46 protein-coding genes are annotated in these 57,671 nt (G+C 60.7%); 33 read left to right on the forward strand and 13 right to left on the reverse strand.

What is annotated here, in order from left to right; all coding sequences use genetic code 11:
• Positions 1–232: 232 nt before the first annotated feature.
• Positions 233–2,125: a penicillin-binding protein 2 gene (gene mrdA, locus AC07N4_RS26975; protein WP_096822118.1), complete on the forward strand. Its 1,893-nt coding sequence runs from the start codon at positions 233–235 to the stop codon at positions 2,123–2,125.
• A 12-nt stretch (positions 2,126–2,137) separates the two neighbouring features.
• Here mrdA and AC07N4_RS26980 read toward each other — a convergent pair whose 3' ends face one another.
• A complete protein-coding gene (locus AC07N4_RS26980) occupies positions 2,138–3,097 on the reverse strand; it encodes a LysR family transcriptional regulator (RefSeq protein WP_493066486.1) in 960 nt (319 codons plus the stop codon).
• A 144-nt stretch (positions 3,098–3,241) separates the two neighbouring features.
• On the opposite strand from AC07N4_RS26980, the gene AC07N4_RS26985 reads away from it, so the two are divergent.
• From AC07N4_RS26985 to AC07N4_RS26995, 3 genes are read left to right on the forward strand one after another with little or no spacing between them, the layout of a single operon-like run.
• Positions 3,242–4,543, forward strand: coding sequence for an MFS transporter (locus AC07N4_RS26985; RefSeq protein ID WP_493066487.1), 1,302 nt, complete (start codon positions 3,242–3,244; stop codon positions 4,541–4,543).
• A complete protein-coding gene (locus AC07N4_RS26990) occupies positions 4,540–5,295 on the forward strand; it encodes a class II aldolase/adducin family protein (protein ID WP_096822115.1) in 756 nt (251 codons plus the stop codon). Before AC07N4_RS26985 ends, AC07N4_RS26990 begins: the two co-directional genes overlap by 4 nt.
• Positions 5,292–6,221, forward strand: coding sequence for a 2-hydroxyacid dehydrogenase (locus AC07N4_RS26995; RefSeq protein WP_493066488.1), 930 nt, complete (start codon positions 5,292–5,294; stop codon positions 6,219–6,221). Before AC07N4_RS26990 ends, AC07N4_RS26995 begins: the two co-directional genes overlap by 4 nt.
• On the opposite strand, the gene AC07N4_RS27000 is transcribed toward AC07N4_RS26995, so the two are convergent.
• Positions 6,215–7,150 carry a LysR family transcriptional regulator gene (locus AC07N4_RS27000; protein ID WP_064381135.1) on the reverse strand — a complete coding sequence of 312 codons (936 nt, stop codon included), beginning with the start codon at positions 7,148–7,150 and terminating at the stop codon, positions 6,215–6,217. The two genes, AC07N4_RS26995 and AC07N4_RS27000, sit on opposite strands and share 7 nt — an antisense overlap.
• A gap of 162 nt (positions 7,151–7,312) precedes the next feature.
• On the opposite strand from AC07N4_RS27000, the gene AC07N4_RS27005 reads away from it, so the two are divergent.
• The 7 genes from AC07N4_RS27005 to qhpG all read left to right on the forward strand — a co-directional run bounded on the left by AC07N4_RS27005 (position 7,313) and on the right by qhpG (position 16,618).
• Entirely contained in the window at positions 7,313–8,623 is a 1,311-nt protein-coding gene (locus AC07N4_RS27005; RefSeq protein ID WP_493066489.1) for an MFS transporter, read from the forward strand.
• 22 nt (positions 8,624–8,645) lie between these two features.
• Complete coding sequence (locus AC07N4_RS27010; RefSeq protein ID WP_493066490.1) at positions 8,646–9,884, forward strand: Zn-dependent hydrolase; 1,239 nt, start codon at positions 8,646–8,648, stop codon at positions 9,882–9,884.
• Between the two features lie 3 nt (positions 9,885–9,887).
• The gene (locus AC07N4_RS27015; RefSeq protein WP_493066491.1) at positions 9,888–10,913 is read left to right on the forward strand and encodes a histone deacetylase family protein; all 1,026 of its coding nucleotides are present in this window, start codon (positions 9,888–9,890) and stop codon (positions 10,911–10,913) included.
• Between the two features lie 117 nt (positions 10,914–11,030).
• Complete coding sequence (locus AC07N4_RS27020) at positions 11,031–12,935, forward strand: sigma-54-dependent Fis family transcriptional regulator (protein WP_493066492.1); 1,905 nt, start codon at positions 11,031–11,033, stop codon at positions 12,933–12,935.
• Positions 12,935–14,653, forward strand: coding sequence for an ABC transporter ATP-binding protein (locus tag AC07N4_RS27025; RefSeq protein ID WP_493066493.1), 1,719 nt, complete (start codon positions 12,935–12,937; stop codon positions 14,651–14,653). The genes AC07N4_RS27020 and AC07N4_RS27025 overlap by 1 nt, the downstream gene beginning before the upstream one ends.
• On the forward strand, positions 14,643–15,320 hold the full coding sequence (gene qhpE / locus AC07N4_RS27030; RefSeq protein WP_096822108.1) for a subtilisin-like serine protease QhpE: 678 nt from the start codon (positions 14,643–14,645) through the stop codon (positions 15,318–15,320). Before AC07N4_RS27025 ends, qhpE begins: the two co-directional genes overlap by 11 nt.
• Positions 15,317–16,618, forward strand: coding sequence for a flavin-dependent monooxygenase QhpG (gene qhpG, locus AC07N4_RS27035; protein WP_493066494.1), 1,302 nt, complete (start codon positions 15,317–15,319; stop codon positions 16,616–16,618). The genes qhpE and qhpG overlap by 4 nt, the downstream gene beginning before the upstream one ends.
• 185 nt (positions 16,619–16,803) lie before the next feature.
• Here the strand turns inward: qhpG and AC07N4_RS27040 are convergent, their stop codons facing one another.
• Complete coding sequence (locus AC07N4_RS27040) at positions 16,804–18,294, reverse strand: aldehyde dehydrogenase family protein (protein ID WP_273540977.1); 1,491 nt, start codon at positions 18,292–18,294, stop codon at positions 16,804–16,806.
• A 285-nt stretch (positions 18,295–18,579) separates the two neighbouring features.
• On the opposite strand from AC07N4_RS27040, the gene AC07N4_RS27045 reads away from it, so the two are divergent.
• Entirely contained in the window at positions 18,580–19,008 is a 429-nt protein-coding gene (locus AC07N4_RS27045) for a hypothetical protein (protein WP_493066495.1), read from the forward strand.
• A gap of 49 nt (positions 19,009–19,057) precedes the next feature.
• Here the strand turns inward: AC07N4_RS27045 and AC07N4_RS27050 are convergent, their stop codons facing one another.
• Positions 19,058–20,998, reverse strand: a complete 1,941-nt coding sequence (locus AC07N4_RS27050) for an amidohydrolase (protein WP_493066496.1) — start codon at positions 20,996–20,998, stop codon at positions 19,058–19,060.
• Between the two features lie 371 nt (positions 20,999–21,369).
• On the opposite strand from AC07N4_RS27050, the gene peaA reads away from it, so the two are divergent.
• The 4 genes from peaA (at position 21,370) to peaD (ending at position 25,946) form a co-directional block, all read left to right on the forward strand.
• Positions 21,370–22,950 carry a quinohemoprotein amine dehydrogenase subunit alpha gene (peaA, locus tag AC07N4_RS27055; protein ID WP_493066497.1) on the forward strand — a complete coding sequence of 527 codons (1,581 nt, stop codon included), beginning with the start codon at positions 21,370–21,372 and terminating at the stop codon, positions 22,948–22,950.
• A gap of 95 nt (positions 22,951–23,045) precedes the next feature.
• A complete protein-coding gene (gene peaB, locus AC07N4_RS27060) occupies positions 23,046–24,476 on the forward strand; it encodes a quinohemoprotein amine dehydrogenase maturation protein (protein WP_192558574.1) in 1,431 nt (476 codons plus the stop codon).
• Position 24,477: 1 nt separating this feature from the next.
• Positions 24,478–24,801, forward strand: coding sequence for a quinohemoprotein amine dehydrogenase subunit gamma (gene qhpC, locus AC07N4_RS27065; protein WP_008016081.1), 324 nt, complete (start codon positions 24,478–24,480; stop codon positions 24,799–24,801).
• 23 nt (positions 24,802–24,824) lie between these two features.
• Positions 24,825–25,946 (forward strand): quinohemoprotein amine dehydrogenase subunit beta, encoded by a 1,122-nt coding sequence (peaD, locus tag AC07N4_RS27070; RefSeq protein ID WP_493066498.1) that lies wholly within the window; start codon positions 24,825–24,827, stop codon positions 25,944–25,946.
• 50 nt (positions 25,947–25,996) lie between these two features.
• Here peaD and AC07N4_RS27075 read toward each other — a convergent pair whose 3' ends face one another.
• Positions 25,997–26,401 (reverse strand): lysozyme inhibitor LprI family protein, encoded by a 405-nt coding sequence (locus AC07N4_RS27075; RefSeq protein WP_096822101.1) that lies wholly within the window; start codon positions 26,399–26,401, stop codon positions 25,997–25,999.
• A gap of 134 nt (positions 26,402–26,535) precedes the next feature.
• On the opposite strand from AC07N4_RS27075, the gene AC07N4_RS27080 reads away from it, so the two are divergent.
• A complete protein-coding gene (locus AC07N4_RS27080; protein WP_085713126.1) occupies positions 26,536–27,024 on the forward strand; it encodes an SRPBCC family protein in 489 nt (162 codons plus the stop codon).
• Positions 27,017–27,832 carry an aminoglycoside phosphotransferase family protein gene (locus AC07N4_RS27085; RefSeq protein ID WP_493066499.1) on the forward strand — a complete coding sequence of 272 codons (816 nt, stop codon included), beginning with the start codon at positions 27,017–27,019 and terminating at the stop codon, positions 27,830–27,832. Before AC07N4_RS27080 ends, AC07N4_RS27085 begins: the two co-directional genes overlap by 8 nt.
• Before the next feature lie 289 nt (positions 27,833–28,121).
• Here the strand turns inward: AC07N4_RS27085 and acnA are convergent, their stop codons facing one another.
• The gene (gene acnA, locus AC07N4_RS27090; protein ID WP_102621852.1) at positions 28,122–30,863 is read right to left on the reverse strand and encodes an aconitate hydratase AcnA; all 2,742 of its coding nucleotides are present in this window, start codon (positions 30,861–30,863) and stop codon (positions 28,122–28,124) included.
• A 364-nt stretch (positions 30,864–31,227) separates the two neighbouring features.
• On the opposite strand from acnA, the gene rlmM reads away from it, so the two are divergent.
• Together rlmM and tusA are read left to right on the forward strand one after the other, a co-directional pair.
• On the forward strand, positions 31,228–32,301 hold the full coding sequence (gene rlmM / locus AC07N4_RS27095; protein ID WP_493066500.1) for a 23S rRNA (cytidine(2498)-2'-O)-methyltransferase RlmM: 1,074 nt from the start codon (positions 31,228–31,230) through the stop codon (positions 32,299–32,301).
• 65 nt (positions 32,302–32,366) lie between these two features.
• Positions 32,367–32,618 (forward strand): sulfurtransferase TusA, encoded by a 252-nt coding sequence (tusA, locus tag AC07N4_RS27100; RefSeq protein WP_011335204.1) that lies wholly within the window; start codon positions 32,367–32,369, stop codon positions 32,616–32,618.
• Between the two features lie 50 nt (positions 32,619–32,668).
• Here the strand turns inward: tusA and AC07N4_RS27105 are convergent, their stop codons facing one another.
• A complete protein-coding gene (locus tag AC07N4_RS27105; protein WP_096822097.1) occupies positions 32,669–34,078 on the reverse strand; it encodes an MATE family efflux transporter in 1,410 nt (469 codons plus the stop codon).
• A gap of 178 nt (positions 34,079–34,256) precedes the next feature.
• On the opposite strand from AC07N4_RS27105, the gene pdxB reads away from it, so the two are divergent.
• The gene (pdxB, locus tag AC07N4_RS27110) at positions 34,257–35,399 is read left to right on the forward strand and encodes a 4-phosphoerythronate dehydrogenase PdxB (protein ID WP_493066501.1); all 1,143 of its coding nucleotides are present in this window, start codon (positions 34,257–34,259) and stop codon (positions 35,397–35,399) included.
• A 57-nt stretch (positions 35,400–35,456) separates the two neighbouring features.
• On the opposite strand, the gene AC07N4_RS27115 is transcribed toward pdxB, so the two are convergent.
• Positions 35,457–35,636, reverse strand: coding sequence for a PA1571 family protein (locus AC07N4_RS27115; protein ID WP_065260694.1), 180 nt, complete (start codon positions 35,634–35,636; stop codon positions 35,457–35,459).
• Positions 35,637–35,894: 258 nt separating this feature from the next.
• Here AC07N4_RS27115 and AC07N4_RS27120 point away from each other — a divergent pair, with 258 nt between their 5' ends.
• Positions 35,895–37,688 carry an ABC transporter transmembrane domain-containing protein gene (locus AC07N4_RS27120; protein ID WP_493066502.1) on the forward strand — a complete coding sequence of 598 codons (1,794 nt, stop codon included), beginning with the start codon at positions 35,895–35,897 and terminating at the stop codon, positions 37,686–37,688.
• 93 nt (positions 37,689–37,781) lie between these two features.
• Here the strand turns inward: AC07N4_RS27120 and AC07N4_RS27125 are convergent, their stop codons facing one another.
• The gene (locus tag AC07N4_RS27125; protein WP_096822095.1) at positions 37,782–39,710 is read right to left on the reverse strand and encodes a transglycosylase SLT domain-containing protein; all 1,929 of its coding nucleotides are present in this window, start codon (positions 39,708–39,710) and stop codon (positions 37,782–37,784) included.
• Positions 39,711–39,923: 213 nt separating this feature from the next.
• On the opposite strand from AC07N4_RS27125, the gene AC07N4_RS27130 reads away from it, so the two are divergent.
• Positions 39,924–41,846 (forward strand): ATP-binding cassette domain-containing protein, encoded by a 1,923-nt coding sequence (locus AC07N4_RS27130; RefSeq protein ID WP_096822094.1) that lies wholly within the window; start codon positions 39,924–39,926, stop codon positions 41,844–41,846.
• Between the two features lie 63 nt (positions 41,847–41,909).
• On the opposite strand, the gene AC07N4_RS27135 is transcribed toward AC07N4_RS27130, so the two are convergent.
• Positions 41,910–42,347: a universal stress protein gene (locus AC07N4_RS27135; RefSeq protein WP_047295289.1), complete on the reverse strand. Its 438-nt coding sequence runs from the start codon at positions 42,345–42,347 to the stop codon at positions 41,910–41,912.
• A 103-nt stretch (positions 42,348–42,450) separates the two neighbouring features.
• Here AC07N4_RS27135 and AC07N4_RS27140 point away from each other — a divergent pair, with 103 nt between their 5' ends.
• From AC07N4_RS27140 to AC07N4_RS27170, 7 genes are all read left to right on the forward strand, one after another.
• Entirely contained in the window at positions 42,451–42,888 is a 438-nt protein-coding gene (locus AC07N4_RS27140; protein ID WP_102621846.1) for a hypothetical protein, read from the forward strand.
• A gap of 540 nt (positions 42,889–43,428) precedes the next feature.
• Positions 43,429–45,576: a fatty acid oxidation complex subunit alpha FadB gene (gene fadB, locus AC07N4_RS27145; protein ID WP_493066503.1), complete on the forward strand. Its 2,148-nt coding sequence runs from the start codon at positions 43,429–43,431 to the stop codon at positions 45,574–45,576.
• 32 nt (positions 45,577–45,608) lie between these two features.
• A complete protein-coding gene (fadA, locus tag AC07N4_RS27150; protein ID WP_085608206.1) occupies positions 45,609–46,784 on the forward strand; it encodes an acetyl-CoA C-acyltransferase FadA in 1,176 nt (391 codons plus the stop codon).
• 99 nt (positions 46,785–46,883) lie between these two features.
• Positions 46,884–47,120 carry a DUF1653 domain-containing protein gene (locus AC07N4_RS27155; RefSeq protein WP_007953059.1) on the forward strand — a complete coding sequence of 79 codons (237 nt, stop codon included), beginning with the start codon at positions 46,884–46,886 and terminating at the stop codon, positions 47,118–47,120.
• Between the two features lie 114 nt (positions 47,121–47,234).
• Positions 47,235–49,865: a type I DNA topoisomerase gene (gene topA / locus AC07N4_RS27160; protein WP_096822091.1), complete on the forward strand. Its 2,631-nt coding sequence runs from the start codon at positions 47,235–47,237 to the stop codon at positions 49,863–49,865.
• Positions 49,866–50,036: 171 nt separating this feature from the next.
• Positions 50,037–50,561 (forward strand): DUF6586 family protein, encoded by a 525-nt coding sequence (locus AC07N4_RS27165; protein ID WP_493066504.1) that lies wholly within the window; start codon positions 50,037–50,039, stop codon positions 50,559–50,561.
• 106 nt (positions 50,562–50,667) lie between these two features.
• Positions 50,668–50,901, forward strand: coding sequence for a hypothetical protein (locus tag AC07N4_RS27170; RefSeq protein WP_003226592.1), 234 nt, complete (start codon positions 50,668–50,670; stop codon positions 50,899–50,901).
• Between the two features lie 79 nt (positions 50,902–50,980).
• Here the strand turns inward: AC07N4_RS27170 and sulA are convergent, their stop codons facing one another.
• A complete protein-coding gene (gene sulA, locus AC07N4_RS27175) occupies positions 50,981–51,454 on the reverse strand; it encodes an SOS-induced cell division inhibitor SulA (RefSeq protein ID WP_096822090.1) in 474 nt (157 codons plus the stop codon).
• A gap of 10 nt (positions 51,455–51,464) precedes the next feature.
• Complete coding sequence (gene lexA / locus AC07N4_RS27180) at positions 51,465–52,073, reverse strand: transcriptional repressor LexA (RefSeq protein ID WP_096822089.1); 609 nt, start codon at positions 52,071–52,073, stop codon at positions 51,465–51,467.
• 230 nt (positions 52,074–52,303) lie between these two features.
• On the opposite strand from lexA, the gene AC07N4_RS27185 reads away from it, so the two are divergent.
• From AC07N4_RS27185 to AC07N4_RS27195, 3 genes are all read left to right on the forward strand, one after another.
• The gene (locus AC07N4_RS27185; protein ID WP_085686822.1) at positions 52,304–53,011 is read left to right on the forward strand and encodes a TetR/AcrR family transcriptional regulator; all 708 of its coding nucleotides are present in this window, start codon (positions 52,304–52,306) and stop codon (positions 53,009–53,011) included.
• A gap of 158 nt (positions 53,012–53,169) precedes the next feature.
• On the forward strand, positions 53,170–54,180 hold the full coding sequence (gene nagZ / locus AC07N4_RS27190) for a beta-N-acetylhexosaminidase (protein WP_102621844.1): 1,011 nt from the start codon (positions 53,170–53,172) through the stop codon (positions 54,178–54,180).
• A 12-nt stretch (positions 54,181–54,192) separates the two neighbouring features.
• Complete coding sequence (locus AC07N4_RS27195; RefSeq protein ID WP_085733486.1) at positions 54,193–54,930, forward strand: S-methyl-5'-thioinosine phosphorylase; 738 nt, start codon at positions 54,193–54,195, stop codon at positions 54,928–54,930.
• Between the two features lie 42 nt (positions 54,931–54,972).
• Here AC07N4_RS27195 and AC07N4_RS27200 read toward each other — a convergent pair whose 3' ends face one another.
• Positions 54,973–57,663, reverse strand: coding sequence for an SNF2-related protein (locus tag AC07N4_RS27200; RefSeq protein ID WP_493066505.1), 2,691 nt, complete (start codon positions 57,661–57,663; stop codon positions 54,973–54,975).
• Between the last annotated feature and the right edge of the window lie 8 nt (positions 57,664–57,671).

Consider the following 57,671-nt stretch of genomic DNA (forward strand, 5'->3'; position numbering starts at 1 on the left):
GTAGGTCATCGTCAAGATTAAATTCCGAAACCCCAATTGCGAAAGCAGTTGGGGTTTTGTTTTGCCCGCAGGAAAGTGCTCAAAGGGCTTCCGACCGTCGCGATGGCAACCATTGGGGAAATCCTTCTGAAATGACCGCTCGGTTTTTGGTATGGTGCAGCTCGTTTTTTAACGGACTGATGTCACGCCCAAGGATCGGCGCTCAATTTTTTGTCAACGAGTTGCTGCAGAAATGCCTGAACCAATCCCCATCAAGGATCACGAAAAAGAGACGCGTCTGGTCAACAAAAGGCTGGTCGCCTGTGCCTTGTTCGTCTTCGCGATCAGCTGTGCCCTGGTGGTGCGCCTGTACATCCTGCAAGTGGTTGAATTCGACTACCACTCGACCATCTCCGAAAACAACCGCGTCCATGTCCTGCCAATCCCGCCAACTCGCGGGTTGATTTACGACCGCAATGGCGTGCTGCTGGCCGACAACCGTCCCAGTTACAACCTGATCATCACCCGCGAACGTGCCACCGATGTGAATCAGGAGCTGAACGAAGTCATCAGCCTCCTGCACCTGCCAGCCGAAGATCGCACAGTGTTCGACAAGGCGATGAAGCAGTCGCGTCACCCGTTTACACCAGTAACGCTGTTCTATGAGTTGACCGAAGAACAGATCGCCGTACTCGCCGTCAACGAGTTCCGCCTGCCGGGCCTGGATGTCGAACCGCAGTTCGTCCGTAACTATCCGCTCGGGGCGCACTTCGCACACTCGATCGGCTACGTCGGACGCATCAACGAAAAAGAATCCAAGACCCTCGACTCGGTCGAATACCGTGGCACGCAGTCCATCGGCAAGACTGGCATCGAACGCTTCTACGAACCGCAACTGCACGGCCACGTCGGATACGAGGAAGTGGAAACCAACGCTCAGGGCCGCGTATTGCGGGTCCTGAAACACACCGATCCGATTCCCGGCAAAAACATTGTCCTGAGCCTCGACATCAAGCTCCAGGAAGCCGCCGAAGCTGCATTGGGTGATCGTCGTGGTTCGGTGGTTGCACTGGATCCATCGACCGGCGAAGTGCTGGCCATGGTCAGTAACCCGAGCTTCGACCCCAACCTGTTCGTGACCGGTATCAGCTCCAAGGAATACTCGGCGCTGCGTGACTCCATCGACCGGCCGCTGTTCAACCGCGTACTGCGCGGTCTGTACGCACCCGGTTCGACGATCAAGCCTGAAGTGGCGATTGCCGGACTCGACGCCGGCGTGGTCACGCCTCAGACCCGCGTCTTCGACCCTGGCTACTACCAACTGCCGGACTTCGACCACAAGTACCGCAACTGGAACCACAGTGGCGACGGCTGGGTGGACATGGATGCGGCGATCATGCGTTCCAACGACACCTACTTCTACGACCTGGCGCACAAGCTCGGCATCGATCGCCTGCACGACTACATGGCGATGTTCGGCCTCGGCGAGAAAGTCTCGCTGGACATGTTCGAAGAGTCTCCCGGCCTGATGCCTTCCCAGGCCTGGAAGCGCGCCACCCGACGTCAGGCCTGGTTCCCCGGTGAGACGGTGATCCTCGGCATCGGCCAGGGCTACATGCAGGTCACGCCGCTGCAACTGGCTCAGGCCACGGCACTGATCGCCAACAAAGGTGTATGGAATCGTCCGCACCTGGCCAAGACTGTCGACGGTGTACCGCCGGTGGACGAGCACCCGATGCCGAACATCCTGCTCAAGGACCCCCGCGACTGGGAGCAGGTCAACCACGGCATGCAGATGGTGATGCATGATGCTCGGGGTATCGCCCGGGCAGCGGCGGCCGGCGCTCAGTACCGCATCGCCGGCAAGAGTGGTACCGCGCAGGTGGTGGCGATCAAGCAGGGCGAGCGTTACAACCGCGAGAAAACCCTCGAGCGCCATCGTGACAACGCCTTGTTCGTCGGTTTTGCCCCGGCCGAACATCCGAAAATCGCCATCTCGGTGATGATCGAAAACGGCGAGGCCGGTGGCCGAGTCGCAGGTCCCGTGGTGCGGCAGATCATGGATGCCTGGCTACTCGACCAGGACGGTCACCTCAAGCCGCAATACGCGGCGCCGACCAAGGCACCGGGCGATCCACACGTGTAATCCGCCACAGCTTCACAGCACAGGCTCACGCAGGCTGAGCATGTGCTGGAAGCTGTCGAGGAACACCGTTTCAGCCTGAGTCATCTTCTGTTCGCGATTCCACAGCAGCTGGATATCGAAATCCACCACCCCGTCCTCCGGCGGCAAGCGCCACAGCAAGCCCTGTTCGACATCCCGTCGAACCAGGTGAATCGGCAAGCAACCAATCCCGAACCCCGCACAGATCAGACGGTATATTTCTTCGAAACTGGTGGAAGAGGCGACGATCTTGCCGGTAAACCCCTGCTGGTCGCGAAACAGCGTCAACGGCGACAGATTGCCGCCAAGCTGATCGCTGGTGAAGCTGACAAAGTTCTCAGCTGCCAACTGCTCCAGCGTCAGATTCTGCTGCCCGAACAGTCGATGCCGTTGCCCGCAAAAGTACGCGTAGCGCTCACGAAACAGGACCCGCTGCTCCAACCGAGGCTGTGGTAGACGACACAGTCCGACGCCGACCGTAGCCGTCTTTTGCAGCAGTGAACTGATGATGTTCGAGCTGCCCATCACCTCGACTTCCAGCTCGATTTTCGGGTGAGTTTCGTGGAAGTCCGCAAGAAACTCGTCGTAATGCCGAGCCTGCACACCACTGACGGTGAGGATGCGGATCTTGCCGACAACGTCGTCATGACGATTCTCGACCACGGTGCCCAAACGGGAAATATCGCCGTAGATATCCGCCGCAATCCGCAGCACTTCTTCTCCGGTTTCCGTCAGATCAAAGCGCCGTCCGCAGCGCGCAATCAACACACAATCCAGTTGTTCTTCGAGGCGTTTCAACGCCTGGCTGACCGCCGACTGGGTGATGTGCAGACGCGCAGCGGCGCGGCTCATGCTGCCTTCCTGACCGATCACCAGATACGTGCGCAGCAGGTTCCAGTCCAGCCGGTCATTGAGAAAACGCCGGCCGATCCAAGGATTCGAGGAAGAAGTCATGCAGTAGCCACGCTAATAGTAAAGATAAGTTTTTGAAAATTGACTAATCCTGTCACGGAAGCGATAAAGCCCACAAGCGCCACAGAGCGCGACCGTCAGCCGCCTCGACACCTGCCCAAAACTATAAATACACAGGGTTCTTGCATGCACACCACCGCTCAGCCGCGTCGCGCCGCGGCCGCTGCCTTCATTGGCACGACCATCGAATTCTACGATTTCTACATCTACGCCACCGCCGCCGCACTGGTGCTCGGGCAAGTGTTCTTTCCCAGCAACGACCCGGTGACCAGCACGCTCGCCGCGTTCGGCAGTTTCGCCGTCGGCTTCATCGCCCGCCCGATGGCCGGCATGGTGTTCGGCCATCTGGGCGATCGCCTAGGTCGCAAGAAAATGCTGCTGGTGACCATGGCGCTGATGGGCCTGGCCACCGCTGGCATCGGTCTGCTGCCGAGTTATGTCAGCGTCGGCATCTGGGCACCCATCGGGCTGATCGTGTTGCGCCTGATCCAGGGCATCTCCGTCGGCGGCGAGTGGGGCGGGGCGGTATTGATGGCCAGTGAACACGCGCCGGCCAAACGCAAGACCTTCTATGCCTCGTTCGCCCAACTCGGCAGCCCGGCGGGTTTGCTGCTGGCGTTGATTGCATTCCGTCTGGTGACGTCGCTTTCGCCGGAAGACTTCCTCGCCTGGGGCTGGCGTCTGCCGTTTCTCGCCAGCGGTGTGCTGATGATGGTCGGCTTGATGATCCGTTCCGGTGTGCATGAATCGCCGGAGTTCGCCAAAGCCAGGGACAACAACGAAACCGCCAAATACCCGGTGAAAGATGTGATCCGTCAGTGCTGGCGACAGATCCTGTTCGCTGCCGCCGCCGTGACCATCGGTTCGGCCGGATTCTTTTTCACCAACACCTTCATGATCACCTACGTCACCCAATATCAGGGCATCCCGCGGGCGACCATTCTCGACTGCCTGTTTCTGGTGACGGTCATTCAATTGCTCTCGCAACCGCTGTCGGCGCTGCTCGCCGAGCGCATCGGCGAAGGGCGGTTCCTGATGCTGGTCGCGTTGCTGTGCATGGTCACGCCGTACCCGATGTTCCTGCTGGTTGGCACTCAGAACATCCTGCTGATGACTCTCGGCATCGCCGTCGCGGTGGTGATTCTCTCGGCTTTGTACGCGGTGATCGCCGGGTACATGACCCAGGCGTTCCCGGTGCACCTGCGCTACTCGGGCATTTCCATCGCCTACCAGTTGAGCTGCGCCTTGGCCGGCGGCACCACGCCGCTGATCGGCACGCTGCTCGCCAGCAAGTTTTCCGGGCAGTGGCTGCCGTTGGCGGTGTTCTTCACGCTGCTGTCCGCCCTGTCGCTGATCGGTGTCTGTGGCCTCGCACGCCTGCGGGCCAACCCGGTTGTTCTTCACACAAGCAAAGAGGTGTATTCGTGAGTAAACCCGCCCACATTGACCCGATCGAATGGCAAGCCCGCTGCGAGCTCGCCGCGCTGTACCGCTTGATCGCGCACTTTCGCATGACCGACCTGATCGACACCCACATCACCCTGCGGATTCCGGGGCCGGAGCATCATTTCCTGATCAACCGCTACGGGGTGATCTTCGACCGCATGCGTGCCTCCGATCTGGTGCGCATCGATCAGGACGGGCGCATCGTCGACCCTGAATACGCCGGGCATCGGGTCAACGCTGCCGGGTTCGTGATCCACTCGGCTATCCACATGGCGCGGCCGGATCTGAACTGCGTGATTCACACCCACACCGCTGCGGGTATGGCCGTCGCCGCGCAGAAGCAAGGTCTGCTGCCGATCAGTCAGCATGCGCTGAAGTTCTACGGAAAACTGGCGTATCACACCTACGAAGGCATCGCGTTGTCGCTGGATGAGCGCGAGCGCTTGATCGCCGATCTCGGCCCGCATCGCGCGATGATTCTACGCAATCACGGCTTGCTGGTTGGTGGCTCCGGCGTGGCCCAGGCGTTTCAGGAAATCCACTTCCTGGAGCGTGCCTGCCAGGCGCAAGTGCAAGCACTGGCCGGCGGTTGCGAGCTGCATTACCCGTCGCCGGAAGTCTGCGCCCACACCGCCGAGCAGTTTGACCGCGACGAGCAGGACAACATCATCGACCTGGCCTGGGAGGCTGCCTTGACCCTGATCGAATCCCAGCGCGAGTCCTATCTGTCATGAACACCGTTGCACTGATGTCACGCGACACGCTGTTGCTCAAACAATTGCAGGAAGCCTTTGCCCGCCGCGCGCCGCAGCTCTCAGCGGTGCTGGCCGACGATCCCCAAGCGGCGAATGCGCAGATCGCGGCGTGCTGGTTTCCGCTGCCGGGCAGCCTTGCCGCGTTGCCCAATCTGCAAGTGATTCACTCGGTCGCCGCCGGCATCGATCATTTGGAGCACGATCCGTCGTGCCCCGATTTGCCGGTGTGCCGGGTGGTCGATCCCGGCCATCGCCAAGGCATGACCGAGTACGTGCGCTGGGCGGTGATTCACTATCATCGCGGCTTCGATCAAGTGCTTGAGCAACAGCGTCAACAGCATTGGGAGCGACCGTTGCAACGCCCGGCCCATGAATTCCGGATCGGTGTGATGGGGCTCGGTTCACTCGGCAGCGCGATTGCCCAAGACCTGGCCGCCGCTGGTTACGACGTACGTGGCTGGGCGCGCAGCAGCAAGGATTTGCCGGGCGTGCAGACCTTTGCCGGCACCGATGCTTTCAACCCGTTTCTCGACGGTGTGGAATTGCTGATCAATCTGTTGCCGCTGACTCACGAGACTCGCGGCATCCTCAATCGCCAGACCTTCGAACGACTGGCCCACGGCGCGGCGCTGGTCAACGTCGGGCGCGGTGGGCATCTGAACATCGACGATCTGCAACAGGCCCTGGCCCGTGGAAAACTGCGCGGTGCGCTGCTCGATGTCTTCGAGCAGGAACCGCTGCCCGCCGATCATCCGCTGTGGAAAACGCCGGGCGTGACCATCACCCCGCACATGGCTTCGGCGGCATCCCACGATTGCATCGCCGAGCAGATTGCCGAGAACTTCCGCCGTTTGAATGCTGGTGAACCTCTGATCAACAGCGCGGATCGACTGCTCGGTTATTGATCCGCCAGGCAGGCCTGCAAGCGCTCGATGAACAGCGTTTCGGCACGGCTCATGCGCTGCTCGCGGTTCCACAGCAGATGAATGTCGACGTCGGCAATGCCCTCGTGAGGCGGCAGGCGCCAGAGCAATCCGGCCTCGACGTCCGCCGCCACCACGTGCTCCGGCAAACAACCGATACCGAACCCGGCGATCACCAGTCGGCGCACTTCCTCCAGGCTTGGCGATGAGGCAACGATGCGTCCGCTGAAACCTTGCTGATCACGAAAAATTGTCAGCGGCGAGAGCATCCCGCCAATCTGATCACTGGTAAAACTGACGAAATTCTCCCGCTGCAAATCGCCTTCGCCAATGTCCTGTCGACCGAACAGCGCGTGGTGCTTGCCACAGAAAAATGCATAGCGCTGACGCAGGAACAGGCGCTGTTCCAGACGCGGTTGCGGGCGGCGATTGAGGCTCAGGCCGAGGGTCGCGGTTTTCTCCTGAAGAGCGCTGACGATGTCCGAACTGCGCATCACATCAACCTCCAGATCGACCCGTGGATACTGCCGGTGGAAGTCAGCGAGGAAATCATCGAAACGCTCGGAAAAGATCCGGCTGATGATGAGCAATCTGACCTTGCCGATCACTTCGTCGGCCGGTTGTTCCAGCAGGCTGCTGACCTGGGACATCTGCCCGTAGATCTCGCCCGCCAGTTCGAAGATCTGCTCGCCGACTTCGGTAAGGGCAAATCGCGGGCCGCGTCGGGCGATCAACTGGCGACCCAGTTGTTCCTCAAGACGCTTGAGCGCCTGGCTCACCGCCGGTTGCGTCAGGTGCAGGCGCGCGGCGGCGCGGCTGATGCTCAGTTCCTGGCCGATCACTCGGAAGGTGCGCAGCAGGTTCCAGTCGAGGCGGTCGTTGAGCAGGCGTTGCACATCACGTTCGGCCATGGCGGCTCTCGATTATAAGGTGAGGTAATAGTCGGAATAATAAATAGAAAATTGACTAATCATAGCCCCGGGACGATAAATCACCCCACGACAGGCGCCGTCAGAGTGCCTCGGATCGACCGTTTCCCTCCTGCCAGAAAAACAATCAAAGGAGCCCGACCCATGAAGCCTCACGCTTCGAACCAGCCGCGCCGTGCGGCCGCCGCTGCCTTCATCGGCACCATGATCGAGTGGTACGACTTTTACATTTACGCCACCGCCGCCGCACTGGTCTTCGGTGCGCTGTTCTTTCCTTCCGACGATCCACTGTTCAGCACCATGGCTGCGTTCGGCACCTTCGCCGTGGGCTTCTTTGCCCGGCCGTTGGGCGGGATCATCTTCGGTCATATCGGCGATCGCATCGGCCGCAAGAAATCCCTGATCATCACGCTGTTGATGATGGGCGTGGTCACGGTGTGCATCGGCCTGTTGCCGACTTATGCGCAGATCGGCGCAACCGCACCAGTGCTGCTGATTCTGCTGCGCATCGTCCAGGGCATCGCCGTCGGTGGCGAGTGGGGCGGGGCGGTGTTGATGGCCGGCGAGCATGCGCCGAAGGGCCGACGCAATTTCTTCGCGTCGTTTGCGCAACTGGGCAGCCCGGCAGGTTTGATCCTGTCGCTGCTGGCCTTCAGTGCCGTGACCCGTTTGCCGGAAGACGACTTGATGAGCTGGGGCTGGCGTCTGCCGTTCCTCGCCAGTGCGTTGTTGCTGCTGGTCGGTCTGGCGATTCGCCTGGGCGTGAACGAGTCGCCGGAATTCCTCGCCAGCCGCGAGCAGGCCAGCAAGCAAATCAAGAAAGAGCAGGCGCCGGTAATGGAAGTCCTGCGCACCGCGTGGCGTCCGCTGTTGCTGTGCATCGGCGCCAACACGCTGGGCATTGCCGGGGTGTATTTCACCAACACCTTCATGATCGCCTACACCACTCAGCAACTGGCGCTGCCACGTTCGCTGATTCTCGAATGCCTGTTCTTCGTCGCGATCATCCAGTTCTGCATTCAACCGCTGGCCGCGTGGACGGCGGAGAAGATCGGCGCGACGCGTTTCCTGTGTCTCGTGTCGTTGCTGGCGATGGCCTCGCCATATCCGATGTTTGTGCTGGTCAGTTCGGCCCAGGCGCCGCTGATCATCCTCGGCATCGCGCTGGCGGTGGTATGCATGGCCTCGTTCTACGCGGTGATCGCCGGTTACGTCAGCGGCATGTTCGAGACCCGCGTGCGCTACACCGCAATCTCGCTCGCCTATCAGATCTGCGGCGCGGTGGCCGGTGGGCTGACGCCGTTGATCGGCACGCTGCTGGCGCACAGGTTCACCGGGCAATGGTGGCCGATGGCGGTGTTCTACAGCCTGATCGCCGGCATTTCGCTGATCTGCGTGCTGTCCCTCGCCCGTCGTCACGCCAGCGCCCATCGCGCGGAAATGGCCCGCGCCTAACCCGGAATTTCAGGAGAACCTCATGTTGAAAATCAATGGCGAACGCCTGTGGGCGAGCCTGATGGCCATGGCCGAAATCGGCGCTACCGCTCGTGGCGGTAGCTGCCGCCTGGCATTGAGCGACGAAGACAAGGCCGGCCGCGAACTGTTCGCCCACTGGTGCCGGGAAGCCGGCATGACCTTGAGCGTGGACGCCATCGGCAACCTGTTCGCTCGCCGCGCTGGCACCGATCCGGACGCTGCACCGGTGATGATGGGCAGCCACCTCGACACCCAGCCCGAAGGCGGGCGTTTCGACGGCGTCTACGGCGTGCTCGCCGGGCTGGAAGTGGTGCGTTGCCTCAACGACCTGAACATCCAGACTCGCAAACCGCTGGAAGTGGCGGTGTGGACCAACGAAGAAGGTGCGCGCTTCACCCCGGCCATGTTCGGCTCGGCAGTGTTCACCGGGATCATGGAGCTGAACGCCGCGCTGGCGGTGCGCGATGTCGATGGCATCAGCGTTGCCGAGGCCTTGCAGCGTACCGGTTACGCCGGTGAGCGTCCGTTGGGCGGCGCGGTGGATGCCTATTTTGAAGCGCATATCGAGCAAGGGCCGATCCTCGAAGACAACGCCAAAAGCATCGGTGTGGTCACGGGCGGTCAGGCGATCCGTTGGCTCGATGTGCGTGTCGAAGGCATGGCCGCCCACGCCGGCACCACGCCGATGCCGCTGCGCAAAGACGCGCTGTACGGCGTGGCGCGGATGATTCAGGCGATTGAGGGTTTGGCAGCAGATTTTGCCCCCGAAGGCCTGACCACGGTGGGCGAACTGAGCATCAACAAGTCGTCGCGCAACACCATTCCGGGGTTGGTGAATTTCACCGTCGATCTGCGTCATCACCGCGACGACGCTATCGCCGCCATGGAGCAACAAGTCCGCGCCCGGTTGCAGGCCATCGCCGATGGCCGAGGCCTGAACCTGACGATCACCCCGCACTGGATCAGTCCGGCCACGCCGTTCGACGCCGAATGCGTGGCAGCCGTGCAAGAAGCGGTGGATGCGCTGGGCTACGCTCAGCAGTCGATTGTCAGCGGCGCCGGGCATGACGCCATTCATCTCGCGCGCTACTGCCCGACGGCGATGGTGTTCATCCCGTGCGTTGGCGGCCTGAGCCACAACGAAGCCGAAGACGTGTTGCCCGAAGACGCGAAGCAGGGCACCGATGTATTGCTCAACGCCGTGCTGGCCCGCGCCGGTCGAATCGAACAGGGAATCTGAACCATGCGCAGTTTTTTCCACCCCGAACAATTGCTCCACCATCCACGCAGCTATTACTCCCGTGGGCAAATGCGTACTCCGCAGGAGGTCCCCGAGCGTGCGCAACGTCTGGTGCAGGCCGCTCACGGTCTGGGTTTCAGCGTCGAGCAGCCCGCCGATGCCGGCCTCGCACCGTTGCTGGCGGTGCATGGCGCGCCGTATCTGACCTTTCTTCAGGAAGCGCACGCACGCTGGAAAGAAATCCCGGAAGACTGGGGCGACGAGGTGATGTCGAACATCTTCGTTCGCGAGCCCAACGCCTTGCGCGGCATCCTCGCCCAGGCTGCGCGCTATCTGGCGGATGGCAGTTGCCCGGTAGGCGAACAGACCTGGCGCTCGGCTTATTGGTCGGCGCAAAGCGCAGTGGCCGGGGCTCAGGCGTTGATCAATGGTGAGCCGGCGGCCTACGCCTTGTGCCGTCCGCCGGGGCATCATGCCCGGGCCGAAGCGGCGGGTGGTTTCTGCTACGTGAACAACGCGGCGGTGGCGGCTCAGGTGCTGCGCGACAAATTCGGCAAAGTCGCGGTGCTCGACACCGACATGCACCACGGCCAGGGCATTCAGGAGATTTTCTACGACCGTGATGACGTGCTCTACGTCTCGGTGCATGGCGATCCGACCAATTTCTATCCGGGTGTCGCCGGGTTTGCCGACGAGCGTGGCAGCGGCGCGGGGGTGGGCTTCAACCTCAACTTGCCGATGGCCCATGGATCAAGCGAAGCGGATTTCCTTGGGCAACTGGACGTCGCGTTGAACGCGGTGCGCGAGTTCGGCGCCGAGGTGCTGGTGCTGTCGCTGGGCTTCGATATCTATGAGCTGGACCCGCAAAGCAAAGTCGCCGTGACCCGGGAAGGCTTTGCGGCATTGGGTGAGCGGATCCGCAGCCTGGGCCTGCCATGCCTGATCGTGCAGGAAGGCGGCTATCACCTGGAAAGTCTTGAAGACAACGCCCGGGCGTTTTTCGTGAATGGCGAGGTGTGGCAGCGCTGAGACGATCCACCTGATGAAGTGCCCTGTGGTGCTTGCCATCGCCCTGACGTTAACGTAAACATTGGCGTCAGGGCGCTGAAGTAAAAAAGCGCAAAGCGGACCGCTCCGGAGCGCTTGATGACTCTAATAAAAACAACCGATCCCAAGTCTCACCACGAAGCCCGGCTGGCCCGGGAAAAACTCCATCTCGAAGGGCAGGTCCCGGATGGCGTGTTGCGTGCGGAGATCGATGCTTCGTGGCGGCGCAGCCTGAGCCACGGCGTGCATTTCAATGGCAAGCATGAGCTGGCGCTGGAATCGAGCGCGAGTCTCGATGTCTTGCTGGCGAGCAATCGCCTGCTGATCGATGCGGCGATACCGGCCATCGATTACCTGGCCGAGCGTCAGGGCAAGGAAGGTCTGATCATCCTCGCCAATTCCGACGCCACCATCCTCGCCGTCGAAGGGCGTGCCGATCGGCTCAAGGGCAGCGGTTTGCAAGACATCACCCTCGGCGCCTGCTGGAGCGAAGCCGCCCGTGGCACCAACGCCCTCGGCACGGCACTGGTGGAAGCGCGGCCCACGCTGATCGATTGCGGCGAACATTACCTCGACCGCCTCACTGATTTTTCCTGCACCTCGGTGCCTATCCATTGCCCCCAGGGCGAAATTCTCGGCGTCCTCGACCTGACCCGCGAAGGCCCTCTCGGCCGCGTCCATGACAGTACCGCGCTGCTGAGCATGGCGGTCAGCCAGATCGAGAGCCGGGTGTTCAACAACAGTTTTCCCGATCAGATTGTCCTCGCCTTCCACAGTCGCCGGCAGTATCTGGAGTCGCCGTGGCAAGGCTTGTTGGCGGTCAGTCTCGGCGGGCAGATTCTGGCGGTCAGTGCCCAGGCCTGCCAGTTGTTGCGGGCCGAGCGTTCGACATTGGTTGGCAAGCGCTGCGAAGAGTTTCTCGGGGTCGATGGCGTGCAATTGCTGACCCGTCTGCAACAGGGCGGCGTCGGCAGTGTGCAGACTGCCAAGGGCGAGTTTTTCTACAAGACCCTACGGGCCCCGGCGCGCTCGGTCAACCTCGGCGGCCCGCCACGCAGCGTGGCGAAAACCGCCAAACCGCAACCGGATCTGGAAGCACTGGCCGGCAACAATGCCCGCTACGCCCGCGCCCTGCGCATGGCTCGCCAAGGTCTGGCCAATGAGCTGCCGGTGCTGTTGCTCGGCGAAACCGGCACCGGTAAAGAGGTGATCGCCCGTGCCCTGCACCTGGCCGGCAGCCGTAGCGACAAACCCTTTGTGGCCGTGAACTGCGCGGCGATTCCCGAAGGCCTGATCGAGTCAGAACTGTTCGGCTACCGCGAAGGCGCGTTCACCGGATCGCGCCGTGGCGGCATGATCGGACGCCTGCAACAGGCCCACGGCGGCACGTTGTTCCTTGATGAAATCGGCGACATGCCGCTGGCCTTGCAGGCGCGTTTGCTGCGAGTTTTGCAGGATCGTAAGGTCGCGCCGCTGGGTGCCGGGGAAGAGCAGGACATCGACGTCGCGCTCATCTGCGCCACCCACCGCGACCTCAAGCGTCAGGTCGAGGACAAGCAATTTCGCGAGGATCTGTTCTACCGGGTCAACGGCATCAGCGTGATGCTCCCGGCCCTGCGCGAGCGCGATGACTTCAGCGCGCTGGTCGCTCGGCTGCTGAGCAAACTCGATGCGCCGAATGCTGTTCTGCACGACGACCTCAATCGCCTGCTCGGCGCGTATCACTGGCCGGGCAACATTCGCCAACTGGAGATGGTCCTGCGCACCGCCCTGGCCATGCGCGAGCCGGGGGAAACCGTGCTGACCCTCGATCACCTGCCCGACAGCATGCTCGACGAACTCTGCGCCACCGAGAAACCCCAGACCGGCAGCATTCGCGAAAACGAACTGGAGATGATCCGCCAGTCCCTCGACACCCATCAGGGCAATGTCTCGGCCGCCGCCGACGCCCTCGGTATCAGCCGCGCGACCCTGTATCGCAAACTCAAACAGTTGCGCTCGTGATGCAGCGCCTGTTCGTGCGGCTGATCGACAGCCAGAACCCCGCCGCGCTGCAAGCGGCGTTGCGCTGGTTGTACGGTTTCGTGCGGCCGCAGCGGTTGGCGATTGCCGGCCTGCTCGGTCTGTCGGTATGCGCGTCGCTGCTGGTGCTGGTGCAGCCGTGGCTGATCAAACTGCTGATCGATGACGGGCTGCTGGCGCGCAATTTCCCGATGCTGGTGCTGATTGCGGTGCTGATGATCATCGCCGGGTTGCTCGGCACGGCGTTGTCGGGGATCAACCGCTATCTGCACACGCGGCTGTCCGGGCGGATTCTGTTTGCCCTGCGCGACGACCTTTATCGGCATCTGCAAAAACTGTCGCCGAGTTTCTACGGGCAGCGGCGGATCGGCGATCTGATGTCGCGGCTCGACGGCGATGTGGCAGAGATTCAGCGCTTTGCCGTGGACTCGTTGTTCTCGGCGGTATCGAGTGTGATCGGCCTGGTGGTGGCGATCGCGATGCTGTTCACGCTGTCGTGGAAACTGTCATTGCTGGCGCTGGTGCTGATCCCGCTCGACGTGCTGTGGCTGCGCTGGATGCGGCGCAAGGTCGAGCGCGATGTGCGGCAATTGCGCGAGCGTTCGGCGGACATGTCGTCGTTCATGGTCGAGACCTTGCCGGTGATGAAGTTCATCCAGTCCGCCGGCCAGCAGCAGCGTGAAGCACGGCGTCTGGAAAGCCTCGGGCAGGGCTACATGAACCAGTTGCTGCGCCTGCAAGTCACCGAGTTTTTTACCCAGGCTGTGCCCGGCACGTTGACGTCGCTGTCCCGTGCCTGCGCGTTTTTGATCGGTGGTTATTGGGTGGTGCAGGGCACTTGGCAACTCGGTGCGCTGATCGCGTTTTCCACTTATCTGGGGATGGCGGTCGGGCCGGTGCAGAGCCTGTTGGGGTTGTACGTGGCGATCCAGCGCATGACCGTCAGTCTGGGGCGGGTCATGGAGTTGCGCGGCGAAGAGCCCACGGTGTTTTCTCCAGCCATGCCGAAGCCGTTTCCAACTTCGGGTGAGTTGCGTTTTGACGCGGTGCACTTCAGCCATCCGGGTCGTCCGAGCACGTTGAGCGGCATCGAGGCGACGATTCCCTACGGTTTGAAAGTCGCCTTGAGCGGCGGATCCGGCGTCGGCAAATCAACGCTGATCGACCTGCTGCAACGGCATCACGATCCGCAGTCCGGGCGAGTGCTGCTCGGTGAGGTGGATCTGCGTGAACTTGAACTGTTCGAGCTGCGCCGACGTATCGCCGTGGTCAGTCAGGACATCGTGCTGTTTCGCGGCAGCCTCGCCGACAACCTGGCTTACGCGGTGCCGGACGCCAGCCGCGAAGCCATCGCCGAGGTTGCACGGTTGGCGCAACTCGACAGCCTGATCGCCTCGCTGCCCGAAGGCCTCGACAGCCCATTGGGCGAGCGCGGTCAGCAATTGTCCGGTGGGCAGAAACAGCGCATCGCGATTGCCCGGGCGCTGTTGCAGGATCCGTTGATTCTGGTGCTCGACGAAGCCACTTCGGCCGTCGACGAAGCGACCGAGCGCGAGGTGATTGAAGCCATCGACCGACTGTTTGCCGGGCGCACACGGATTCTGATCAGCCATCGTCCGTCGACCCTGGCCGATGCCGACCTGCGTTTCGAGTTGCTCGACGGTGTACTCATTTCGAAAACGGTGCTGCATGAAGCCTGAATTGCGTATCGGTGTGGTCGACAGCGGACACTCGGCGGCGCAACGGGTGCAGGTGATTGCCGGGCGGCGTTTCTCGTTGCTGGAGGACGGACTGGCGGAATCGGATCTGCGCGACGATCCGCTTGGCCATGGCAGTGCGGTGATCGAGGCGATCAGCCGCCGCGCACCCGCCGCGCAGATGTGTGTGGCCCAGGTGTTCGATCAGCGCGGCGTCACCAGTGCCTTGCAGATTTCTGCGGCCATCGATTGGCTGGTCGCGCAGGACGTACGACTGATCAATCTGAGCCTGGGTTTGCGTCAGGATCGCAGCCTGTTGCGCGAGGCCTGCGCAGCGGCGGTGGCCCGTGGTGTTCTGTTGTGTGCGTCGAGTCCGGCGCAGGGCGCAGCGGTGTTTCCGGCGAGTTATCCGCAAGTGCTGCGGGTGACCGGCGATGCCCGTTGCACCGATGAACAATGGTCATGGCTCGACAGTGCGCAGGCGGATTTTGCCGCGTGTGTGCATGGCACCTATCCGGGGCAGTCCGGGGCAAGCCTGGGCTGTGCAGCGTTGAGCGGTCACATCGCCGGCTATCTGCTGGAGCATCCGCAGGCGAGCAACGCTGAAGTGATCGATTGGCTAAAACAGCACGCTCGTTATCGCGGCCCTGAGCGGCGTCTCGGCCCATGACTGCGATCCTGATTCTCGGTGCCGGGCCGGCTGGCGCGGCGGTGGCGTTGGGACTTCGGCGTTTGGGTTACGCCGTGACGCTGGTCAGCGAATGGCGGCGGTTTGCGGCGCTCGAAGGCGTCTCGCAGCGGGTGCTGGAGGCGTTGCGCAGCGCGGGATTGAATCACGGGTTGGCGAACGCTAGGTTGCCGTCCCAGCGGCAGGTTGCGTGGAACGGCCAGCAGCATGCGCAGAACATCGAGTGTCTGCTGGATCGCCCGGCCTTTGATCGTGGTTTGCGTGAAGATCTGCGGGTCGCCGGGGTCGAGGTGATTGAAGGGCGAATCCTCAATGTTCAGTCCTCGGCCGACGGCCATCAGGTAGAACTCGATGGCGGACAGAGGCTGGCGGCGGATTTTCTGGTGGAAGCCCGGGGGCGGCAGGCGCCGGCGTCCGGCAAAGGCTTGCGCGGGCCAGAGACGGTCAGCCTGCTCAATCGCTGGCAAGGTGCGTCGGGTGTGACGGCCAGCGCCGTGGAAAGTCTTGAAGACGGCTGGGCGTGGATGGCCCGGCGGGACGACGGCCAATGTTATTGGCAATGGACCGTGGACGTGGCCAGCGCCGGGTTGCCAGGCAAGGCGCAGTTGCTCGATCACTGCCGCGCGCGGCGTCAGGCTTCGGATTTTGCTCAAGCGTTCTTTGCTGGCGGCGTGGAGTCGGAGTTGCAACTGCACGCTCGCAGCAGCACGGCGATTCTCGCGCCACAGGTTTGCGGTGAAAACTGGATTCGCGTCGGCGATGCGGCGATGGCGGTGGACCCGCTGTCCGGCAACGGGATTTTTCAGTCGCTGTCCTCGGCGTTGCAGGCGCCGGTGGTGATCAACACGCTGTTGCGCAAACCGGAACGGGCAGCACTGGCTCAGCGTTTTCACTGTCAGCGAGTGGAGCAATTGTTCCTGCGCTTTGCGCGAATCGGTCGGGACTTCTATGCCGATGAACAGCGTTGGTTCGATCAACCATTTTGGCAGGCGCGGCGGCAGTGGCCTGACGCTGAAATGGCCCATGCAGCGGCGGATTTTGCCGCGTTGCGGATCGAACGGATGCCGGTGCTGCGTGACGGTTTTGTCGATGAGGCCGAGGTGGTGATCACGGCGGATCAGCCGATGGGGATCTGGCATGTGCAAGGTGTGGAGCTGGCTCCGCTGGTGCGGCGCTTGCGTGATGAGCCGGCGGATCGGGTGTTGGCGGGGTTGAGTGAAGAGCAGGGCCGTGTGATCAGAGGATGGTTGTTGAGTCAGGGATACCGGCCCTCACCCTAACCCTCTCCCAGGGGGAGAGGGGACTGATTGGGGGATATTGAAAAGTGACGCCGACCGGAGTGCTCGGTTTTGAATCCATAATCGACCCATTCTTTCAGGTCGATGTAACGCTCAGCACACTTCGGTCTGCTCCCTCTCCCCCCGGGAGAGGGTTGGGGTGAGGGTGGGTTTTTGATCTTGATCTACTACAACTTGATCAACACCGACTTCAACTCGGTGTAATGCTCGATCGCCGCATACCCCATCTCGCGTCCGACCCCGGACATCTTGTAGCCGCCAAACGGCAGCGCCGGATCCAGCGCGCTGTGGCAGTTGACCCACACCGACCCCGATTTGATCCGTGGAATCATCCGGTGCACCGCCGCCAGGTCGTTCGACCAGATGCTCGCGCCCAAGCCGTAAGGGCTGTCATTGGCCATGCGCAGTGCATCGGCTTCGTCATCGAACGGAATCGCCACCAGCACCGGCCCGAAGATTTCCTCCTGCACCAGCGAGTGTTGCTGATCGACATCGACAATCACCGTCGGTTTGACGAAGAACCCCGGCCCGAACTGCTCGCCGCCGCAGGCGATGGTCGCGCCGCTTTCCCGGCCCATTTCGATGTAGCGATAGACACGCTCCTGCTGGCGCGCGGAAATCAGTGGGCCCATATCGATGCTCGGGTCGAGTCCGTTGCCGAGTTTCATGGCATTGGCGATGTCGCTGATGTCGGCCACCACATTGTCGAAATGCTTGCGTTGCACGTACAGCCTGGAGCCTGCGCAGCAGACCTGGCCCTGGTTGAAGAAAATCGCACTGGCCGCACCCGCCGCAGCGGTTTTCAGGTCGGCGTCGGCCATGACGATGGTCGGCGATTTGCCGCCCAGTTCCAGGGTGACGCGGGTCATCGAGTCCATGGCGATCTTGCCGATTTGCTTGCCGACGGCGGTGGAGCCGGTGAAGGTCAGTTTGTCGACCAAAGGGTTGTGAGTCAGGGCGGAACCGGCCGTGATGCCGGTGCCGGTGACCACGTTGAACACGCCTTCCGGGTAACCCGCCTCCAGCACCAGCTCTGCCAGTTTCAGCGCGGTCAGCGGGGTTTCGTCGGCCGGTTTGAGCACCACGGTGCAACCGGTGGCCAGCGCGGGGCCGAGTTTCCAGCAGGCCAGCAGCAGCGGAAAATTCCAGGCGACGATGGCGCCGACCACGCCCACCGCTTCGCGGCGAATGAAACTGTGGAACTGATCGCCAGGCATCAGCGGCAGCGACACCTCGACGCTGGAACCCTCGATCTTGGTCGCCCAGCCGGCCATGTAACGCAGGAAGTCGATGGCCAGTTGTACGTCCATCACTTGCGCCACCGCCGCGCTCTTGCCGTTGTTCAGGCATTCGAGTTGCGCCAGCTGTTCGGCGTCGCGCTGCATGAGGTCGGCGAGTTTCCACAACAGGTTCTGCCGCTCACGCGGGCGGGTGCGGCTCCAGGCCGAATCATCGAAGGCTTGCCGGGCGGCGAGCACCGCGCGGTCGACATCTTCCGGGGTGGCGCGAGGCACCACGCACAACACTTCGCCAGTGGCCGGGTTGTGCAGCGGCATGGTCTGGCCGTCGGCGGCTTCGACCCAGTCGCCACCGATCAGCATGCGCGGCGGGCGCTGGATGAAAGCCGAGGTGGCAGGAAGCAGATAGGGCAGGGGCATGGTGAAGACCTCTTGTTGTTCGTTGTCGTTGAACAGGTCTTGGCAATGGCTGTGCCAGATACTCGAACGTGCTGCGCAGGCCCGCCGTGCAAGGAGATGGAGGGGGAAAAGGGGGCTTTGTGGAGTTCAGGTTGTCGCATTTCGCGACAGCGGCTGAGACTCAAGATACTGATTTCCAGTGGTTTGAGGCGCTGACTGACAGCAGCATCGGGCCTTCAATCAATGATGGCAAAGTGGAATTTCATCAAGGGATAGCGTATTTAATGCCGCTTTATTGAGAGGCCTGTGGGGGCATTGATGCGAGTTGGCAACATTTTACGTTCTGCGGCGCTTTTGCTGGCGGGCCTGACGCTGTCGGGATGCATCCACTTCACCCATGAAAGTGCAGAAGGCAAGCCTGTTTCGGATATCGCCACGATCAATCAGATCAACCCGGCGTTAACGATCGTCAGAGTCGATGGTAAAGGCACCTGGTTCTGGTTGAGCCGGCAGTCCCAATACTTCATCGGCCCGGGCATCCATCGCATCGAGGTACGCAGAGAACTTTCCCAGCAAAGCTATACCGGGACGGTGGAAAGAACCGTGGAACTTGCAGCGGGCCGTACCTATGGGCTTGATGGCAAGACCGGATACGGTCGGTGGGATTTCGAGGTCCGCGATATCGAAACGGGACAGCGGGTTGACAAGCCTGTCCCGGAGACGGCTGCTCGGTAATTGAACCCGACCCTGCGGCCTGTTTACCGCAGGGTCGAGCGATCATCGGTCAGACGTCAGGGTTGTCGTAGACCTTGTGCCCACCTTTCCAGGTTTCGCAGACGACGATTTTGCGGATTTTGCTGGCCGGGTATTGTTCGTCGAGGGGGTTATTCTCGAGAATCACGAAATCGGCGAAATGCCCATCCTGCAACGAACCGGTAAAGGCATCCGCATGGCACTGCCACGCAGCGTCATAGGTGATGGCTTTCAGCGCTTGCTGACGGGTCAGGCACTGGCCTTCGTTGAGCACCGGTTGTCGGGCTGCCTCTTTGACAAACGTACCGTCCTGGTTGCGTATGCCTTCCATCTTGCGGGTCACGGCCTGTTCCATTGAGCGCAACGGCCCCAGCGGGGTGACGGTGCAATCGCTGTGCAACGAGATGCGCAAGCCTCTGTCCAGGGCGTCCTGGCACAGGTCGAGCATCTGGCTGGCCTTTTTCTCGAAGATCGCCTGTTCGAACGCATACCCCCAATAGCCGACGTGACCGATCAGGAAGCTGGGAGAGATGCCCAGATCCTTCATTTGGTCGAGAGTGTCACTGGTCAGCATTGAGCAGTGTTCGATGCGATGGCGTTTTTCCAGGCCGCTCTGGCCGTTCAACGCATTTTTGTAGGCCTGCAAGGTGAATTCGATGGCGCGGTCACCGTTTGCGTGAATCATCAATGGCCAGCCAGTGCCAATGGCATTGTTCAGGGTGGTCTGATAAGCCGTCGGGAGCGTTGTCGGGTCCTGGGGGGCCGGGCTTGGGTCACAGAAGTTGAAGTTGCCTTTCGGCGATGTGGCCTCGCAGCAGTAATCGTCGATCTGATAACCCGTCAGCCCCTGGTTCGAGCCATCGGATATCAGTTTTACCGAGCCTTGATAAAACAGCCGGGCCGCTTCCTTGGTCACCGGTTTGTAGGGTTCGATTTTGCTGAAGTCCACACCATTGCAGGCCGCCGCATAACCGACGCGAACATTGCGCGGATGGGTCAGGCCGTAGGCTTCCAGAATCACCTTGGATACCGGGTCGACCATGGCGTCATACAACAAGGTGATGCCTCGTTTGGAGGCGGTCTCGAAGTAGTCTTTCATGTACTTGAAGATGTTCACCACGTCCAGCGCCTGAGCCAGCGGTATCGAGAGCAGGGCTGGTGTGATGCCGGCCTCTTCCTGCAGGTTGCCCTGGGTCTCTTTAAGGAACGTGTCGAAACTCTTGTATTTGTCTCGCAGCTTCTGGCTGGCCGCGTTGTTGTGGAAGTACACGGCTTTGCACGCAGGTGTATTCAGGTAAACGGTGTGCATCGAGGCGCTGATCATCAGCAACGGGGTTTCTTTGAGAATGCTGTCGAGGTTGCCAGTGTTGTCGGCGTGCGGATCGAAGTCACTTTTGCAATAGAAACGGGTGAGCTGGTTCTTGCCGTCAGGCACTACTTTGAACGGCATGAGAGCCGGATCGACCATCCGTCCCAAGAGCCAGCTCGTATTGTCCTTCGGCAGATTTTCGTAGATTTTTTCTTTCAGCGTGTCCCAGTCATAACGCTTGTTCAGCTGCTGAGTATCTTCGTCGATCGGCCCCAGATTCACCCATCCATCCATGACGCAGGACTGCACGATGTGCATGTGTGGTTCGATCAGACCCGGCAGCAGCGTTTTATCGCCCAACGAACGCGTTGTGTATTTGATGCCCTTGGCCTTCATGCGCTCCTGCACATGGGCGAGGGTGCCCGAGGCAACCACGTCGCCTCCATGGATGCCCAGCGCTTCGACCTGTTCATCCATGTTGCCGTTTTTCAGGGGGTAGATGGTGCCGCCGGTGAAGATCAACGATTCGCTGCCGGGTTCCGGTAGCAGTCCCGCAACCTTGCCTGCGAAGGCTTTAAGGTCGACGGTGTGTCTGAGTGTATTCCATACCGGGTTTTCGCAGCCGCAATGGGTGCAGCCTTGACCCTGTCCATGTGATCCCATGATTCCATTCCTCAGGTTTTCGGTGGTTTGAGGCGTGACGCACGGAGTGTGCGAACAGCAAGCGTAGCAGGCACTTTGATATCGGACGGTCAGTCGTCGGCCACCCGGCTTTGGGCGCTGCAACTGTGCTTGTCTCAGACTGCAACAGCTGTCGCGAAATTGGACGCCGGGAGGCCACGCAAAGATTGGCGCGACACCTTGATGAACGCGTAACTGCTTGATTGAACAGCTTATCGGCAAGCTGGCACGCTCCGTGTATTGCTCACCTCAGACGTTTCGCTTGCCTCCGTTCGTGCATCGCCGCGAACGGCAGAAACCATAAAAACGATAAGCCACAACAATAAGAAAGCACCGTGCGAGGTTCGACGTTGATGAAGAGAAAACTCCGATCAGGCATGAGCGCCAGTCTGCTGGCCGTGGCCGCTTGCGTGGCCCTGCATTCACCCCACAGCCTGGCAGCCCGCGACGCCCAGACCATCCTCAAGGAAACCTGCCAGGGCTGTCACACCCCTGAAGCCGGCGACCGGTTGAGCCGCATCAGCCACCAGCGCAAGACCCCGGAAGGCTGGTTGATGAGCATTGCCCGCATGCAGACCATGCACGGTTTGCAGATCAGCGATGAAGACCGTCGTACGCTGGTCAAATACCTGGCCGACACCCAGGGCCTGGCGCCGAGCGAAACCGATGGCGTGCGTTACGCGCTGGAACGACGGCTGAACACCGTCGAGCAGTTCGACGAGAAAACCGCGCAGATGTGCGGCCGCTGCCACTCAGGTGCACGGATCGCCCTGCAACGGCGTCCGGCTCAAGAATGGGAACGCCTGGTGAATTTCCACCTCGGCCAGTGGCCGTCGCTGGAGTATCAGGCGCTGGCTCGCGATCGCGACTGGTTCGATATCGCCCGCAAGGAAATGGTCCCGCTGCTGGCCAAGCGTTATCCGCTGGACAACCCGGCGTGGCAGGCCTGGATCAAAACCAGACCGAAGGCCGAGGCACTGGTCGGCGACTGGAGCTTCAGCGGCCACTTGCCGGGCAAGGGTGAACTGGCCGGCATCATGAGCGTTACGGCCGATGGCAGCGACACCTTCAAGGTTGCCGTCAAAGGTCAGTACGCCGATGGCAGCCCGTTCAACGGTGACGGCAACGCGATCCTCTACAGCGGCTACGAATGGCGCGGCAACGTGACTGTCGATGGCGTGACCATGCGTCAGGTGTTCGCCGCACAAGGCAACGCCATGCAGGGCCGGATGTTCGAGGCCGAGCACGATGAGCGCGGCCTCGACTTCGTTGCCGCCAAACAGGGTTCCCAGCGCTTGCTGGCGGTGCAGCCGGGTTATGTGAAGGCCGGCAGCGAAACCGAAGTGACGCTGGTCGGTAGCGGTCTGAGCGGCAAACCGGACTTCGGCAAAGGCGTGGACGTGGTCGAAGTGGTCGAGCAGAACGCCGACCGGATCAAAGTCAAAGTCAAAGCCGCGGCCAATGCCCAGCCGGGCTTGCGCGCGGTCAGCGTCGGCAACCTGAAAGGCCCGAGCCTGTCGGTGTACAGCACGATTGCCTCGGTCAAAGTGGTGCCGGAATTCTCGGTGGCACGGATCGGCGAGGGCGGCGGTTCGACGCCGAAAGTCCAGGGTCGCTTCGATGCCGAAGCCTGGGGCAAGGGCGCCGACGGCAAGCCGTATCGCATCGGCGTGTTCCCGGCGCAATGGAAAGTCGAAGCCTTCGACGAGCGCGCCAAAGAGGATGAAGACGTCAAGTTCGCCGGCACCATGCAGGCCGACGCGGGCGTGTTCACCCCAGGCGATGCCGGGCCGAATCCGGCACGCAAGATGTCCACCAACAATGCCGGTAACCTCAAGGTGATCGCCGCCGTCGACGACGCAGGGAAATCCCTGACCGGCGAAGGCCATCTGATCGTCACCGTGCAACGCTGGAACAATCCACCCATTCCCTGATGTTGAAACGTGAGTTGTGCTGAGCGACAGCGATTCAGACACTTTTCGGAATGACCGCAAGTCCCGCCAGGCGGGGCTTGCACAGGAGGTTTGCAATGGGCGCTATCTTGAATCTGGTCGAACGTAATCTGCACGAAGTGCACGTCGACGCCGACCGCATGCTGTTCCATATCCCCAGCAGTTCGCTGTTCGCCAGCGATGAACTGACCGGCACCATCATCGATGCGTTGCGCGGGCCCGGCTGTTCCTCGGAAGACTTGATCCAGCGCCTCGGCGCGCGGTTCAACGGCGAGGAAATCAACGAGACCCTGCGCGAGCTGATCTCGCTGGAACTGGTCAGCGACGGCTCGCCGCTGACCCCGGACATCGCGGTCAAACGCGTCGAGCGCACCGCGATCAACACGGTGGTGCTCAACGTCAACACCGGCTGCAACCTGAGCTGCACCTACTGCTACAAGGAAGACCTCGACAAGCCGTCCGCCGGCAAGAAAATGGACGTCGAAACCGCCATCGCGTCAGTGGAAATGCTACTGCGTGAATCCCCCGACGAAGAACGCTTCACCGTGGTGTTTTTCGGCGGCGAGCCGCTGAGCAATCGCAAGCTGATCGAATACATGGTCGATTACTGCGAGAAGCGTTTTGCCGAGGCCGGCAAGTTCGTCGAATTCGTGATGACCACCAACGCCACGCTGCTCACCGAAGAAACCGTGGACTACCTGAATGCTCACCGCTTTGGGCTGTCAGTGAGCATCGACGGACCGAAAACCGTGCACGACCGCAACCGCATCACGGTGGGCGGGCAGGGCACTTATGACGTGGTGCGGCGCAAGGCCGAGATGCTGCTGTCGCGCTACAACAGTCGCCCGGTCGGTGCGCGGGTGACCCTGACCACTGGCGTCACCGACGTCGAAACCATCTGGGATCACCTGTTCAACGAGCTGGGGTTTGCCGAAGTCGGGTTTGCCCCGGTGACGTCCGGCGATATCAGTAGCTTCAACCTTTCCACCGACGAGCTGATCGAAGTGTTCGCCAGCATGAAGCGCCTGGGTCGGCGTTATCTGGAAGCCGCGCTGGAGCACCGCAACATCGGTTTCTCCAACCTGCATCAGTTGATCACCGACATCCACGAAGGCCACAAAAAGGCCCTGCCGTGCGGTGCCGGGTTGAAGATGCTGGCGGTCGATCACAAGGGTGAGTTGAACCTGTGCCATCGCTTCACCGGCTCGTCGCTGCCGACCTTCGGCAATGTCCACAGCGGTGTGAAACAGGTCGAGTTGAATGACTTCCTGTCCCAACGTCTGGACCGCACCAACACCGGTTGCCACGACTGCCAGATCCGCAACCTGTGCTCCGGCGGCTGCTACCACGAAAGCTACGCCCGCTACGGCGACCCGGCCCACCCGACTTATCACTACTGCGAACTGATGCGTGACTGGGTCGACTTCGGCATCGAGGTCTACACCCGGATCATGGCCAATAACCCTGCGTTCATCAGCAGCTACATCACTCCGCGCAAGGCTCACTGATATGAAACATCTCAAGGCAATCAATAACAAAGCGTTGAAGCTGGATCAGGCCGCGGATGAAAACCGCATCGAAGAAGTGGTGGCGATGAGCTCCGTCGCCGGCTGTGCCTCGACCACCGACCCGGGTTGGGAAATCGATGCGTTCGGCGGGGTGTCGTCGCTGTGCCAGCCGATGGAAGCCGACCTGTATGGCTGCTCCGACCCATGCTGGTGGCCGGCCCAGGTGCCGGACATGATGAGCACCTACCCGGACTGGAACAAGGATGCCCAGGCGTCCAACGACAACTGGCGCAACCTCGGCACTGTCTTCCCGAAAGACAAGTGATCCCTAAGAAGAAGGATTCCAGCATGCCTAGCCTCAACAAAGCCTGCGGCCTTGCCGCACTCGCGGTCCTGAGCGCCTGTTCGCTCCCGGTTCTGGCCGATGAAAACACCGCGCTGCAGGACGGTCACGAGTACATGTTGACCACCAATTACCCGAACAACCTGCATGTCATCGACCTGGCGACCGACACCTTGTACAAGACCTGCAAGATGCCCGACGCCTTTGGCCCCGGGACCGTGCAGCTGTCGCCGGATCGCAAGACCGCGTATGTGCTGAACAACCATTACGCCGATGTTTACGGTGTCGAACTGGACAGCTGCAAGCAGGTGTTCCACGCCAGCATCACCCAGCAACCGGGGGAGAAAGCGCGGTCGATGTTCGCCTTCACCGTCAGCCATGACGGCAAGGAGCTGTACACCATCGCCAACCCGACGTTGATGCTCAACGACCACTACGAGGTCAAGCAGCCGCGTCTGGACGTTTACGCCACCGATGCCGGAATGAACGCCAAACCGGTGCGCAGCTTCCCGGCGCCACGGCAGTTGACGATCATGCAGAGCGGCGATGACGGCACGTTGTATGTAGCTGGCGCTGATGTGTACAAGGTCGATGTGAAGAGCGGAAAGTTCGACGTGCTGATCCCCAGCCGCCACTGGAAACGCCCGAATTACAGCGCGCCGGACGTGCTCTACGTGTGGAACCAGCAGACTTACCGCCACGATTTCTCGCTGCTGTACACCGCCGCCAAGTTCAAGGACAAGAAGCAGGATCCGGCCACTGCCGAGTATCTGTACGGACTGTTCAGCATCGACCTGAAGACCGGCAAGACCGAAACCACTGATTTTGGCCCGCTGACCGAAATCTATTTCAGTGGCATGCGCTCACCGAAGGATCCGAACCTGATGTTCGGTGTGCTCAATCGTCTGGCGAAGTACGACATCAAGCAGAAGAAGCTGATTCAGGCGGCCACGCTGGACCATTCCTACTACTGCATTTCGTTCAACAAGGACGGCAGCAAAATCTATCTCGCCGGGACGTTCAACGACGTGGCGATCTTTGATGCCGCGACCATGAAACAGACCGGCAGCATCAAATTGCCGGGTGGGGATATGGCGATTACCACGGCGCAGATTTTTGTTCGGTAATTTTGTATTGCCTGAGCTGCCGCAGTCGCGAGCAGCTCAGGTTTTGAATATCAGGCCCCTGGCACCGGGCAGCCCACATCCCCTTCCTCACACTTCAAATACTGCTTGAGAGCCTCGGTTCGACCCTTGGTCACACGCGTGATGCATACGCTGTAGATCATCGGGTACATACTTCCGCCCTTTACGCCCGACGCCGAAAATTCGCATTCGGCATCGCGAAACCCAATCCACGCCCGCTGAGCACTGACCAGCAGTTTCTTGCTGGCAGGTTCTTCTTTCAGCCGTGCGGTGATCTGCTGATACACCGTGTTCAACTCTTTATCCGCCGCTTTGCTCTCTTGCCCGGCGCACTGATTCATCGTCGCCTGATCGCTGGCATTGGCGCAGTCCACGGCCGCGTGGGCGACGGAAGTGAAAAGAAAGGGTGTCAGGGCCAGAAGCAGGCGTGGGGACATGGGGTTTCTCGCTGTTTGCGGTGAAGAAATGTGCAGTGTAGACAGGCGAAGGATGATTTTGATCAGTCGTTTGATACAACTTCGCATTGGACATGTGGTCATACAAGCCTACTGTTCAAAACAGGAGGTGACGTATGAAACCAGTACCCAACAGCTTTGAACGTAAAATCATGCTCAGGTCGCCACGCTCCCATGTCTGGCGTGCGCTGGTCGATGCCGAGGCGTTTGGCCAGTGGTTTGGCGTGGCTCTGGAAGGGCGGCGGTTTATCGCGGGCGAGTGGACGCAGGGGCAGGTCACGTACCCCGGTTATGAACATGTGCTCTGGAACGTGCTGGTGGAGCGGGTCGAGCCCCAGCAGTTGTTTTCCTTCCGTTGGCACCCGTATGCGGTGAACCCGAAAATCGACTACTCCCAGGAACCGACCACACTGGTCAAATTCGAGCTGCAGGACTACGAGAACGGCACGCTGCTGAAGGTCTCCGAGTCAGGTTTTGCGCACATTCCCGACGTCCGCCAAAAAGAGGCGTACTACATGGACAGCCGTGGCTGGGAAGAGCAATTGAGCCGACTTGAACACTTTCTGGCCGAGACCGACAGGGCACGCGAGCGTGAAGGTGGCTGACAGCGAATGGTTTGACCCGTGGTTGAAGCGTTGGGCACTGGTGCCCGACGGTGTTCCGATCATCACGCCGGGCAGCAAGCTGTTGCCGGTGCGTCAGGGCGACGTACCGGCGATGCTGAAAGTCGCGGTGGACGATGAGGAAAAGTACGGCAACCTACTGATGACCTGGTGGGACGGCGACGGCGCCGCTCGGGTGCTCGCTCATCACGAGGAAGGACTGCTTCTGGAGCGGGCCACGGGCCAACGTTCGTTGATGAATATGGCGCTCAATGGCGAAGATGACGAGGCGACCCGCATCATGTGCCGGGCCTTGGCGCGGTTGCATGCGCCGCGATCCACGGAGCCGCCTGCGTTAGTAGAGCTGGCACCGTGGTTTGCCTCGCTGCGAGTGTCCGCCGCCCGATACGGCGGCCAATATTCTGTTTGCCTGCAATTGGCTGAAACCTTGCTCGCCGAACCCCGGGACATTGTTGTGCTGCACGGTGACATGCACCACGACAACGTCCTCGATTTCGGCTCGCGCGGCTGGCTGGCCATCGATCCGAAACGGGTGCGGGGCGAGCGTGGCTACGACTACGCCAACCTGATCTGCAACCCGGAATTGCCGACGGCCGCTGACCCTGAACGCTTTCAACGGCAAGTCGATGTGATCTGTGAAACGGCAGGGCTGGACCGCCGGCGTCTCTTGCAATGGGTGCTGGCGTTTGCCGGACTGTCTGCCGCGTGGTTCATGGAGGATGACGAACAAAACGCCGCCGCCGGACAGCTGGAAGTCGCGTATCTGGCGGCTTGCGCGCTCGATGCCTGACACGTCTAAGGGTTTTCGGAAGGGGTGCTATGGCGAATGTCTTACACGCGGTGGTAGCTTTGTCGACTATTGCCGATTGGATCCAGAGCGTAATCTAGCCTCATCAACTGAAGCACAGGGAGTGTTTCAGGATCACGGATGATCGACCATTAGCAAGGATCGCTGCCGACAGGGAGTCGATAATGGTCTTGGGAAAAACCCGCTTCGGCGGGTTTTTTTTCGCCTATGGAAAAGTACCGTGCCCAAACAGAAACACCGCCGATTGGCGGTGTTTCTGCATCTGCAGGTTTTACGAGGCGATCAACTGCCGCAACACGTAATGCAGGATCCCGCCGGACTTGAAGTACTCCACCTCGTTAAGGGTGTCGATGCGGCACAGCACTTCGATTTTCTCCTGACGCCCGTCTTCTCGGGTGATCACCAGGGTCAGGTTCATCCTTGGCGTCAGCTCGACTCCGGTCAGACCCTGAATCTCCAGGGTTTCCTTGCCGGTGAGGTTCAGGCTCTTGCGGTTCTGATCCAGCTTGAACTGCAACGGCAGCACGCCCATGCCTACCAGGTTGGAACGGTGGATTCGCTCGAAGCTTTCAGCAATCACCGCTTTAACTCCCAGCAGGTTGGTACCCTTGGCGGCCCAGTCGCGGCTGGAGCCGGTGCCGTATTCTTGCCCGGCAATCACCACCAGCGGCGTGCCCGAGGCCTGATAACGCATGGCCGCGTCGTAGATCGCCAGTTTCTCGCCGGTCGGAATGTAGATCGTGTTGCCACCTTCTTCGCCGCCGAGCATTTCGTTACGGATGCGGATGTTGGCGAAAGTGCCGCGCATCATCACTTCATGGTTGCCCCGGCGTGAGCCGTAGGAGTTGAAGTCCCGTGGTTCGACGCCTTGCTCGCGCAGGTAACGCCCGGCCGGGCTGTCGGCCTTGATGTTGCCGGCGGGGGAGATGTGGTCAGTGGTCACCGAATCGCCCAGCAACGCCAGCACTCGCGCGCCTTTCACATCGGCGATCACCGGCAATGGCCCGGCGATGTCATCGAAGAACGGCGGATGCTGGATGTAAGTCGAATCTGCCTGCCAGACGTAGGTCGCGGCTTGCGGCACTTCGATGGCTTGCCACTGTTCGTCACCGGCAAACACCTCGGCGTACTCCTTGTGGAACATCGCCGTATTGACCTGATTCACCGCGTCGGCGATTTCCTTGCTGCTCGGCCAGATGTCGCGCAGGTAAACCGGATTGCCCTGCTGGTCATTGCCCAGCGGTTCGCTGCTGATGTCGGTGCGCACACTGCCGGCCAGGGCGTAGGCGACGACCAGCGGCGGTGACGCCAGCCAGTTGGTTTTCACCAGCGGATGCACCCGGCCTTCGAAGTTGCGGTTGCCGGACAGCACCGAAGCGACGGTCAGGTCGGCTTTCTGGATGGCTTTTTCGATCGGTTCCGGCAGCGGCCCGGAGTTGCCGATGCAGGTGGTGCAGCCATACCCAACCAGTGAAAACCCGAGCTGATCGAGGTACTGCGTCAGCCCGGCGGCTTTGTAGTAATCGGTGACCACCTTGGAGCCCGGTGCCAGTGAGCTTTTCACCCAAGGCTTGCGGGTCAGGCCTTTCTCCACGGCTTTTTTCGCCAGCAGGCCGGCGGCCATCATCACGCTGGGGTTGGAGGTGTTGGTGCAGGACGTGATCGCGGCAATCACTACGGCACCGTTTTTTAGGCGGTAGGTGTGGCCGTCGTACTCGTAATCCGTTTCACCGACCAGATCGGCATTGCCCACCGCGACACCGCCGCCGCCCTCGCTTTCCAGACGTCCTTCTTCCTTGCTGGTGGGTTTGAATTGCAGGTCGAGGAAGTCACTGAAGGCCTGGCCAACATTCGGCAGAGAAACCCGGTCCTGTGGGCGTTTCGGCCCGGCGAGGCTGGCTTCGACGCTGCCCATGTCCAGCGCCAGGCTGTCGGTGAACACCGGTTCCTGACCGGGCAGACGCCACAGGCCCTGAGCCTTGGTGTAGGCCTCGACCAGTTTCACCACTTCAGTCGGGCGGCCGGAGAGGCGCAGGTATTCGAGGGTTACGTCATCGACCGGGAAGAAACCGCAGGTCGCGCCATATTCCGGGGCCATGTTGGCGATGGTCGCGCGGTCGGCCAGCGGCAAGTCGGCGAGGCCGTCGCCATAGAACTCGACGAATTTGCCGACCACGCCTTTCTTGCGCAGCATCTGGGTCACGGTCAGCACCAGGTCGGTGGCGGTGATGCCTTCCTTGAGCTTGCCGGTGAGTTTGAAGCCGATGACTTCGGGAATCAGCATCGACACCGGTTGCCCGAGCATCGCGGCTTCCGCCTCGATCCCGCCGACGCCCCAGCCGAGTACGCCGAGGCCGTTGATCATGGTGGTGTGGGAGTCGGTGCCGACCAGTGTGTCGGGGAAGGCATAGGTGCGGCCGTCTTCGTCCTTGGTCCACACCGTGCGTCCGAGGTATTCGAGGTTGACCTGGTGGCAGATCCCGGTGCCCGGCGGCACCACGCTGAAGTTGTCGAAGGCGCTCTGGCCCCAGCGCAGGAAGGCGTAGCGTTCGCCATTGCGCTGCATTTCGATGTCGACGTTCTGTTCGAAAGCGCTGGCGCTGCCGAATTTATCGACCATCACCGAGTGGTCGATCACCAGATCCACCGGAGACAACGGGTTGATTCGTTGCGGATCACCGCCGGCCTTGGCCATGGCGGCGCGCATCGCGGCCAGATCGACCACGGCCGGTACGCCGGTGAAGTCCTGCATCAGCACCCGGGCAGGGCGGTACTGGATTTCCCGGTCGGAGCGGCGCTCCTTGAGCCACGCGGCAATCGCCTTGAGGTCGGCGCCGGTGACGGTTTTTTCATCTTCCCAGCGCAGCAGGTTTTCCAGCAGGACTTTCAACGACATGGGCAGCTTGTCGATATTGCCCAGGCTTTTGGCAGCATCCGGCAGGCTGAAGTAGTGGTAAGTCTTGTCATCGACTTTCAAGGTTTTAAGGGTGTTCAGGCTATCAAGGGACGGCATTACGATCACTCCTTTCAGGCTGTTTGAAAACTACTGCGCTCGGCAATCCTGCGTTAAAAACAGGCTCGGAATGCTCATTTACAACTCGTAGACTCCGCTTCCAAGCCTGTTTTTGCCTTGTCTTGCCTTCGCTCGCTACGTTTTCAAACAGCCTGTTTGAGTCCGCACGGCTACGGACTGAGGGGACGGGCAGAGCTATCAACGTAGCCCTGTTTTCAGTAGCTGGCTAATAACTGGACTCTATGGGCAAGTCCAAGGTTCCGACATGGGCTATCATGCGCCGGTTTTCGTGACAGGCTTTGCTTCAACGCAGGTCTGGGCATCGCGCAGGGGATGAATGATCGCCCTCTGCCCAGGAGTAAGAATGAACACCCTATTCATGCATTGCCGGCCAGGCTTCGAAGGCGAAGTCTGCTCGGAGATTTCCGACCTCGCCGCCCAACTGAACGTGGCCGGCTACGCCAAGGCCAAACCGGCGACCGCTTGCGCCGAGTTCGTCTGCACCGAAGAAGACGGCGCCGAGCGCCTGATGCGTGGCCAGCGTTTCGCCGAGCTGATCTTCCCGCGCCAGTGGGCGCGTGGACTTTTCATCGATCTGCCGGAAACCGACCGCATCAGCGTGATCCTCGCGCACATGGCCGAATTCCCAGTGTGCGGCAGCTTGTGGCTGGAAGTCGTCGACACCAACGACGGCAAGGAACTGTCGAACTTCTGCAAGAAGTTCGAAGGCCCGCTGCGCAAGACGCTGACCGGCGCCGGCAAACTGGTGGACGACGCCAACAAGCCACGCCTGCTGCTGACCTTCAAGAGCGGCCGTGAGGTGTTTCTCGGTCTGGCCGATGCCGGTAACTCGGCGATGTGGCCGATGGGCATTCCTCGTCTGAAGTTTCCGCGCGAGGCGCCGAGCCGTTCGACCCTGAAGCTGGAAGAGGCCTGGCACCACTTTATCCCTCGCGATCAGTGGGAAGATCGCCTGCACAGCGACATGACCGGTGTCGACCTCGGCGCGGCGCCGGGCGGCTGGACCTGGCAACTGGTCAATCGCGGCATGCTGGTGACGGCCATCGACAACGGCCCGATGGCCGAAAGCCTGATGGACACCGGCCTGGTGCAGCACTTGATGGCCGACGGTTTCACCTTCAAACCCAAGCAACCGGTGGACTGGATGGTCTGCGACATCGTCGAGAAGCCGGCGCGCAACGCCGCGATGCTCGAAGAGTGGATCGGCGAGGGTCATTGCCGGGAAGCGGTGGTCAACCTCAAGTTGCCGATGAAGCAGCGTTACGCCGAAGTGAAGCGTCTACTCGAGCGTATCGCCGATGGTTTCAAGGCCCGCGGGATCAAGGTCGATATCGGCTGCAAGCAGCTGTACCACGACCGCGAGGAAGTGACCTGCCATTTGCGCCGCCATGACGTGAAGAAAGCCAAAGCCCGCTGAGCGCGCGACAGGTGACCGAACACCCGGCATTGGGCGACAATGCCGGCCAGTTTCAGGAGTGAATCATGAGTGAAATGATCAATACGCCGGTCGACGGCACCCTTGACGCCACCGGCCTCAACTGCCCGGAGCCGGTGATGATGCTGCACCAGCACATTCGTGACCTGGTGCCCGGCGGCTTGCTCAAGGTGATCGCCACCGACCCGTCGACCCGCCGCGACATCCCCAAGTTCTGCGTGTTTCTCGACCATGAACTGGTGGGCCAGCACGAAGAAGCCGGGACCTATCTGTACTGGATTCGCAAAAAGTCCGGTTGATCGGAAGGCAAAAAAAAGACCTGCATGTGCAGGTCTTTTTTTATCGCCGATCAGCCCATCGAGCGGCTGATGCGAATGCGTTTGCGTGCGCTGCGCGTCAGGCGGATCGACAGCATCAGCGCCGCACAGCTCAGGCCGACGATCAGGCCTTCCCACAAGCCGCTCGGGCCGCGAGGCTCGCCGAGCCAGTCGGTCAGGCCGAGGGCGTAACCCACCGGCAGGCCGATGCCCCAGTAGGCGAACAGGGTGAGGATCATCGTTACCCGCGTGTCCTGATAACCGCGCAGGGCGCCGGCGGCGGTGACCTGAATCGCGTCGGAGAACTGGAACAGCGCCGAATACACGATCAGCATCGCGGCGATGTGAATCACCATCGGATCGGAGGTGTAGATCGCCGCAATGTGCTCGCGCATCAGCAGCATCATGCTCGCCGACAGGCAGGCGTAGGCCAGGGCAGTGCCCATGCCGACACCCGCCGCGAAACGCGCTTCACGGGGTTCTTCACGGCCCAGTGCCTGACCGACCCGCACGGTCACCGCCATGCCCAGTGAATACGGAATCATGAACACCAGCGAGCTGACGTTCAGCGCGATCTGGTGCCCGGCCACCACGGTGGCGCCGAGGCTGCCGATCAGCAGCGCGATCACCGCGAAGATGCTCGACTCGGCAAACACCGCGACGCCGATCGGCAGACCGATGGCCAGCAAGCGCTTGATCACCGCCCATTGCGGCCAGTCGAAACGGCTGAACAGTTCGCTCGACTTGTAGGCTGGCGCCCAGCGCTCGTAACCGGCCAGGCCCAGCGCCATCACCCACATCACGATCGCTGTGGCCCAGCCGCAACCGACGCCGCCCATGGCCGGAACGCCGAAGTGACCGTAAATGAACACGTAGTTCAACGGAATGTTCAGCGCCAGCCCACACAGGCCCAACACCATCGCCGGCCGCGTGCGGCCGAGGCCATCACTGGTGCAGCGCAGCACATGGTAGAAGGCAACGGCTGGCAGACCGCTGGCGATGCCGTGCAGGTACTGCATGCACGGGCCGATCAGCTCCGGATCGACTTTCATCAGGTGCAGGATCGGTTCGGCGCTGAACAGCATGCCGGTCGCCATCAGTCCGACCACCAGTGCCAGCCACAAGGCTTGACGCACGATCGGGCCGATCTCGCTGTGGGTGCCGGCGCCGAAGCGCTGGGCGACTTTCGGCGTGGTGGCCAGCAGGGTGCCGGTCATCAGCAGAAACACCGGCACCCAGATCGAGTTGCCCAGCGCCACGGCCGCCAGATCCTTTGGCCCGACGCGCCCGGCCATCACCGCATCGACGAAGCCCATGGCGGTGGTCGCCAGTTGCGCGATCATGATCGGCAGGGCCAGGCCGAGCAGATTCTTCAGCTCCAGGCGAACCCGGGCAGGGCGGTTGAGGGAAACGGCGTCAGGGCGTTCAGTTACGGAATTCACAGGCAAAGCGTCCACAGGGGTTGATGCGCAAGGCCGGGCATTCTACGCCGCTGACGTTATGGTCAGGAAAAATCCTCTGTTGCGGATTTGTAATCGTCCCGCCTTATCAAGAATCACAGCCTGCTGGCTCATCGCAGTGTCAGCGCCTACACTGCCGATCCGCCCAAGGAGCCCTGTCATGCTGATTGTTGCCGACGAAAATATCCCGCTGCTCGATGCTTTTTTTGCCGGTTTCGGCGAGATCCGCCGGGTGCCGGGCCGTTCCATTGACCGGGCCACGGTCGAACAGGCCGACGTGCTGCTGGTGCGCTCGGTAACTAACGTCAATCGTGCGTTGCTCGAAGGCAGCAAGGTGCGGTTTGTCGGCACCTGCACCATCGGCACCGATCATCTGGATCTCGAATACTTCAATGAGGCCGGCATTACCTGGTCCAGTGCGCCCGGCTGCAATGCCCGGGGCGTGGTGGATTACGTGCTCGGCAGCCTGATGACCCTGGCCGAAATCGAAGGCGTCGATTTGAGTGAGCGCACTTATGGCGTGATCGGCGCCGGTGAAGTGGGCGGTCGCTTGATCAAGGTGCTCAAAGGGCTGGGTTTGAACGTGAAAGTCTGCGATCCGCCGCGTCAGGCAGCCGAGGGCGGTGACTATGTCAGCTTGGAGCAGATCATTGCGCAGTGCGACGTGATCAGTCTGCACACCCCGCTGACCCGCAACGGCGATGGCGCGACCTGGCACTTGTTCGACGAGCAGCGTTTGCAGCAACTCAAGCCGGGCGCCTGGCTGATCAACGCCGCCCGTGGCCCGGTAGTGGATAACGCCGCGTTGCGCGAAGTGCTGCTGGAACGTGAAGACCTGCAGGCGGTGCTTGACGTGTGGGAAGCCGAACCGCAAGTCGATGTGGCGTTGGCTGAACTCTGCGTACTGGCGACGCCGCATATCGCCGGTTACAGCCTCGATGGCAAGCAACGCGGCACGGCGCAGATCTATCAGGCTTACTGCGATTTCATCGGGCAGCCGGCCAGCATTCAGCTCAGCGATCTGTTGCCGGCACCGTGGTTGTCGGAAGTTTCCCTGCATGCCGACAGCGATCCGGCCTGGGCGCTGGCGATGTTGTGCCGTGGTGTGTACGACCCGCGCCGGGACGATGCGGATTTCCGCCGCACCCTGTTGGGTAGCGTCGGTGAGCAACGTGCCGCGTTTGATGTGTTGCGCAAACAGTATCCGGTGCGCCGCGAGATCGAAGGGCTGAAAGTGCGGATCGAGGGGCATTCCCCGGCGTTGCAGCAGATCGTGACGGCGCTGGGCGCTGTGGCCGTTTAAATCGCGGGCAGAAAAAACCCGGCCTCCAGGGGCCGGGTCAGGAAGACGGTGGCGATATCACTTTTGTTCGGCAGGCTTGACCAATCGCTTCTCCAGTTCGCGGCAGGCGTTCTGGATCATGTCTTCAGTGATTGGCACTTCGCGCCCATCCTTATCGATAATCGAGCAACCCAGAGGTTGGCCGGGCTTGGTGCGGATCACTTGAATCTTGTCATCGCTGCTGTGTTGCAAGGACATGGCCTGTCTCCTCATCAGGTTGTGTATGCACAATAAAACCGTCAGGTGACCAGGCTGTGACAACTCCCTTCGATCTTTCCGGAACGGTATCTCCACTCAAGCAGAAATGACCGTTCGTCTCAACCCGGGCATTAGACCGATAGCATCTAGGGGGTAGTCTGGCCGGTCATAATTAACCTGACTCATTGTGATTTGCAGAGTTCCACCCCATTGAGTGTCCAGGCTGGCCCCATTAATCAGCACACGACGTGAACCTGAATGATCCCGATGCTTTCCTCGCGCCACCGCCGGGCCCTGCGCCTGACCAGTCATTTTCTTCAGCCTTATCGCTGGCAGGCCTTCGGCGCACTGCTCGCGCTGATCGTCACGGCCGGCATTACGTTGTCGATGGGGCAGGGCATCAAATTGCTGGTCGACCAAGGCTTCATGACTCAGTCGCCGCACCTGCTCAACCAGTCCATTGGTCTGTTCATGCTGTTGGTGTTGGGGCTCGCGGTCGGCACCTTTGCCCGGTTTTATCTGGTGTCATGGATCGGTGAACGGGTGGTGGCTGACATTCGCCGGCAGGTGTTCAACCATCTGGTGTACCTGCATCCCGGGTTCTACGAGGACAACCGCAGTTCGGAAATCCAGTCACGCCTGACCGCTGACACAACATTGCTGCAATCGGTGATCGGCTCGTCGCTGTCGCTGTTCCTGCGTAATTTGCTGATGGTCATTGGCGGTGTGGTGCTGCTGTTCATCACCAATCCCAAACTCACCAGCATCGTGGTGATCGCGCTGCCATTGGTGATTGCGCCGATTCTGATTTTCGGACGCCGCGTGCGTAACCTCTCGCGGCTGAGTCAGGACCGGATCGCCGACATTGGCAGTTACGTGTCGGAAACCCTCGGTCAGATCAAAACCGTGCAGGCCTACAACCATCAGGTGCAGGACGAACAACGTTTCGCCAGCACCGTCGAGCAAGCGTTCGAAACGGCGCGCAAACGGATTTTCCAGCGGGCCTGGCTGATCACGCTGGTGATCGTGCTGGTGCTCGGTGCCGTCGCGGTGATGTTGTGGGTCGGCGGCATGGACGTGATTGCCGGGCGTATTTCAGCCGGTGAGCTGGCGGCGTTCGTGTTCTACAGCCTGATCGTCGGCAGTGCGTTTGGTACGTTGAGCGAGGTGATCGGTGAATTGCAGCGTGCTGCTGGCGCTGCCGAGCGCATTGCCGAACTGCTGCGTTCGGAGAACATCATCCAGCCGCCGAAAGCCGGACTGGTGACCTTGCCGGAGCGGATCAAAGGCGAACTGGCGTTGCAGGATGTGCGCTTTTCCTACCCTTCGCGTCCCGAAAGCTTCGCCGTTGATGGCTTGAGTCTGACGGTCCACGCAGGCGAAACCCTCGCGCTGGTCGGGCCGTCCGGTGCGGGCAAGTCCACGGTGTATGACTTGCTGCTGCGCTTCTACGATCCGCGCGAGGGCCGGATCCTGATTGATGGCGTGCCGCTGACAAGTCTTGATCCGCTGGACCTGCGCCGCTGTTTTGCACTGGTTTCGCAGACTCCGGCGCTGTTCTTCGGCAGCGTCGAAGAAAACATTCGCTACGGTTGCCCGACCGCCACGCTGGAGCAGGTGCAGGAAGCCGCGAAAATCGCCCACGCCCACGATTTCATCGAACAAATGCCCGACGGCTACCAGACCCATCTGGGCGACGGCGGTCTCGGTCTGTCAGGCGGCCAACGCCAGCGCCTGGCCATCGCCCGGGCGCTGCTGGTCGACGCGCCGATCCTGCTGCTGGACGAAGCCACCAGCGCCCTCGATGCCCAGAGCGAACACCTGATCCAGCAAGCCCTGCCGAGCCTGATGCAAAACCGCACCACCCTGGTGATCGCCCACCGCTTGGCCACAGTGAAAAACGCTGATCGGATTGCGGTGATGGACCAGGGCAAGCTGGTGGCGATTGGTACGCATCAGGAGCTGATCGCGAGCAATCCGCTGTATGCGCGGTTGGCGGCGTTGCAGTTCAGTGATGGGCATCTGGCTTCGACCGACCCAGTAACCGACTAAGTAACCGACCATGTAGCCGACCCAGTCGAGCGCCATAAAAAATGCCCGCATCTCTCGATGCGGGCATTTTTGTTTACGTCGATCTTTGCACGATCACTGATCGTCAAAGTACCGCTCATGCCAGTCCACCAGCGGTTGCGGCGAGTTGAGTTTCTGGCCGTAGATCACCGAGTAGGACAGCACGTTCTGCACGTACTGGCGGGTTTCGTCGAACGGGATGCTTTCTACCCACACGTCGAAGCTCAGGTGATCGGCGCCACGCAGCCACTGGCGTACGCGGCCGGGGCCGGCGTTGTAGGCGGCGGAGGCGAGTACGCGGTTGCCGTTGAACTGGCTGTGCACCTGGCTCAGGTAGGCAGCGCCGAGCTGGATGTTCTTGTCCGGATCGAGCACTTGCTGCGGCGAGGCCAGAGGGATGCTGAACTTGCGCGCGGTTTCCTTGGCGGTACCGGGCATCAGTTGCATCAGGCCGCTGGCGCCGACACCGGAGCGGGCGTCGTCCATGAAGGCGCTTTCCTGACGGGTGATGGCGAACACCCAGCTCGAATGCAGGCCGCGCACCTTGGCTTCACGCACCAGGGTGTCGCGGTGGGCCATCGGGAAGCGGATGTCCAGGTCGTCCCAGTATTGCGCCTGGCTGATGGTGCGGATCGCCGGGAAGTACCACTTCAGGTCGTAGGCCAGTTTGGCCTGGGCGACCATTTCATCGCGGTTGAAGTGACGGCTGACGTGGTACCACTCGCGACGCCCGTCGACGATCTGCCCGCGGGCATGAAACTCCAGGGCGCGACGTACGCCGGGCGTGTTGCGCACCTTGTTGATGGTGGCCTGGCTGAGCACCAGCGGTTTGTTGACCAGCGAATAAGGCAGCTGCGAGCGATCGGCGGCAAGGAAACCGTAGAAGTCCCGTTCCCGTGCGAGGCTCTTGTACAGCGTCTGCGCTTCCGGGTTCTGCGGTTGCGCCAGTTCCAGGCTGCGGGCCTGCCAGTAACGCCAGCGGTTGGTGGTGGCCAGATCCTGCGGCAGGCGGCGGGTCAACTGATAGGCGTCGTCCCAGCGCGCCAGGCGCAGCAACAGGCGCAGGCGCCATTCGGATACCGTGTTGTCGCGCAGTTCCGGGTCATATTTGGTCATCACGTCCAGCGCACGGCTGTCGAAACGACGGGCGAGGGTCAGGCCGATTTCCCGGGCGATCGCGACTTTTTCATCGCGGGAGAAATGCATGCTGCTGGCGTAGCCGTCGAGCAGGTCCATGGCCTTGTCCGGATCCTGACGCGCCAGGCGGCGCAGGCCGAGGCTGACGATGTCCGACATCGGCTCGTCGGCCGGCGTGAAGCGCGACGGCTGGTTGAGCAGTTCCGGTTTCTGCGCGACATCCACCAGTAGACGCCCGCGTGGGGCAAGGGTGGTCAGGCCGTTAACCAGACTGTTGGCCAGCGGATAGTTGCGTGTCTGAGCGGCGAGCTTGGTGCGTTCCCAGCGTTTTTGCTCGGTCAACTGGCCGTCGGCAGCCCAGATCCCGAACAGCGCATCACACGCCGCCGGTTGGGATTTGCCGGTCAGCCAAAGCTTGTCGGCGTTGGCATAACCCTCGGCCTTGCGGCCGCTGCTGATCTGATACTGCGCATTCAGGCAGTCCAGTTCGGTGAAGTTGAGTTTCGGGTCGTAATACTTGACGAAGGTCGCCCATTCGCCACGGTCGGCCAGCCAGCGCAACCAGCGCAGCTTCATCCAGTTGGCCTGGGGCAGGTCACCGTGTTCGGCGAGGAATTTTTCGATTTCCGCATTGCTGGCGGTCTTCAGCCGGGCGGTCAGCTCGTCGTAGGCCAGGTATGGCTCCAGCGGATAATCGGCGAGGGCCTGGCTGTAGCGAAAATACGGGCCGGTGTCGCCCTTGGCCAAGGCGCGTTTGGCCTCATCGTAATACTGGCGCTGGGTGGACAAGTCCACCGCCTGGGCGGATTGGGCAGCAGCGGCGGTGAGTAGCAAACAGGACAAAACACTGAAAAGGCGACTGCGCATGAGACATCCGGGCAGAGAAATCATGACAAGTGCCGACAGTGGCGGCACTGAATTGTCTGTAGCTTAGCCTTTTGCCAGCAGCCGGCGAAAGCTTTGCGGGCCTTGCGGCACAAGTTCGCAACAATTGTTGTGCAGAGTGCGTCAGCGGCGAAATTGCCGGCCTGCTCGGGTCCCGATTCAGGTAGAATGCGCGCCCGGTTTTTGGAGAAGCTCATGACCCTGCTCAAATTCAGCGATGTGTCCCTTGCATTCGGCGCGATGCCGTTGTTGGACAAGGTGTCCTGGCAGATCGCCCGTGGTGAGCGGGTGTGCATCATCGGCCGCAACGGCACTGGCAAGTCCAGCATGATGAAACTGGTCAAGGGCGACCAGAAGCCTGATGACGGCTCGGTGTGGCGTGCCCCCGGTCTGAAAATCGGTGAATTGCCGCAGGAATTGCCGGTGGCCGACGAGCGGACCGTGTTCGACGTGGTCGCCGAAGGCCTCGACGGCGTTGGCGCCTTGCTCGCCGAATACCATCACCTGAGCCAGAACATCGTCACCGACGCCGATCTGGACAAGTTGATGCACGTTCAGCACGACCTCGAAGCCCGCGACGGCTGGCGCTTGCAGACCCTGGTCGACAGCACCCTGAGCCGCCTGCAATTGCCGGCCGACAAGACCCTCGCCGAGTTGTCCGGCGGCTGGCGTCGTCGTGTGCTGCTGGCGCAGGCGCTGGTGTCCGAGCCGGATCTGCTGCTGCTCGATGAGCCCACCAACCACCTGGACATCGGTGCGATTGCCTGGCTTGAAGAAGCACTGAAGGATTTCCAGGGCGCCGTGCTGTTCATCACGCACGACCGTTCCTTCCTGCAAAACCTCGCCACCCGCATCCTCGAACTGGATCGCGGCGGCCTGATCGACTGGAACGGCGACTACGCCAGTTTCCTGGTTCACAAAGAAGCCGCACTGGCGGCCGAAGAAACTGCCAATGCGCTGTTCGACAAGCGTCTGGCCCAGGAAGAAGTGTGGATTCGTCAGGGCATCAAGGCTCGGCGTACCCGTAACGAAGGCCGCGTACGTGCGCTGAAAGCCCTGCGCGTGGAGCGCAGTGAGCGTCGCGAGCGCACCGGCAAGGCCAACATCCAGCTGGATACCGCAGAGAAGTCCGGCAAGCAGGTGATGGTGCTGGATAACGTGAGCTTCGCGCATCCGGGCGGTCCGTTCCTGATCCGCGATTTCTCCATGGTGCTGCAGCGCGGCGACCGGATCGGTCTGCTCGGCGCCAACGGTACCGGCAAGACCACCCTGCTGAAACTGATGCTCAGCGGTCTGCAACCGACCAGCGGCAAGGTGGAAGAGGGCACCCGGATCGACGTGGCCTACTTCGACCAGTTGCGCCATCAGCTGGATCTGGAAAAGACCGTGATCGATAACGTCGCCGAAGGTCGCGACTTCATCGATATCGACGGCCAGAGCCGCCACGTGCTCAGCTACCTCGGCGACTTCCTGTTCAGCCCGCAGCGTGCCCGCACGCCGGTGAAGGCGTTGTCCGGTGGTGAGCGTGCACGTCTGCTGCTGGCCAAACTGTTCAGCAAGCCAGCGAACCTGCTGGTGCTCGACGAACCGACCAACGATCTGGACGTGGAAACCCTCGAACTGCTCGAAGAAGTGCTGTTGACCTTCAACGGCACTGTGCTGATGGTCAGTCACGACCGGGCATTTCTCGACAACGTGGTGACCAGCACCCTGGTCTTCGAAGGTGAAGGCAAGGTTCGCGAATACGTCGGTGGCTATCAGGACTGGATCCGTCAGGGCGGTTCGCCGCGCCTGTTGGGCGTGACCGAAAGCAAATCCGGCAAGGCTGACCTGAATTCGGCGGTGGTCACTGCCGAGCCGGCTCCGGTCGCCGCGCCTGTTGCTGCGGCCCCGGCTGCGAAGAAGAAACTGAGCTACAAGCTTCAGCGCGAGCTGGAAGCGTTGCCGGGCGACATCGACGCCAAGGAGCAGCAGATCGCTGCTGTCGAGGCTGAAATGGCTGAAGCCGGTTTCTACCAGCGTCCGCCGGCCGAAACGGCCAAAGTCATTGCTTCGCTGGAGCAGTTGCAGGCTGAGCTGGATGCGTTGGTGGAGCGTTGGGCCGAGCTGGACGCCTGATAGCTTCCGGTCATGAAAAAGCCCGGCGTCCAGTGATGGACGCCGGGCTTTTTGTAGATCGGATCAGCGTTTGACCAGGTGCACCGCCAGCACATCGCAAGGCGCGCCGTGCAGGACATCGTTGGCGGTCGAGCCCAATAGCAGCGCCAGGCCGTGCCGGCCATGGCTGCCGACCACGATCAGGTCGCATTCCTGATCCTTGGCGAAATGGTGGATTTCCTGGCGTGGCTGACCATAGGTCAGGTGGCAGTTGGAACCTTCCAGTTCGGTGTATTTGTGCTTCAGGCGCTCGAGGCGCTCCTTGGCCTGATCGAACTGCTGTTGTTGCAGTTGTGACAGATCCATTGGCACGTCACCCCCGAAGGCCATGGCCATCGGTTCGACGATATGCACCAGCGACAGCTTGGCGCCATTGCTCACCGACAGCTCTCGGGCGCGGTGGATCACAGGGTCGCACTCTTCGGTCAGATCTACGGCGACCAGGATATGGTGGTAGGGCATGAGGTGCTCCTCGTGAGGGATCAATATTGTTAAGTATGGCTGGTTTCAAGCGCATTGGTTCCAAAGTGACGCAATGGGCTCATCAAGATTCGGGAGTAGAGATATGACGGTCTGGCTGGTGGTGTCAATCCTGCTGGTGGTGTTGAGCCCCCTGGCGTGGTTGCGCCCGTCCCGTGCACAGAGTGGCCGGATAGCCTTGCGCACGGAGGCCCGGCGCATCGGGCTGGCCATGCAGCTGGCGCCTCAGGAATGGCCGCACTGGCTGTCTCAGGAGCCGCCCAATCCGTGTGCGCAATACCATCGGCCGCGGCGCAGCAAGCAGCCGGTGTGCTGGACGTACTGGCAGAAATCCCCGGGCATGTGGGTCAATCAGTGGCAGGAAGCCTGTGAAGACCCGCTTCTGCTGAATCATTTCGAGAAATTGCCGGGCAACGTTTTCAAGGTTGAAGCCGACAAGCAGATGATCGCGCTCTATTGGGGCGAGAAAGGCGAAGCGGCGGTTTTGCTGGAGATTGATGCCACGCTGAAAGCGCTGGCATGACTCGCGGACTTTTCGCGCTGCAACGGTGCGAAACGTCCGGCAGACGAGCAATAAAAAGCCCGACATGATTCATCGGGCGGGGTTGGCCAGGCAGGCCGGAAATTCTTTTTGGCGTTGATCCGGTCAGGTCCGGTCAGCAAAAGTGCGCCTGTTTTCCTTCCTAGTCCAGCCAGCGTAGCCTGTTAAACAAGGCCTGCAGCGAATTAGGGCGACTTTTCTAACTATTAATCTTATGAATGCCCTCACATGCAAGCATGTGTTGGCGGGCTGCGTCTTACAGAAATGACCGCAAAGTCGCATTTCAACCCGTATTTAGGGCGATTGACAATTGTCGGAAATTCCGTGAAGGTGGCGTACCCAAATCAAACGGGCGTATGAATTGAGCGTTTGTATTGCAGACTGCTCCTACAGAATCCCGACTATCGCGTTGGCGGGTGTGCCGGGTGGATTGGTGTCAGCATTGACGAAAAAGCGTCCTGCCGAGCCATTCGCCTGCGTCCGACGTGTACTGTTCAGCTTCCATATCGTGGAGATCAGTTGATGATTTACGAAGGTAAAGCCATCACGGTTAAAGCTCTTGAAAGTGGCATCGTCGAATTGAAATTCGACCTCAAGGGTGAGTCCGTCAACAAGTTCAACCGTCTTACCCTGAACGAACTGCGTCAGGCCGTAGACACCATCAAGGCAGATGCTTCGATCAAGGGCGTGATCGTCAGCAGTGGCAAGGACGTGTTCATCGTCGGCGCCGACATCACCGAATTTGTCGACAACTTCAAGCTGCCGGATGCCGAGCTGGTTGCTGGCAATCTCGAAGCCAACAAGATCTTCAGCGATTTCGAAGACCTCAACGTTCCGACCGTCGCCGCGATCAACGGCATCGCCCTGGGTGGCGGTCTGGAAATGTGCCTGGCCGCGGACTACCGCGTCATGTCCACCAAGGCCAAGATCGGTCTGCCGGAAGTCAAACTGGGCATCTACCCGGGCTTCGGCGGTACCGTGCGTCTGCCGCGCCTGATCGGTGCCGACAACGCTATCGAGTGGATTGCCGCCGGCAAGGAAAACCGTCCTGAAGACGCGCTGAAAGTCGGCGCTGTCGATGCCGTGGTTGCTCCTGAAAAACTGCAGGACGCGGCCCTTGAACTGATCAAACGCGCCATCTCCGGCGAGTTCGACTACAAGGCCAAGCGCCAGCCGAAGCTGGAAAAGCTCAAGCTGAACGCCATTGAACAAATGATGGCTTTCGAAACCGCCAAAGGTTTCGTGGCTGGCCAGGCGGGTCCTAACTACCCGGCCCCGGTCGAAGCGATCAAGACCATCCAGAAAGCCGCGAACTTCGGTCGCGACAAGGCGCTGGAAGTCGAAGCCGCAGGTTTCGTGAAACTGGCCAAGACCTCTGCCGCGCAGAGCTTGATCGGTCTGTTCCTGAACGATCAGGAACTGAAGAAAAAGGCCAAGGCCTACGACGAAATTGCCAAGGACGTGAAGCAGGCTGCCGTGCTGGGCGCCGGCATCATGGGTGGCGGTATCGCCTATCAGTCGGCCTCCAAAGGTACGCCGATCCTGATGAAGGACATCAACGAGCACGGTATCGAGCAAGGTCTGGCGGAAGCCGCCAAGCTGCTGGTCGGCCGCGTTGATAAAGGCCGCATGACCGCCGCGAAAATGGCTGAAGTGCTCAACGGTATTCGTCCTACGCTGTCTTACGGCGATTTCGGTCACGTTGACCTGGTCGTTGAAGCTGTAGTCGAGAACCCGAAAGTCAAGCAAGCCGTTCTGGCGGAAGTCGAAGACAAGGTCAAAGAGGACACCATCCTCGCGTCCAACACCTCGACCATTTCCATCAGCCTGCTGGCCAAGGCCCTCAAGCGTCCGGAAAACTTCGTCGGCATGCACTTCTTCAACCCGGTGCACATGATGCCGCTGGTGGAAGTGATCCGTGGCGAGAAGTCCAGCGAGCTGGCTGTTGCCACCACCGTTGCCTACGCCAAGAAAATGGGCAAGAACCCGATCGTCGTCAACGACTGCCCGGGCTTCCTGGTCAACCGCGTTCTGTTCCCGTACTTCGGCGGTTTCGCCAAGCTGGTCAGCGCTGGTGTGGACTTCGTCCGTATCGACAAGATCATGGAAAAATTCGGCTGGCCGATGGGCCCGGCGTACCTGATGGACGTGGTCGGCATCGACACCGGCCACCACGGTCGTGACGTGATGGCTGAAGGTTTCCCGGATCGCATGAAGGACGACCGTCGTTCGGCCATTGACGTGCTTTACGAAGCCAAGCGTCTGGGTCAGAAGAACGGCAGGGGCTTCTATGCCTACGAGGCCGACAAGAAAGGCAAGCAGAAGAAAGTCGCCGACCCGTCGGTACTGGAAGTGCTCAAGCCGATTGTCTACGAGCAGCGTGAAGTCACCGACGAAGACATCATCAACTGGATGATGATCCCGCTGTGCCTGGAAACCGTGCGTTGCCTGGAAGACGGCATCGTCGAAACCGCTGCCGAAGCCGACATGGGTCTGGTCTACGGTATTGGTTTCCCTCCATTCCGTGGCGGTGCGCTGCGTTACATCGATTCGATCGGTGTTGCCGAGTTCGTTGCCCTGGCCGACCAGTACGCTGATTTGGGCGCGCTCTACCACCCGACCGCGAAGCTGCGTGAAATGGCCAAAACCGGCCAACGGTTCTTCGGTTAAGCGTCCCAACTTTTGAGCGAGAGTGAAATTTTATGAGCTTGAATCCAAGAGACGTCGTGATTGTCGACTTCGGTCGTACTCCGATGGGCCGCTCCAAGGGCGGCATGCACCGCAACACCCGCGCTGAAGACATGTCGGCGCACCTGATCAGCAAACTGCTGGAACGCAACGCCAAGGTCGATCCTGCCGAAGTCGAGGACGTGATCTGGGGCTGTGTGAACCAGACCCTGGAGCAGGGCTGGAACATCGCGCGCATGGCGTCGCTGATGACCCAGATCCCGCACACCTCGGCCGGCCAGACCGTCAGCCGTCTGTGTGGCTCGTCGATGAGCGCGCTGCACACCGCTGCGCAAGCGATCATGACCGGTAACGGTGACGTGTTCGTGGTTGGCGGCGTCGAGCATATGGGTCACGTAAGCATGATGCACGGTGTCGATCCGAACCCGCACATGTCCCTGTACGCGGCGAAAGCCTCGGGCATGATGGGCCTGACTGCTGAAATGCTCGGCAAGATGCACGGCATCACTCGCGAACAGCAGGACGCCTTTGGCGTGCGTTCCCACCAGTTGGCCCACAAGGCAACCGTGGAAGGCAAGTTCAAGGACGAAATCATCCCGATGCAGGGCTATGACGAGAACGGTTTCCTGAAAACCTTCGACTACGACGAAACCATTCGTCCGGAAACCACCCTGGAAAGTCTGGCGGCTCTGAAGCCGGCGTTCAATCCAAAGGGCGGCACCGTGACTGCCGGTACTTCGTCGCAGATCACCGATGGTGCTTCGTGCATGATCGTGATGTCGGCGCAGCGTGCACAGGACCTGGGCATTCAGCCTCTGGCCGTGATTCGTTCGATGGCCGTGGCAGGTGTGGATCCGGCGATCATGGGCTATGGTCCGGTACCGGCTACTCAGAAAGCACTGAAACGTGCCGGCCTGGGTATCAACGATATCGACTTCTTCGAGCTCAACGAAGCGTTCGCCGCACAGGCTCTGCCAGTGCTGAAAGACCTGAAAGTGCTCGACAAGATGAACGAGAAGGTTAACCTGCACGGCGGCGCGATCGCCCTGGGTCACCCGTTCGGTTGCTCCGGTGCCCGTATTTCCGGCACCTTGCTGAACGTGATGAAGCAGAATGGCGGCACCTTCGGGGTGGCCACCATGTGCATTGGCCTCGGCCAAGGCATCTCCACCGTCTTCGAACGCGTTTAAGCGTCTCGTCGATGGAAGCCGGGGCCAAGTGCCCCGGTTTTTGTTTTTGCGGATTTATTTTTGTATTTATTTTGAAAAAATTTGAGTGAGGGCCGAAGCGTGCCGATACAACCTGGGCTCTACCAACATTACAAAGGTCCGCAGTACCGCGTATTCAGTGTTGCGCGGCATTCCGAGACCGAAGAAGAAGTGGTCTTTTACCAAGCCCTGTATGGCGATTACGGCTTTTGGGTACGTCCCTTGAGCATGTTCCTGGAGTCCGTCGAAGTTGACGGCGAGCAGGTCCCGCGCTTTGCTTTGGTGCAAGCCGAACCAAGCCTTTTTTCGAAGCCATAAGGCGAGTGCGCGCAAAACCCTGCGCTTGACCTCACCTTGTAGCCACTATATATAGCGGTGCCGCGTCAGGCGCCAACCGCCTTTCACTTCTAGAATTCAGGAATTTTCTGATCCATGGGCAAATCGCTGGTCATTGTGGAATCCCCGGCTAAGGCCAAGACCATCAACAAGTATCTGGGCAACCAATACGTGGTGAAGTCGAGTATCGGCCATATCCGAGACCTGCCCACCAGCGGTTCGGCTAGCGCCAGCAAGGAGCCTGCCGCCAAGCGCGGCAAGGCCGCCGCGGGCGAAGGGCCGGTGCTCTCGCCGAAGGAAAAGGCACGTAAACAGCTCGTTTCGCGCATGGGTGTCGATCCCGATCATGGCTGGAAAGCCAAGTACGAGATCCTCCCGGGCAAGGAAAAAGTCATCGAAGAGCTGCGCCGGCTCGCCAAGGATGCTGACACCATCTATCTCGCAACCGACTTGGATCGCGAGGGGGAAGCCATTGCCTGGCACCTGCGCGAAGCCATCGGTGGTGACGACAGCCGCTACAAGCGCGTGGTGTTCAACGAAATCACCAAGAAAGCGATTCAGGAAGCCTTCTCGGAGCCGGGCGAGCTCGATATCGATCGAGTGAACGCCCAGCAGGCTCGTCGCTTCCTCGACCGCGTCGTGGGTTACATGGTTTCGCCGCTGCTATGGGCCAAGATCGCTCGCGGCCTGTCCGCCGGTCGTGTGCAATCGGTTGCCGTGAAACTGGTGGTCGAGCGTGAGCGCGAGATTCGCGCGTTCAATCCGGAAGAATACTGGGAAGTGCATGCCGATCTCGGCACCACCAAAGGTTCGACCGTGCGTTTCGAAGTGGCGCGTGAGAAGGGCGAAGCTTTCAAGCCGCTCAACGAAGCTCAGGCCATGGCTGCGCTGGAGAAGCTGAAATCCTCCAGCTACAGCATCGTCAAGCGTGAAGACAAACCGACCAGCAGCAAACCGTCGGCACCGTTCATCACTTCCACCCTGCAACAGGCCGCGAGCAACCGCCTGGGCTTTGGCGTGAAGAAAACCATGATGATGGCTCAGCGTCTGTACGAAGCTGGCTACATCACTTATATGCGTACCGACTCGACCAACCTCTCGGCTGATGCCGTGACGATGGCGCGCGACTACATCGAAACCGAATTCGGCAAGAAGTACCTGCCGGAGTCGCCGAACGTTTATAGCAGCAAAGAAGGCGCACAAGAGGCTCACGAAGCGATCCGTCCTTCCGACGCCAACACCACGCCTAGCAAGCTCGCGGGTATGGAGCGCGATGCTGAGCGCCTCTATGAGCTGATCTGGCGCCAGTTCCTGGCTTGTCAGATGCTGCCGGCGCAATACCTGTCGACCACCGTCAGCGTGGCCGCTGGTGACTTCGAGCTGCGTGCCAAGGGCCGTATCCTGAAGTTCGACGGTTACACCCGCGTTCTGCCGCAGATTGCCAAGCCTGGCGATGACGATGTCCTGCCGGACATGGCGCAGGGCGACGTGATGAAACTGATCAAGCTTGATCCGACCCAGCATTTCACCAAGCCACCGGCCCGTTACTCGGAAGCCAGCCTGGTGAAGGAAATGGAAAAGCGCGGCATTGGCCGTCCTTCGACCTATGCGGCGATCATTTCGACCATTCAGGATCGCGGCTACGTGACCCTGCACAACCGTCGTTTCTACTCGGAAAAGATGGGCGACATCGTCACCGAGCGTCTGTCGGAGAGTTTCTCGAACCTCATGGACTACGGCTTCACTGCCGGCATGGAAGAGAACCTCGATGACGTGGCCCAGGGCGAGCGCGACTGGAAGAATGTGCTGGACGAGTTCTACGGCGACTTCAAGAAAAAACTCGAAGTGGCTGAAAACCCGGAAGCCGGCATGCGTGCCAACCAGCCGGTAATGACCGACATTCCGTGCACCACCTGCGGCCGTCCGATGCAGATTCGTACTGCCTCTACCGGCGTGTTCCTCGGTTGCTCGGGCTACAGCCTGCCGCCGAAAGAGCGCTGCAAGGCCACCGTCAACCTGGTACCGGGCGATGAAATCGCTGCGGACGACGAGGGCGAATCGGAATCCCTGGTGCTGCGCGGCAAGCATCGCTGCCCGATCTGCAGCACGGCGATGGACGCTTACCTGCTCGACGAAAAGCGCAAGCTGCACATCTGCGGTAACAACCCGGATTGCGCCGGCTATGAAATCGAAGAAGGCAGCTACCGCATCAAGGGCTACGAAGGTCCGAGCCTGGAATGCGACAAGTGCGGCAGCGAGATGCAGCTCAAGACCGGCCGTTTCGGCAAGTTCTTCGGTTGCACCAACGCGACCTGCAAGAACACCCGCAAACTGCTGAAGAGCGGTGACGCGGCGCCGCCGAAGATGGATCCGGTGAAAATGCCTGAGCTGAAATGCGAGAAGGTCAACGACACCTATATCCTGCGTGACGGTGCTTCCGGGCTGTTCCTGGCGGCCAGTCAGTTCCCGAAAAACCGTGAGACCCGTGCTCCGCTGGTGATCGAGATTCTGCCGCACAAGGATGAGATCGATCCGAAGTACCACTTCCTGTGCGAAGCGCCGCAGAAGGATCCGGATGGTCTGCCAGCAGTGATTCGCTACAGCCGCAAGACCAAGGAGCAATACGTCCAGACCGAAGTCGATGGCAAGCCGACTGGCTGGAAAGCGTTCTTCGACGGTGGCAAGTGGACAGTTGAAGACAAGCGTCCGGCAAAAGCCAAGGCTTGAGCAAACGCTGATCTGAAGGTGCGCTGATCAGGCGCCTTCAATACAAAAGGCCGCATGACAACCTTCGGGTTTTCATGCGGCCTTTTTGTTTAAAGCTTGCGGTCGGATCGGCTGATCCATGACACTGTCCGGCCTGTGTGAAGCAATTATTTCGTTGTGGAGAGTGCCGCTATGGCCCACGAACTCTATACCCGTACCAATCAGAAGATCTATTTCGCGGGTCTGTCGCTGGAAGCGCTGGCCAGGGCCGAAGAGGGGCGGGCGATGAATTCGCTGGCGCTGATTCAGGCCGGGCGCGAATCGGCGTTGTTCCATCTCTATGGTGCGCTGCTGGGGTTATGTCACGAAATTGCCGGGTTCTACAGGCTGCCGCAGGCCAATGCGCCGCGGGCTGAAACGCTGCTGGCGCGTGAAGTGCTGGAGTCGATTGCCATTCCGGAGTTGGCCGAGATGGTGGAGTTGGCGGGTAATCCGGAAACCTGGCTGGCTAAATTGCTGGCCGCGCATTCGGCGCTGTTTCAGCCACCACGTGTGCCACACAAGCCAAAGGGTGATGTGACCCAGCCGCTGATTCAGGCGGTTAATCTGGATGAAGAGCAGGCGCCCGAAGAGTTGAGTCGTGAAGAGCTGGAGAGCTGGCGGCAGAACCTGAAGGGTCTGGCCATCCGTTTCCGTGAAGGCTTGAACGAGTGCTGATGGCTTCCTGGCTGGCGGCGACGAGATGCGTGCTGCTGGTCAAGATCCTGAGCGAATCCTGAACGATCTCTATATAATCCCTGCCTTTCGTGGAGAACAGACCCATATGCCAACGTCCTTTCTAGAAATTGTCGAGCTACCAGACGGCCGAATCGAACTGCGCAGGGCCGAGGACGAGGGTTCTCTGGTAACTCTGGATTTCTCCGAGGATGCCAAGGCATTTCTGCAGGGCCAACACGTTGAAATTGCCAAGGCGATGCTGAGCGTCGGCGTGCAAATGGCCGGTCGAATGGTTGAAGGCGAGTTTGATAAGGAAGAGGGGCCGCGGGTTCTTCATTGAGCACCGCCCGTCGATTATCCCTTCGGTTCGGCTTCTCTATCCCTTGAGAAGCCCCGCGCTCGAAGTAGCGCGCATGCAGTCAGCCCAGTCGAATATTCAGGCTTTGAGCGTCCCCGGTGCGGGCGGCGCTGATCAGTTGTTGGCGTGAGCCTGAATTGAGCGGGTTCAACCATGTCACCACCGTATGGCTACGACCCAGGCGCAGGGCTTCGCAAGCCAATTGCTGAGCGCTCTGTGTGCCGCGCGGGTGCAACAGCAGGATGCGTTCGCGATTCAATCCGGCATCCCGCAACCAGGTTTGGGTCAGGCTCGCCGGTGGCGCGATCAGGGTCAGCCAGCGTGCGTCCTGGTCATCACTCAATTCGCGAAGAATCGGTGCCAGCAGGTTCAGGCAGTTCCCGGCCGCGCCGCGCAGCGACAGTTCACTGAACGCTTCGGGTTCGACATTCCATGGGCGCTCGGCTACATCCTTGAGGATGGGGGCCAGTGGTTGCGCCAGAAATGCCTCGAACAACGGCAGTTGTGTTTGCTGAGGTGCGTGTGGGAACTGCATAAAGCCTCCTTTAGCGGCGGATGACGCCGACACTCAAGCCTTCGATCACCAGTTCCTGATCTTTCAGGTTGACTTCGATAGGGGCGAACTCAGGGTTTTCGGCGATCAGCCAGACCTTGCTGCCATCGCGCTTGAAGCGTTTGACCGTCACTTCGTCGCCGATCCGGGCGACGACGATCTGACCGTTGCGTGCTTCCCGGGTCGTGTGAACCGCCAGCAGGTCACCGTCGAAAATACCGATGTCCTTCATGCTCATCCCGTGGACGCGCAAAAGGTAGTCGGCGCGAGGGTGGAAGAAGGCCGGGTTGATGTTGCAGGACTCTTCGATGTGTTGCTGGGCGAGAATCGGTGCACCGGCGGCCACGCGGCCAATGATCGGCAGGGTGGATTCGTCAACCTTGGCTTCGAAGCCTGGGATTCGAATGCCGCGAGAGGCCCCCGGGGTCATCTCGATCGCGCCTTTGCGGGCGAGCGCCTTGAGGTGCTCTTCGGCGGCGTTGGGGGATTTGAACCCCAGTTCCTGAGCGATTTCCGCGCGGGTCGGCGGGTAGCCGTTGTCTTCGAGGCAGCGTTTGATAAAGGCCAGAATCTCGGCTTGGCGTGGCGTCAGCTTAATCATATTGATCGCTCTGTCTTTTTATACAGTGACTGGGATTATATACAGTGAGTCGGTCTTGGCAATGGCCGTTTTTTGCCAGGCCGCCGGACGGTCAGTGACGGCGTCGATTAATGTGGCGTCCTTGTTGTGGTTAAATACCTGACCGACCATTCCCAAAACGAACTGGCAGGCTTGACAAGGCATAGGCTGAAACGTATGTTTCAAACAAGTGTTTGTCAGGCGGAGTAGCCATGGCCCAGTCGGAAACCGTTGAACGCATTCTTGATGCTGCAGAACAGCTGTTCGCGGAAAAAGGTTTCGCTGAAACCTCGTTGCGTCTGATCACCAGCAAGGCAGGGGTCAACCTCGCTGCGGTGAACTATCACTTCGGCTCGAAGAAGGCGCTGATCCAGGCAGTCTTCTCGCGTTTCCTCGGTCCGTTCTGCATCAGTCTCGACAAAGAGCTGGAGCGGCGTCAGGCCAAGCCGGAGAACAAGCCTTCGCTTGAGGAGCTGCTGGAGATCCTCGTCGAGCAGGCACTGGTGGTACAGCCACGCAGCGGTAACGATCTGTCGATCTTCATGCGCTTGCTCGGTCTTGCATTCAGCCAGAGCCAGGGCCACTTGCGCCGTTATCTGGAAGATATGTACGGCAAGGTATTCCGCCGCTACATGTTGTTGGTGAACGAAGCCGCCCCGCGCATTCCTCCTATCGAACTGTTCTGGCGTGTGCACTTCATGCTTGGTGCTGCGGCGTTCAGCATGTCGGGTATCAAGGCGTTGCGCGCGATTGCCGAGACCGATTTCGGCGTTAACACCTCCATCGAGCAGGTGATGCGCCTGATGGTGCCGTTCCTGGCGGCCGGCATGCGTGCCGAAACCGGCGTCACCGACACCGCGATGGCCACCGCGCAGCTGCGACCGCGCAGCAAATCGGCGCCGACGCCTGCCAAGGTTTAACTGTCCATGGGTGGGCGCGGCAGCTGACATCCGCTAAGCTAGCCGCCCATGCCGACTCTCGTTCTGAACCCGTTTCTCATTGAAATCACCGACCTGCCGGGCAATGCCCCTGGTGGTGGTTTCGTGGGCAACGGGTTTTTCGTTTTCAAGGAATCTCTATGACTGCTGGCCTGCAAGGCTCGTTGATGGTGGACGTCGCCGGTACCTGGCTGACGGCCGAAGATCGCCAATTGTTGCGTCAGCCCGAAGTGGGTGGCCTGATCATTTTTGCCCGCAATATCGAGCATCCGCGCCAGGTGCGTGAGTTGAGCGCGGCGATCCGTGCCATTCGCCCGGATCTGCTGCTGGCGGTGGATCAGGAAGGCGGTCGCGTCCAGCGCCTGCGTCAGGGCTTCGTGCGTCTGCCGGCCATGCGAGCCATTGCCGACAACCCGAACGCCGAGTATCTGGCCGAGCAATGCGGCTGGATCATGGCCACTGAAGTGCTGGCTGTCGGCCTCGATCTGAGCTTTGCCCCCGTGCTGGACCTGGATTACCAGCGCAGCGCCGTGGTTGGCACTCGTTCGTTCGAAGGCGATCCGGAGCGTGCAGCACTGCTCGCCGGTGCTTTCATCAAAGGCATGAACAGTGCCGGCATGGCGGCTACCGGCAAGCATTTCCCCGGTCACGGCTGGGCGGAAGCCGACTCTCACGTCGCAATCCCCAACGACGAGCGCAGTCTTGAAGAGATCCGCGCCAACGACCTGGTACCGTTCGCCAAGCTGAGCAAGCAACTGGCCGCCGTCATGCCTGCCCACGTGATTTATCCGCAAGTCGATGCACAGCCCGCCGGTTTCTCCCGGCGCTGGTTGCAGGACATCCTGCGTGGCGAGTTACAGTTCGACGGCGTGATCTTCAGTGACGACCTGTCGATGGCCGGTGCGCACGTGGTGGGCGATGCGGCCAGCCGTATCGAAGCCGCACTCAGTGCCGGTTGCGACATGGGCCTGGTGTGCAACGATCGCGCTGCCGCCGAGCTGGCCCTAAGCGCCGCGCAACGCATGAAGGTCAAGCCGTCGCCACGCATCGCGCGGATGCGCGGTCAGGCGTTCGCCAACACCGAATACCGTCAGGATCCGCGCTGGCTGACCGCTGTCGGCGCGCTCAAAGACGCTCAACTGATCGATTAAGGATTTTTCGCTATGACGGTTTATGCAATCATCGGTGGCACCGGCCTGACCCAGCTGGAAGGTCTGAGCATTCGTCAGTCGCTGGCGGTGGATACGCCTTATGGTGCGCCATCGGCCGAAGTCCAGATCGGTGAATACGCCGGCAAGGAAGTGCTGTTCCTGGCTCGCCACGGTCACCCGCATCGCTTCCCGCCGCACAAGGTCAACTACCGCGCCAATCTGTGGGCGTTGAAGCAGGCCGGGGCCGAAGCAATCATTGCGGTCAACGCCGTGGGCGGGATCCATCCTGCAATGGGTACCGGACATTTCTGCGTGCCGCATCAGATCGTGGACTACACCAGCGGTCGCGAGCACACCTATTTCGCCGATGATCTGGAACATGTCACGCACATCGACTTCAGCTTTCCCTACAGCGAGCCACTGCGTCAGCAACTGATTGCCGCATTGGCCGCCGAAGGTTGCGAATACAGCGATCAAGGCGTTTATGCCTGCACCCAGGGCCCGCGTCTGGAAACCGTGGCCGAGATCGTGCGTCTGGAGCGTGACGGCTGCGACATCGTTGGCATGACCGGCATGCCGGAAGCGGCGCTGGCTCGCGAGCTGGATCTGGATTACGCCTGTCTGTCGCTGGTGGTGAACCCGGCGGCGGGCAAGACCACGGCGGTGATCACCATGGCCGAGATCGAGCAGGCGCTGCATGACGGCATGGGCAAGGTGAAGTCGACGTTGGCGCGGGTACTCAAGGGCTGAGTCTGGCTCCGGAGTGACTCGAACGAACAGGCGCTGAGGATCTCAGCGCTTTTCAAACTTGTCCGGCAACGGCGCAAACAGCGCCTCGATATCATCACTCTGCAACTTCCAGTCCCCGGCCTTGCGCCCATCCAGCACGCCGGCCGCCAGGTCAGACTTTTCCTTCTGCAGATGCTGAATCTTCTCCTCGACCGTCCCCCGGGCAATCATCTTGTAGACGAATACCGGCTTCTCCTGACCTATGCGATACGCACGGTCGGTTGCCTGGTTTTCGGTCGCCGGGTTCCACCACGGATCGTAGTGAATCACGGTGTCCGCTTCCGTCAGGTTCAGACCAACGCCGCCAGCCTTCAGGCTGATGAGAAAGATCTGACGCTTGCCGCTCTGGAATTCCTTCACAGGCGTGCGCCGATCCCGAGTCTGTCCCGTCAGCAACGCATAGGCGACGTTGCGCTTTTTCAGCTCATCCTCGATCAGTGACAGCATCGAAGTGAACTGCGAAAACAGCAGAATTCGCCGTCCTTCCTCAAACAACTCCTCGAGCATTTCCATCAGACTGTCGAGCTTGCCTGAGGTGCTGCCGCGAGCGGGCAGGGTGGCGTCGTTGACCAGGCGCAAGTCACAGCAGACCTGACGCAGCTTGAGCAGCGCTTCGAGAATGATGATCTGACTGCGCGCCACGCCTTTGCGGGTGATCTCGTCGCGAACCTTCTTGTCCATGGCCAGGCGCATGGTTTCGTACACGTCGCGCTGGGCCTCGTTGAGATCGACCCAGTGGATGATCTCGGTTTTCGGCGGCAGCTCGGTCGCGACCTGTTCCTTGGTGCGGCGCAGCAGAAACGGTTTGATCCGACCGTTGAGGTGCTGAAGTCTGACTTCGCTGGCGCGTTTTTCGATCGGCACACGGTAATCGGCGTTGAAGCTTTTGACGTCGCCGAGCCAGCCGGGCAGCAGGAAGTGAAACAGCGACCACAACTCGCCCAGGTGGTTTTCCAGTGGCGTGCCGCTGAGGCACAGGCGTTGGCGGGCGTTCAGTTCACGGGCCGCCTGGGCGGCTTTGCTGTTCGGGTTCTTGATGTATTGCGCCTCATCCAGCACCAATACATGCAGCGGTTGCTGTGCGAGGCGCTCGACATCCTTGGGCAGCAGCGCATAGGTCGTGAGGATCAGGTCGTAATCGGCCAGATTCTCGAAATGTTTTTTGCGGCTGGCACCGTACAGGGCCACCACTTTGAGCTGCGGCGTGAAGTGCGCCGCTTCGTCCAGCCAATTCGGGATCAGGCTGGTGGGCATCACCACCATGCAGGGGCGATCCAGGCGTCCGGCATTCTTCTCGCTGAGAATGTGCGCCAGGGTCTGTAGGGTTTTGCCCAGTCCCATGTCGTCCGCGAGAATTCCGCCAACCTCAAGTTGCCGCAGCGACTGCATCCAGCTCAAGCCCTCGAGCTGATAAGGCCGCAGTGTCGCGTTCAACCCTTCCGGCGCCTCGGCACTGTAGTCGCGGATATCGCGCAGGCGTTGGGCGAAGCTGCGAATCTGCTCGCCGCCCTCCCACAGCAGGGGGATGCCTTCCAGCGAGTTGAGGCGGATCGCGTCAGCCTTGCTCAGGCGCAGGGTGGTTTCGCCCGGCTCTTGCAGATAGAACTCGCCCAGCGTTGCCAGCACCGGTTTCAACCGGCCGAGGGGCAGGGCGACTTGCAAGGGGCCGTGCTCGCTGTTGCGTTGCGGGATGTTCACCAAAATCAACTCGTCGTCCCGTCGCCGGGCAAGGCGTTCGGGGTTGAGGATTTCCGTGTGCGAGCGCATCAGGTTGAGCAGGATAGGTAGCAGGCTCAGGCGTTCGCCATTGACGATGATGCCCAGCTCAAGATCGAACCAGTCCCGTTCCGGGGTCTGCTCGACCGTGGCATACCAGTCATCGACGGCTGTCAGGTCGAAGCCGAATTCATCATCGACCAGCAATTCCCAGCCTTGGGTGCGCAGCTTTGGCAGGTCGTTCAGGGTAAACGTCAGCCAGGCGCTGTCATTGACCATTTCATAGAGTTCGCCCGCGCTTTCCGGCAGGGCTTTGCTCTGCCGGGTGGCGATGCGAAAGCCGAGAATCCGAAGTTGTTCGCGGTAGCTTTGCTCGACATCCGGATGGCGTTTGACCCGCAGGGTCTGGGCTTCCTGGCGAATCAGGATGTCGCTGTTTTTCTGGCCGCTGACGTATTCGTCGAGGTAGCTGAAAGACAGCGCGGCACGATGCTGGATGTAGCGCTGCATCTTGCCGTTGCGCGGCTCGAATGCGCTGAACTCGACACTGGCCAGCCACAGGCGCGGCACCGGTTGCACGTTGTCCACCAGTACTTGCGGCGGCGCCTTGGGGCTGCGGTTTTCGAGGACGGCCTGGAGTTTTTCCAGCAGTTCGGCGTCTTTGGCGGCGGCGGGGTATTCGAGGGTTTCCTGCACTTGCAGCAAGACCGCCGCACAGTGCTTGCAGTTGCTGTGAACCGGGCAGGTGCACGTGGCGTCGACCATCAGCAGTGTGCCTTTGGCCGACTCACGCAGATGAATCGTCTGACGATAAATGTTACCGCCAGAGCCTTCGCAACTGGCGGTAATGGTCGCATCGCCGACCTGCACGATCCGCACCCGGTTTTCCAGCGCGTAGCGGCGGCCACGCTCCAGGCTTTGTTCCTTGAATCGGCTGACCCAGGAGGAGGCCAGCGGTTTACTCAGAGGCGGGGACATAAGGACTT

This window comes from Pseudomonas sp. GW821-FHT09E04 (genome assembly GCF_059416185.1).

Coding starts and splice junctions, on each gene's coding strand:
- mrdA (WP_096822118.1), top strand. CDS start 233: ATGCCTGAACCAATCCCCATCAAGGATCACGAAAAAGAGACGCGTCTG.
- AC07N4_RS26980 (WP_493066486.1), bottom strand. CDS start 3,097: ATGACTTCTTCCTCGAATCCTTGGATCGGCCGGCGTTTTCTCAATGAC.
- AC07N4_RS26985 (WP_493066487.1), top strand. CDS start 3,242: ATGCACACCACCGCTCAGCCGCGTCGCGCCGCGGCCGCTGCCTTCATT.
- AC07N4_RS26995 (WP_493066488.1), top strand. CDS start 5,292: ATGAACACCGTTGCACTGATGTCACGCGACACGCTGTTGCTCAAACAA.
- AC07N4_RS27000 (WP_064381135.1), bottom strand. CDS start 7,150: ATGGCCGAACGTGATGTGCAACGCCTGCTCAACGACCGCCTCGACTGG.
- AC07N4_RS27005 (WP_493066489.1), top strand. CDS start 7,313: ATGAAGCCTCACGCTTCGAACCAGCCGCGCCGTGCGGCCGCCGCTGCC.
- AC07N4_RS27010 (WP_493066490.1), top strand. CDS start 8,646: ATGTTGAAAATCAATGGCGAACGCCTGTGGGCGAGCCTGATGGCCATG.
- AC07N4_RS27015 (WP_493066491.1), top strand. CDS start 9,888: ATGCGCAGTTTTTTCCACCCCGAACAATTGCTCCACCATCCACGCAGC.
- AC07N4_RS27020 (WP_493066492.1), top strand. CDS start 11,031: ATGACTCTAATAAAAACAACCGATCCCAAGTCTCACCACGAAGCCCGG.
- AC07N4_RS27025 (WP_493066493.1), top strand. CDS start 12,935: ATGCAGCGCCTGTTCGTGCGGCTGATCGACAGCCAGAACCCCGCCGCG.
- qhpE (WP_096822108.1), top strand. CDS start 14,643: ATGAAGCCTGAATTGCGTATCGGTGTGGTCGACAGCGGACACTCGGCG.
- qhpG (WP_493066494.1), top strand. CDS start 15,317: ATGACTGCGATCCTGATTCTCGGTGCCGGGCCGGCTGGCGCGGCGGTG.
- AC07N4_RS27040 (WP_273540977.1), bottom strand. CDS start 18,294: ATGCCCCTGCCCTATCTGCTTCCTGCCACCTCGGCTTTCATCCAGCGC.
- AC07N4_RS27050 (WP_493066496.1), bottom strand. CDS start 20,998: ATGGGATCACATGGACAGGGTCAAGGCTGCACCCATTGCGGCTGCGAA.
- peaA (WP_493066497.1), top strand. CDS start 21,370: ATGAAGAGAAAACTCCGATCAGGCATGAGCGCCAGTCTGCTGGCCGTG.
- peaB (WP_192558574.1), top strand. CDS start 23,046: ATGGGCGCTATCTTGAATCTGGTCGAACGTAATCTGCACGAAGTGCAC.
- qhpC (WP_008016081.1), top strand. CDS start 24,478: ATGAAACATCTCAAGGCAATCAATAACAAAGCGTTGAAGCTGGATCAG.
- peaD (WP_493066498.1), top strand. CDS start 24,825: ATGCCTAGCCTCAACAAAGCCTGCGGCCTTGCCGCACTCGCGGTCCTG.
- AC07N4_RS27075 (WP_096822101.1), bottom strand. CDS start 26,401: ATGTCCCCACGCCTGCTTCTGGCCCTGACACCCTTTCTTTTCACTTCC.
- AC07N4_RS27080 (WP_085713126.1), top strand. CDS start 26,536: ATGAAACCAGTACCCAACAGCTTTGAACGTAAAATCATGCTCAGGTCG.
- acnA (WP_102621852.1), bottom strand. CDS start 30,863: ATGCCGTCCCTTGATAGCCTGAACACCCTTAAAACCTTGAAAGTCGAT.
- rlmM (WP_493066500.1), top strand. CDS start 31,228: ATGAACACCCTATTCATGCATTGCCGGCCAGGCTTCGAAGGCGAAGTC.
- tusA (WP_011335204.1), top strand. CDS start 32,367: ATGAGTGAAATGATCAATACGCCGGTCGACGGCACCCTTGACGCCACC.
- pdxB (WP_493066501.1), top strand. CDS start 34,257: ATGCTGATTGTTGCCGACGAAAATATCCCGCTGCTCGATGCTTTTTTT.
- AC07N4_RS27115 (WP_065260694.1), bottom strand. CDS start 35,636: ATGTCCTTGCAACACAGCAGCGATGACAAGATTCAAGTGATCCGCACC.
- AC07N4_RS27120 (WP_493066502.1), top strand. CDS start 35,895: ATGATCCCGATGCTTTCCTCGCGCCACCGCCGGGCCCTGCGCCTGACC.
- AC07N4_RS27125 (WP_096822095.1), bottom strand. CDS start 39,710: ATGCGCAGTCGCCTTTTCAGTGTTTTGTCCTGTTTGCTACTCACCGCC.
- AC07N4_RS27130 (WP_096822094.1), top strand. CDS start 39,924: ATGACCCTGCTCAAATTCAGCGATGTGTCCCTTGCATTCGGCGCGATG.
- AC07N4_RS27135 (WP_047295289.1), bottom strand. CDS start 42,347: ATGCCCTACCACCATATCCTGGTCGCCGTAGATCTGACCGAAGAGTGC.
- AC07N4_RS27140 (WP_102621846.1), top strand. CDS start 42,451: ATGACGGTCTGGCTGGTGGTGTCAATCCTGCTGGTGGTGTTGAGCCCC.
- fadB (WP_493066503.1), top strand. CDS start 43,429: ATGATTTACGAAGGTAAAGCCATCACGGTTAAAGCTCTTGAAAGTGGC.
- fadA (WP_085608206.1), top strand. CDS start 45,609: ATGAGCTTGAATCCAAGAGACGTCGTGATTGTCGACTTCGGTCGTACT.
- topA (WP_096822091.1), top strand. CDS start 47,235: ATGGGCAAATCGCTGGTCATTGTGGAATCCCCGGCTAAGGCCAAGACC.
- AC07N4_RS27165 (WP_493066504.1), top strand. CDS start 50,037: ATGGCCCACGAACTCTATACCCGTACCAATCAGAAGATCTATTTCGCG.
- AC07N4_RS27170 (WP_003226592.1), top strand. CDS start 50,668: ATGCCAACGTCCTTTCTAGAAATTGTCGAGCTACCAGACGGCCGAATC.
- sulA (WP_096822090.1), bottom strand. CDS start 51,454: ATGCAGTTCCCACACGCACCTCAGCAAACACAACTGCCGTTGTTCGAG.
- lexA (WP_096822089.1), bottom strand. CDS start 52,073: ATGATTAAGCTGACGCCACGCCAAGCCGAGATTCTGGCCTTTATCAAA.
- AC07N4_RS27185 (WP_085686822.1), top strand. CDS start 52,304: ATGGCCCAGTCGGAAACCGTTGAACGCATTCTTGATGCTGCAGAACAG.
- nagZ (WP_102621844.1), top strand. CDS start 53,170: ATGACTGCTGGCCTGCAAGGCTCGTTGATGGTGGACGTCGCCGGTACC.
- AC07N4_RS27195 (WP_085733486.1), top strand. CDS start 54,193: ATGACGGTTTATGCAATCATCGGTGGCACCGGCCTGACCCAGCTGGAA.
- AC07N4_RS27200 (WP_493066505.1), bottom strand. CDS start 57,663: ATGTCCCCGCCTCTGAGTAAACCGCTGGCCTCCTCCTGGGTCAGCCGA.